Consider the following 57,671-nt stretch of genomic DNA (forward strand, 5'->3'; position numbering starts at 1 on the left):
CTTGCGTCGGCACATCCTATTTAGCGCATCTTATCGCGCTTATTCGCAAGATATTCCTCACATATGCCACCAAGATAGTTTCTCGTCTCTTGATTGAGCAGGTGACCATGCTTTTCTAGTATAGGCGGTAAATATTCGGTCGCGCATAACCCAGCATGGTGGATTTGGCCATTTTCTGCCGATCGTTCAAGAAGGTCTTTGTTTTGTTCAGGCGTCAGATCATCAAGATACGGAAGTATCATTTTAAAATTAGCTTCAGCACCTCGAAATGACTTAGAACGACCAATAATCCTAATAATTTCATTTATTGTTCCTGTACAGTCATGCTGTATAAGAGCCGGGAACAACACGGGTAATGCCAAATTTTCCAGTGAGATTTTCGTCGATTGAATATGTGAAAAGAACCCCTGTGGGATGCTTCCATCAAGAGACAGCGGAATAATTGTCATATCCGCTCGAAAAGCTGCGATTCCAGATTCTTGGACGCACCATGAAGACTCAAAATAGCTTTTGCTTAAAATGCAGATAAAAACACTCGCTTTCCTTATCTCTTCTAATATTTTCAGCCTCCATTCTTCGGAAACATCAATATCTTCGTGTGCTAGAAATGAGGCGATCCCGATAGACTCCAGAAGTTCCTTGATTCGGCCCGCAATCTGCTTATCGGCGGTTTGGTAACTTATAAACGTATAACAGTCCATCTGTATGATTTCCAATGACTAACAAGTAATTAAACAGTTTCCGTATACCACCACACCACGATTCACCCGCGCGACAACCCGTTGTTAAACATTGAGTGTCTCCTTCCGTAAATCATTTTACGACCTGCAATGGCAATTAAGGCGCCGACATTGAATCAAGCCAAGCGCTGGGCCACAACGCTTAGGCTTCCGCCGCGCCCGCGGCGATGCCCCAGCATTCCGGCTCGCGCCGGAATGCTGGGGCCGACGGGTTTAGCAAACGATCAAGGCCACAGCCAGTTGTCGGCTTCCGGTAGATCCACGCCGTTTTCGTAGGCGTAGTTGCGGCATTCGATTTGGCGGTCGCGGAGTTTTTCCTTGACGTGGGCGCCGGCGACTCGGAGCGCGGGTATCCTGTCGATCACATCGATGGCCAGGCTGAAACGGTCGATTTCGTTTTGAATCGCCAATTCCAGCGGGGTGTTGATGCTGCCTTTTTCCTTGTAGCCGCGTACGTGCAGATTTTTGTGGTTGGTGCGACGGTAGGTCAAACGGTGAATCAGCCACGGGTAGCCGTGGAAATTGAAGATAACCGGCTTATCGACGGTAAACAGGCTGTCGAAGTCCTTGTCGCTCAAGCCGTGCGGGTGCTCGGCGGCCGGGGTCAGCTTGTAGAGATCGACGACGTTGACGAAGCGAATTTTCAAGTCCGGAAAATGCTCGCGCAGTAGGACCACCGCCGCCAGCGCTTCCTTGGTCGGAATGTCGCCGGCGCTGGCGAGCACCGCATCCGGCTCGCTGCCGTTGTCGTTGCTGGCCCATTCCCAAATGCCGATGCCTTTGGTGCAATGCTTGATCGCGGCGTCCATGTCCAGGTATTGCAAGTGTTTTTGCTTGTCGCAGACGATGACGTTGATGTAATTGGTGCTTTGCAAGCAATGGTTGGCGACCGACAACAGGCAGTTGACGTCGGGCGGCAGGTAGATTCGGGTGATTTCCGGGCTTTTGTTGACGACCACGTCCAGGAAACCGGGGTCTTGGTGGGTGAAACCGTTATGGTCCTGGCGCCAGACCGTCGAGGTAATCAGCAGATTCAACGACGACACCGGCGCCCGCCAAGACACGGCCTTCATCATCGCCAGCCATTTGGCGTGCTGGTTGAACATCGAATCGATGACGTGAACGAAGGCTTCGTAAGTCGAGAAAAAACCGTGGCGGCCGGTCAGCAGATAGCCCTCCAGCCAGCCTTCCAGCGTGTGCTCGGACAGCATTTCCATGACCCGGCCGTCGGTCGCCAATTCGCCGCCGTCGGCGTCTTCCGGCAAATAGTCGGCCAGCCAGGTTTTTTTGCTGGCACCGTAGATCGCATCCAGTTTGTTGGACGAATTTTCATCCGGGCCGAATACCCGGAAGTTGCGCATGTTCTCCGCCATAATGTCGCGCAGGAACAGGCCGAGCGGCCGGGTGTTCTCGGCGACCGATTTGCCGGGGCCGGGCAAGGCCGCCGCGTAGTCGCGAAAATCCGGCATCCGCAATGCTCGGCGCAATACGCCGCCATTGGCGTGCGGCGTCGCGCTCATCCGTCGCGGCCCCTTCGGCGCCAGTGCTTTCAATTCCGGAATTAAACTGCCGTTGGCGTCGAACAATTCTTCCGGCCGGTAGCTCCTCAGCCACTCGTCCAATTGCGCCAAATGCGCCGGCTTTTCCCTGACTTCGGCCATCGGCACTTGGTGAGCGCGCCAGAAGCCTTCGACCTTGCGATTGTCGACAAACTTGGGGCCGGTCCAACCCTTGGGCGAGCGCAACACGATCATCGGCCAGCGCGGCCTTACTACCTCACTGCCCGCACGGGCGGCCTGTTGTATCTTGCGGATTTCCAGCAGGCAGGTTTCCAGGGTCTCGGCCATTTTCCGATGCATTGTCAGCGGATCGTCGCCCTCGACGAAATACGGGGTCCAGCCGTAGCCTTTGAACAGGTCTTCCAGCTCTTGATGCGAGATGCGCGACAGCAAGGTCGGGTTGTTGATCTTGTAGCCGTTCAGATGCAGGATGGGCAGCACGGCGCCGTCGCGGGCCGGATTCAGGAATTTGTTGGAATGCCAGGAGGTCGCCAACGCGGCGGTCTCGGCCTCGCCGTCGCCGACCACGGCCGCGACCAGCAGATCCGGATTGTCGTAAGCCGCGCCGAAGGCGTGGGAAATGCTGTAACCCAGCTCCCCGCCTTCGTGGATGGAACCCGGCGTTTCCGGCGTGCAATGGCTGCCGATACCGCCCGGAAACGAGAATTCCTTGAAAAACTGGCGCATGCCTTCTTCGTCTTCGCCCTTGTTCGGATAAATCTCGCTGTAGGTGCCTTCCAAGTAAACCGGCGCCAACACGCCCGGCGCGCCGTGGCCGGGGCCGGCGATGAACAGCACACTTTGGTCGTACTTGTTAATCAAGCGGTTCAGATGCACGTAGGCAAAACTCAAACCGGGACTGGAACCCCAATGGCCAAGCAGGCGGCGCTTGATGTGCTCGGGTTTTAACGGCTCGCGCAGCAAGGGATTGTCGCGCAGGTAAATCATCCCGGCGGCCAAGTAATTGCACGCGCGCCAGTAGGCGTCGATCTGGCGCAGTTCGGTGTCGGACAGGTTGATTTCGGTACTCATGACTACTCCGTAGGTTCGGCTGAAACGATGGCGATTCGAATAACGACAACCATGCCGATCGACGGAGCGATCAAGCTGGACGCCACGCCACAAGCATAGCCGACAACGCCGAAAGTGGCGGCCCAAGCAGCTTTAACCGAAATGTCACGCAAGCTTTACCGAGCTGTCACATAACAGATTTATGCTGAACTCATGTCAAACTGCTATGGTGAGCGTGCCATGAAATTGCACTATCGTTCGATCTGGATTTCCGATACCCATCTCGGCACCAAGGGGTGTAAGGCCGAGTACTTGCGGGACTTTCTGGACAACAGCGAGTCCGACTACCTGTATCTGGTCGGCGACATCATCGATTGCTGGAAATTTCGTAGCGGCTTTTACTGGCCGGCGCTGCATAACGACATCGTGCAACGCATCATCAAAAAAGCCAAGGCCGGCACCCGCGTGGTCTACATTCCCGGCAACCACGACGAAATGTTCCGCAAACACGCCGGCATGCATTTCAACGGCATCGACATTCAACTAAACGCGGTCCATAAGACCCAGGACGGCCGGCGCTTTCTGGTGTTGCACGGCGACGAGTTCGACAGCATCGTCTGCCACAATAAGAGCTTGGCCTACATCGGCGGCGAGGCTTACGAAGTGCTGCTGTACATCAACCGCTGGTTCAACGCGATCCGCGCCCGTTTGGGTTACAAATACTGGTCGCTGTCGGCGTATTTGAAGCATAAGGTCAAGAATATCGTCGCGTTCATGGACAACTACCAGCACATCCTGAGTCTGGAAGCCCAAAAACGCAAGGTGGACGGCATCATCTGCGGTCACATCCACCACGCCGACATCAGCGATATGGAGTTTGGCAAGACTTACGCCAACTGCGGCGACTGGGTAGAAAGTTGTACCGCCCTGGTCGAGAATGCCGCCGGCCAGTTGAGCATCGTGCATTGGCTGGAAGACAGCCAACGCCTGCTGGATGCCGCGCCGGAGCCGCAAACCGCCACCGGCGGTTACGCCCAGGCGGCCTGAAACCCGATTCGGCGGCTAGCGATGCCGTTTCTTGCCGGCGCTGGATTTGGCCGCGGTCTTTTTTCCGGCTTTTTTAGACTTGCCGGATTTTCGGGCATGGGCGGCCGCCGGTTCGGCGGCCGCGCTCTCCAGTTTGGCGTCGTCCTCGGCATCGGCCGGTAAATCGGGTACCGCAACCGCATTGGCCGAAGACGGGACAACGCCGCCATCGACAGTGGATTGGTCGCAATCCGGTAGATCGTGGTCTTCCGGCGTGCAAATGACCCGGTAAACAATTTTGCGGTCGTCGCGGCCGGAGCTCTCGGCCGGCACCGTTGGCGCGGCCGTGTCGTCCGAGATGGTGCCCAACACCTCGGCCTGGACCGGCCGGGACATCCAGATACCTAGCGATAATAGAGCGGCGGCGGATAGCGCGCCGATCGGGCCGGATCGAGGCTTCATTGGCTTTGCAAGCGGCGCTTGGCTTCGTTCCATAACGCGTCCAGTTCGGCCAGCTCGCAATCCAACAATTGCCGGCCGCTGGCCTTAACCTCGCGTTCGATGAAATTGAAGCGGCGAGTGAATTTACGAGTGGCTTCGCGCAACGCGATTTCCGGATTGACTTTCAGATGGCGGGCCAAATTGACGGCTACCAGCAGCAAATCGCCGACTTCCTCGTGGATGTGAGCTTGATCGCCGGATTGCCAGGCTTCATGGACTTCTTGCAATTCTTCGCGAACCTTGTCGAATACCGGTTCGACGGCCGGCCAATCGAAGCCGTGACTGGCGGCGCGGTTTTGAATTTTCTCGCATTGCACCAGAGCCGGCAGACTTTGGGCGACGCCGGCCAGCACGCTTTCATCGGCGTCGGCCGGCCGCTTTTGTTGACGTTCCTCGGCCTTGGCGGTTTCCCAGGCTTGCTGGCGTTGTTCGTCGCTGTCGAATTTGGCGTCGGCGAATACGTGAGGATGGCGGCGCACCAGCTTGTCGCCGATCGCGCCGGCGACTTGCTCGAAATCGAACAAGCCGCGTTCTTCGGCGATTCGGGAATGAAACACCACTTGCAGCAGCAAGTCGCCGAGTTCACCGCGCAGATCATCGAAGTCGTCGCGCTCGATCGCGTCGGCGACTTCGTAGGCTTCTTCTATCGTGTAGGGAATCAGGCTGCGGAAGTCCTGCTTGACGTCCCAGGCACAACCGGTGTCTGGATCGCGCAGCCGGGCCATCAAGGCCAGCAAGGCTTGGGTTTTGGCTAAACTCAAAACGTCGATCCGAAGGTTTGTTCGTAACGGGCCTTGAATTCCGCCAGTGTGAAGGTGTGGTTTTGAGTGCCGTTGTGCTCGATCTTGATCGCGCCCAGCAACGACGCGATCCGGCCGGTCACGTCCCAATCGTAGTCGTTCATCAGACCGTACAACAAGCCGGCCCTGAATGCGTCGCCGCAACCGGTCGGGTCCGCCAGTTGCTTGGGTTGGGCCGACGGGATGTCGATGCACTCGCCGCGCGTATAAATTTTCGACCCTTGGCCGCCCAAGGTCACGATCAACGCGTCGACCCGCTCGGCCAGTTGCTCCAGACTCAAGCCGGTGCGCTGTTGCATCAATTCCGACTCGTAATCGTTAAACGTGGCGTAATTGGCCAGATCCATCAATTTCAACAATTCGTCGCCGTCGAACATCGGCATGCCCTGGCCGGGATCGAAGATAAACGGAATTCCCAGTTCGGCGAATTGTTCGGCGTGCTCCAGCATGCCTTGCTTGCCGTCCGGCGAAACGATACCGACGCTGATCTCGGACGCCAACGGCACGCTGTTCAGATGGGAGAAATTCATCGCGCCGGGGTGGAAGGCGGTGATTTGATTGTCTTCCACGTCGGTGGTGATGTAAGCCTGACCGGTGTAATGGTCGTCCAGCACCTTGATGTAACGGCTGGAAATGCCGCATTGGCTCAGCCAATGGGCGTAGGGTTCGAAATCGTGGCCGACCGTGGCCATGATCAGCGGTTCCTCGTTCAACAGTTTCAGGTTATACGCGATGTTACCGGCGCAACCGCCGTATTCGCGGCGCAGCGCCGGTACCAGAAACGACACGTTCAGTATGTGCAATTTCTCGGGCAGGATGTGATTTTTGAATTTGTCGTGGAACACCATGATGGTGTCGTAGGCCATCGATCCACAGATAAGTGCGCTCATTGTTGTCCTTGAAATAACGTTTTTCGGCGGGCGCTAAGGTACCGGATGTTGGCGCCCGGTACAAGGCAAAGATAGCAGACCGGCCGAACCGGTCCGGCCGTTACAACAAGATCAGAGCCCAGGTCGCGGCGGCCCAAATCAGCGACAGCATCACCGCCGCCGAGCCGATGTCCTTGGCCCGGCCGGACAATTCGTGATGCTCGAAACCGACTCTATCGACGACGGCCTCAACCGCCGAATTCAACAGTTCCACCAACAGCACCAACACCACGCTGCCGATCAGCAAGGCTTTTTCGATTGGGGTATGCCCCAACCAGATCGCCAGCGGCGTAGTCACCAGGAACAAAACCACCTCTTGGCGAAACGCTTCCTCATGTTGCCAGGTGGCTTTGAAGCCGGCGATCGAGAAGAAGCAGGCATTCACCAAGCGCTTCAATCCTTTTGCGTTTTGATTGGCCATGCCGTTTCCTAAGCCTCGATTTGAGCAGTATACGCGGCGGCGTCCAGCAAGCCGTCCAATTCGCCGGGATCGGCAGCCTGCACGCAGAATAGCCAAGTGGCGTACGGCGCGTCGTTGACCTGCTCCGGCGCGTCGGCCACGCTGTCGTTGACCGCGACGACGCTACCGCCAACCGGGCTGTACAGATCGGACGCGGTTTTTACCGACTCGACCACGGCGCATTGCTCGCCTTGCTTGACGGTCCTGCCGACTTCCGGCAAGCCGATGAACACGATGTCGCCCAGTTCGGACTGGGCGAAATCGGTAATCCCGACCCGAACCAGGTTGGCATCCTCCAGCTTGGCCCACTCGTGGGTGGCCGCGTATTTCAAGTTTTCTGGCGTTTCACTCATGACGATATCCTGTAAAGCCTAACGGTAGCCCAACAGCATAACGGGCTAATTTTTTTACACAACAAAAAATTCAGGGCGCCATTGGCGCGCACCCTTATAATTTCGACGATCCGCCGGCGTCGAATCGGCCGGTTTCTCAGACATTCACTCGATCACATCATGCGCAATCTCCGTATTCCGGCCTGTCTGCTCGCTGCCTCGGTCGCGGCCAGCGCCGCCGCGGCTACCGACCCGGACGATGCCGAGCCCGGCCAGGTCCCGGCCGCCGGCGCCGCCACCGAGGCGCTGACGCTGACTCGGTCCGGCCAACGTTTGGCCGGCATCGTCACCCGTCGCCTGGAAAGCAGCCGGCGCCGTTCCGAATTTTCGGCCTACGGCAGCGTGCTGAACCCGGAGCCGCTGTTGGCAATCCGCCAGCAATATTTGGCCGCGCAAGTCCAACAGGACAGCGCTCGGGCCAAATTCGACGAATCGGCCCATAACTTGGCCCGGACCCGCGACCTGCACCGGCAAGACATTGTTTCCACCCGCCGCCTCCAGGAACAACAAGCGCTGTGGCAGGCCGACAAATCCGGCCTGGCAAGTAGCGGCTACCAACAACAAGCGATCACCGCCGCCAGCCGGCTGACCTGGGGGGCAACATTAACCGACTGGTTCACCCGCCCGAATCATCCGCAAGCCGAACAGCTACTGACCGGCCAAGCCCAGCTATTGCAAATCACCTTACCGGCCAACGCACCCGTCGATCTTGCCGTCGGCAAGGCCCGAATTCAGGCCGACGCCCAACCCCAGACCGAACTGACCGCCGAAGCCATCGCCCCGGCGCCGCAAGTCGATCCGGTCAGCCAGGGTCGCCGTTACTTCATGCTGTGCCGAGCCTGCCGCCTGCCCTACGGCGCGCCGCTAACGGCCTGGCTGCCCGGCGCCGAAACCGGCCAGACCGGCGTGCGGATTCCGGCCTCCGCACTGGTCTGGCATTTGGGGCAAGCCACGGTGTTCGTCAAATCGGCCGACGACCGTTTCAGCGCGCGGCCGTTGCTAGACTACGCGGCGGACGGTCTTGACTATTTCGTGACGGCCGGCCTGCAAGCCGGCGAGGAAGTCGTCACGACCGGCGCGCAGACGCTGCTGTCTCAGCAATTGAAAGGCACCGCCAGCGGCGAAGGCGATGATTGAAGACGGGATCAGTCAATAGCTGACCTGTAGCACGTCCACTTTTTCCCAGACCCGTTCGGTGAAATCGGCGTCCATTGCCGGCATGCCGTCCTTGAGCCAATCGACGATGACTTTGGCAACGTTCGGATAAGTCACATGCACCGCGTGCGGATGCCGCAACCACTCGTCGATCACCGCCGCGTCCAGGTTGTACATCGTGTGCCCGTAACCCAGTTGTTTCAACGCGGCGGCGTTGGAGATCTGTTCCATCTGGGCGTGCAAGGGCTTGACCAGTATCTTCTTACCCAATTGCAGGGATTCGCTGGCCAGCTCGAAGCCGGCGTTGCTGATGATGCCGGCACTGTCGTACAAATCGGTTTGAAAGCCTTGTCGAGACAGCGGTTTGCACTGAATATGCGAGTAGGGGCTGGCGATCGGCTCCGGCGCGTAGACATGAAACTGGTAATTTTCGAAAGGACTCAGCAGCGTCATCACTTCGCCGATGTCCTCGAACGGCAAATACACCAGAATCTTGTTCGCCTGCACGCTTTGCGGAAACGCCGGGGTTTCAATGATGGGCGGCAATATAGGCTGGCCGAAATGATGCCAATGCAGGCCGATACCAATGTCGGCGGGCGCGAAATACTTCATGACCCGCTCGGCGATGGGGTCGCCGCCGGCCCGCGGAATATCATGGCCGAACGCATATTGATGACCGATACCCAACACCGGCTTGCGCTGGCGTTTGGCGGCCCAAGCCGTCACCGGTTCGAAATCGCTGATGATCAAATCGTAGCCGCTCAAGTCCAGGCTGCCGATGTCCTTGACAAAGCGGATAGGCTTGGCTTGCAACGCGGTCTTAACGTAACTGACCTGGCCCTTGTGAGTATTGAAGGTCAAGCCATCCTTGAGCTGGTAGCCGTTGAACACCTCCATGTCGAAATACTTGTCGGCCGGCCGGCCGCTGAATTGAAACGTCACATCGAAACCGGCCGCGTTAAGCTCCCTGGCCATCACTCTGGCGCGGGTGATATGACCGTTGCCGGTCCCCTGCACCCCGTAAAATATTTTCATAATAAGGTTTGATTTAAGCTAAAAATCGCGATGGCAACGCCCAGCAGAGCCCCCATCAGCGTATCGGTCGGAAAATGCACGCCCAACACTACCCGCGAAAACCCCACCGACGCCGCCCACAGATACAACAACGGCATCAGCGTCGGCAGGAAATTGCCCAGCAGAGTCGCCACCATGAAAGCGGCCGAGGTATGGCCGGACGGGAAACTAAACTGGTCGGACGGCTTGATCGTGCTGCGAAAATCGCGCAGCGCCTGCTGCGGCCGGTTGCGTTTGAAGCCGTTCTTCAGCAACCAATAAATCGGACGCTCCAACAGAAATGCCAGCAACAGCGCTTGTAGCAGCCGGTCGTGACCGCCCTGGTCCCAGTACAACCAAATCGCCAGCATCACATACGGCACGCCGTCGCCGGTCCTGGAAATCGATCGACATACACCTACCAAATTGGCGTGCGCACCGACGCCATTCAGCCAGGTAAATAACGAAACGTCGTATTTGTGTATCGAATAAATCAGCTTCATGGCCCTTCCCCCTCAGCTTTGCCGCGCGTGTCGACCGCGACGGCCGCACGGCGTTGGAAAACCGTTTTTCCTTTTGTTATTTGGTCCTTAACGCGATGGGACTAGCTTAAATTGGCCGTGTGACAGTGGAATGAAGGTTTGTTTAAGGTTGTGTGACAACCCGATCCGGCGCGAAAGGGCTAAAATAGCGGAAGGCTCGGCCGGGCCTGACACCGCATAGGGCACCACGAGATTAGGATGAGTCGAAAAACCATTGCCGATTTGATGACCAGGGAGGTCGTGCAAGTCGCGCCCGCGACACCGCTGGCGGATTGCGCCGATATGATGGCGCGCCGCCGCATTAGCTCGTTGGTCATCGGCGAACAGCAAATGCCGCTCGGTATCGTCACCGAACGGGATATGGTCAAACTGCTCGGCAACGGCACCGATCTGGCGCTGCCGGTCGGCGATTTCATGGCGGCTCCGCTGATTACCGCACCAGCCGAAACCGATTTTCGTGACGCGGTTCATTTATTGATACAGCACGGAATACGCCATCTGGCGGTCGTCGACGACCAAGGCCGGCTCAACGGCATCGTCACCGAAACCGATTTTCGCCGGCATAGCGGGATCGAGGAATTCGTCGGGCTGCGCACGATCGCCAGCATCATGGACACCAACGTGCTGTCGCTACGCCGTACCGCGACCGTCGGCGACGCGGCCGTCCGCATGCATGCCTGCCGCGCCAGCTGCGCGATCGTCGTCGACGGCGTCAAGCCGGTCGGGATCATCACCGAGCGCGACATGGTCCGCCTTTATCGCCGCCAAGCCGCCGATATGCTGGTCGGCGACGCGATGAGCAGTCCGGTGCTCAGCGTGTCTCCCGAGCATCTGGTCATCGACGCGGTTCAACTGATGCAGACTCGCGGCGTCCGTCACCTGGTCGTTGTCGACGACCGGGGCGACATGCTGGCCACCGTCCGCGAACACGACGTGGTCAAGCACACCGAAGGCCAGTACATCGACCTGCTCAATCAGATCATTCACGAACAACTGGACGAATTGCGCCAGCACCAAGCCAAAATCGCCGAGCTGACCTATCAGGCGGCACTGTTGGCCAGCGAAAACCGGGTCCTGGAAAAACAACGCAAGCTCGATGCGATCATCGAAAACGCACTGGACGCTATCGTGCTGATGGATGAAAGCGGGGCCATCAGCGGCTGGAACCATCAGGCCGAAACGATGTTCGGTTGGCCGAGGGACCAGGCCTTGGGCCGGAAACTGTTGGAAACCATCGTGCCGCCGATTTATCGGCAGCAGCATCGAGAAGGCGTGAGGACCTTTCTGGCATCCGGCGCCAACCGCCTGAACATGCGCGTCGAAACCCTGGCGATCGATCGGCAGGGCCGGCATTTCGCGGTGGAATTGTCGGTTACCTTGGTCGAAACCGCGCAAGGCCGGGAATTTGCCGCATTCATTCGCGACATCTCCGAACGCAAGCGCAACGAGGACGAAATGCGAGTGGCCTCGCTGATCTATCAAAACAGCGGCGAAGCGATGATGGTCACCGACGCCAACGGTGCGATCCTGAACATCAATCCGGCCTTTACCGAATTGACCGGCTATCGGCTGGACGAAGTGGTCGGCAAAAAACCGCGCATGCTCAATTCCGGCCGCCACGACGCCGGCTTTTACCAGGAAATGTGGCATCGTTTGAACACTTGCGGCGCCTGGCAGGGCGAAATCTGGAATAAGCGCAAAAACGGCGAAATCTTTGCCGAGTGGCTGACGATCAATACGATTTTCGACGAAGCCGGCGCGCCGCACCGGCGTGTGGCTCTGTTCTCCGACATCACCGAAAAGAAGCGCGCCGAGGAATTGATCTGGACCCAGGCCAATTTCGATCCGCTCACCGGCCTACCCAACCGCCGGATGTTTCAAGAACACCTCAGTTTAGCCGTCAAAAAATCCGAGCGCAGCGGCATTCCGCTGGCCTTGATGTTTATCGACCTGGATCATTTTAAGGAAATCAACGATACGCTGGGCCACGACATCGGCGATAAATTGCTGCAGGAAGCGGCTCGGCGTCTGAGCGGCAGCGTGCGCGCCACCGACACGGTCGCGCGCTTGGGCGGCGACGAATTTACCGTGATTCTCGAAGACATCGAGTCGCCGAGCGCCACTTCGCGTATCGCCGAACATATCCTGGAAAAACTGGCGACCAGTTTTCATGTGGAAGGCGAGGTTTTTTACATTTCGGCCAGTATAGGTATCACGTTTTACCCGGACGACGCCGAGGCGCTCGACGACTTACGCAAAAATGCGGATCAGGCGATGTACGATGCCAAGCACCAGGGTCGCAATCGCTATAGCTACTTTACCTCGGACATGCGCGAAGTCGCGCTGAATCGGCTGAGCATCGTCAACGGCCTGCGCCAAGCCCTGGCCAACGCCGAACTCAGACTCTACTACCAACCCATCGTCGACCTGCGCGACGGTTCGGTTTACAAGGCCGAAGCGCTAATCCGCTGGCAACATCCGCAACGCGGCCTGATTGGGCCGGATATTTTCATCCCGCTGGCCGAAGAACAAGGCTTGATCCTGGATATCGGCGACTGGGTTTTCCGGCGCGCGATCCACCAAGTCGGCGAATGGCGAGAACGCTTTCGCCCCGATTTCCAGATCAGCGTCAACAAGTCGCCGGTACAGTTTCAGACTGATCAAACCTTTTACAAGAACTGGCTGCAAATTCTGCTCGACGCCGGTTTGCCGGGCGACAGCGTCACGATCGAAATCACCGAGAGCCTGACCTTGGGCGGCAAACCCATCGTCGCCGAAAAGCTGCAACTGTTTCGCGATGCCGGCATCCAGGTGGCGATCGACGACTTCGGCACCGGCTACTCGTCGCTCGCCTACCTGAAGCGCTACGACATCGATTTCCTGAAAATCGACCGCAGCTTCGTCCGCAACCTGGACAGCAACGAGAACGACCGGGTGTTATGCGCGGCGATGATCGCCATGGCCCACACGCTGGGCATGCAGGTCATCGCCGAAGGCGTCGAAACCGAACGGCAGCGCGACTTGCTGGCCGCGGCCGGCTGCGACTATGCGCAAGGCTATTGGTATACCGTTCCCTTGCCGGCGGACCAATTCGAGCAATGGTTGCTCGACTCCGGCCGAGCAAACTATACCAAATGAATCGCCTACGGTTTCTTCGCGCGATTTCAATCCCGGCGGACTCCGGTTGGCAATTTCCGGCGCGATGGAGCGCGCGGCGATTGAATTTTTAGCCGCGCGCCAGGTTTGCTACAATTTACGGTCGCGCCCGGCGTCGCGCAAGACCTTGCGCTACCGGCAACCCATGATCGATCCGTTCCCACTCCGGCAACCTCGGGGCACTATGCAACGTTTTTGTACATTAGGATTCGTACTCGGCCTGATATTGATGGTCTTCGGCCTGACTTACGCACTGCCCATCGCCACCTCGCTCTACTTCGACGACGGCATGGCCGATCATTTCGTCCGCGGCATGTCGCTGAATATCGGCCTTGGCAGCGTGCTGGCCGGTCTGACGATGCGCTTTCGCGGCGACATTAAAACCCGCGACGGCTACCTACTGGTCGCCTCGTTTTGGATATTGATGTCGGCGGCGGCAACGCTACCGCTACTGTGGGGCATCCCTGGCCTGTCGTTTACCGACGCTTTCTTCGAAACGGTTTCCGGCTTTACGACCACCGGCGCCACGATATTGATCGGTCTGGACGCGCTAGCGCCGTCGCTGAATCTGTGGCGGCACGAAATGGTTTGGATCGGCGGCCTCGGCATCATCGTATTGGCGGTGGCGATTCTGCCGCTTTTAGGTATCGGCGGCATGCAGCTCTACAAAGCCGAAATCGCCGGGCCGATCAAGGACAGCAAAATCACGCCCCGCATCACGGAAACCGCCCGCCTGCTGTGGCTAGTCTATGCCGGCATCACGCTGGCGTGCATCGCCTCGCTTAAAATGGCCGGAATGAGTTGGTTCGACGCGATATGCCATGCATTCTCGGCAATGGGCCTGGGCGGCTTCTCCACCCACGACGCCAGCGTCGGCTATTACGACTCGCCGGCCATCGAACTGGTTTTGATCGTGTTCATGCTGATTTCGGCAATGAACTTCGCGCTGCATTACCAGGCCGTACACCTCGGAAGCCTAATGCCCTACAAGCAGGATGCCGAAGTGTTGCCTATGTTGGCCTTGGTCGCGTTTAGCATCTGGCTGTGCAGTTGGTACATTTGGGATAACGGTGTGTATTCCACTTTTCTCGAAAGCTTGCGACACGTGGCGTTCAACTTGGTCTCGATCGCGACCGACTGCGGGTTCGCCAGTGTCGATTACGACAAATGGCCGCCGTTCGTCCCCTGGTGGATGCTGTATTTGAGTTGTATTACCTGCTGCACCGGCTCGACCGGCGGGGGCATCAAGATGTTTCGCACACTGCTGCTTTGGAAGCAGGCCAGCCGGGAGATGTTCAGCATTCTCCATCCGAGGGCCATCAACCCGATCCGGATCGGCGACATGCCGATACCCAATAAGATCATTTTCGCGGTTCTGGCCTTTATCTTTATGTACTTTATCTCGGTGGTGGTGCTGACCTTTTCGCTGATTTTTTCCGGGCTGGACGCGATCTCTGCGTTAAGCGCGATTCTGGCGTGCATCAACAATGCCGGCCCCGGACTAAACCAAGTCGGCCCGGCTACCAACTATCAGAGCCTCGGCGATTTTCAAACCTGGATTTGCTCGGCGGCAATGCTGCTCGGACGTTTGGAAATTATCACGCTGATCGTGCTTTTTACTCCCACTTTCTGGAGAAAATAGTACAATTCCCAGCCTTATCGCCCGTGGGCGCCGTCGCCGTCCGGCATTGGCCCCGCCACCACTTCAATTATCGGAAACCCTAGTCATGACCGCCGAACGCCATATCGACTTCCTCAGCAAGCGCAAGCTGGCTTATTTCTTCTCCGGCACCCTGTTCCTGATCTCGCTGATTTCGTTTTTCGTCAAGGGCCTGGACTTGGGCATCGACTTTACCGGCGGCAGCGTTTACGAGATGCATTACAACCAATCGGTCGACATCGACAAAATGCGCTCGACCCTGGAACAACAAGGCTTCGCCGACGCCAACCTACAAAATTTCGGCAGCTCGCAAGATATTTTGATCCGCCTAAAGCCGATCGAAAACATCAGCCAAAAGGAACTCAGCGAGAAAGTCCTGTCCGTCGCCAACAGCAGTCAAGCCCAAGCCGGCGAGCTGCGCCGCGTCGAGTTCGTCGGCCCGCAAGTCGGCGACGAATTGATCAACGACGGCGGTTTGGCGCTGTTCTTCGCCTTCGTCGGCGTCATGGTCTACGTCAGCATACGCTTCGAATGGAAGCTGTCGGTCGGCGCGATCGCCGCGCTGTTCCACGACACCATCATCACGATGGGCTTCTTCTCGGTGTTCGGCTGGGAATTCGACATGACCGTGCTATCGGCGATCCTGGCGCTGATCGGTTACTCGATCAACGACACCATCGTCGTCTACGACCGAATTCGCGAAACCGTCCGCACCAGCCGCCGCGAACCGATCGCCGACATCACCAACCGCGCCCTGAACGACACCTTGAGCCGGACCATTCTGACCTCGCTGACGGTATTCCTGACCCTGTTGGCCTTGGCATTCCTCGGCGGCAAAACCATACACGGCTTCGCGATCGCAATGTTGATCGGCGTCATCAAAGGTACTTATTCGTCGATTTATATCGCCAGCTCCTTGGCGTTAAGCCTGGGCTTGACCCGGGAAGACCTGATGCCGCCCGAAAAAGATGAAACCGTCGATCAACTGCCGTAAAACATTCCACTCAAGGAACGCCACGGCGCGCTCCATATCGCGGCCGTGACGACGGCCGCGATGCCAGACTACGATTTTCCACTTCAAGCGAACTATCACGGAAACACTTGATGACCAAACAGTTAAACACCCGCGACCTGACTCAACTCACTTTAGGCATCCCCGGTTTCGACTATCGAGACCTGTACGACAGTCGGCGACTGAACGACCTGATGACGGTGTTCGACCTGTCGGTCGAGCAACACGATCCTAACTTGTTCAAGGAAATCGCGGCTTACCGCGCCTGCGGCGGAGCGGGCATGAAGCCCGAGGACATCTCGGAACTTCTGGTCAAAATGGCGCCGCTAGTGGGCACCTTCGTCGCGAAACTGTTCAACGTCGGCGATGTACGCGAGCAACAAATCGACAAGATTCGCGGCGAGTTCGACAGCGTGTTCACTTACCGCACGCAAATCGTTGGCAATTTGGCCAAACTGTTCAAAGGCCAGACTATCGAGGGCTGGGACATCGCCGAACTCGGCGCGCAGTTGGATGCCCTGCTGGCGGCAACCGGCAGATCCGAACTGTATGCAACCGATCCGGAACTAGCTGTTAGCCAGCTCGGCGCGGACTTTTGGCGTTTAACCCAAAATGCCGATCTCAGCGATGCGGATATTGCCGCATTGAAGCAACAAGTCGCCGATTCACCGATATTGAGCAAGGCCGCCATCAGCGACGGCCCGGCCGCCTTCGCCGCCGCGCTGCTCGACATCGTCCGCCGCTGGAGCTTCGCCGCCAAACAAGTGCCGGAACTGCAAGCCGTCGTCGAAAAGTGGCTGAGCTTCAAGATCGCCGAAAAAACCGACCTGGATAACTTGGTGGCGCACGCCAGCGTCTCGCAAGACGGCTACGAAGTCTGGGCCTGCGACGAACACCATCACCGCCGCCGCGATGGTTTTGCATTGACCGACAAGCGCTTCAAACAACGCCAGGCACTGTACGAAATCGATCACTGCATTTACTGCCACGATCGCGACAATGATTCGTGCTCGAAAGGCATCAAGAACAAAAAAGACAACACCTTCAAGGCCAACCACCTGGGTTCGTTGATGACCGGTTGCCCGCTGGAGGAAAAAATTTCCGAAATGCACTTGGTCAAGCGTCAAGGCGACAACATCGGCGCGCTGGCGATGATCATCATCGACAACCCGATGTGCCCCGGCACCGGCCACCGGATTTGCAACGACTGCATGCGCGGCTGCATTTACCAAAAAACCGAGGCCGTCAACATTCCGCAAATCGAAACCAACGTCCTGACCGACGTGCTGTTCATGCCGTGGGGTTTCGAGATTTACAGCCTGTTGACCCGCTGGAACCCGCTCAACGTCAAGCGCCCGGTCGCCCTGCCCTACAACGGCAAAAACGTCTTGGTGGCCGGAATGGGGCCCGCCGGTTACACGCTATCGCATTATTTGCTCAACGAAGGCTTCGGCGTGGTCGGCATCGACGCGTTGAAAATCGAACCGCTGCCCTTGCATTTGACCGGCGACCGGGACAATCCGCCGTTACCGATCATCGATTTCCAAGCGCTTTACGAGGATCTGGATAAACGGGTCATGCTCGGCTTCGGCGGTGTCGCCGAATACGGCATCACCGTGCGTTGGGACAAGAATTTTTTGAAAGTGATTTACCTGACGCTGCTGCGCCGTAGTGCCTTCAAGTGCTATGGCGGCGTGCGTTTCGGCGGCACGATCACCATCGACGAGGCCTGGGGTCTGGGTTTCGACCACATCGCCATCGCCAGCGGCGCCGGCAAGCCGACCGTCATCGATCTGAAAAACAACATGACCCGCGGCATTCGCAAGGCTTCGGACTTCTTGATGGGCTTGCAATTGACCGGCGCGGCGAAAGAATCGTCACTGGCCAACCTGCAAGTCAGAATGCCGGCCGGCGTGATCGGCGGCGGTTTGACCGCTATCGATACCGCCACCGAATTGCTGGCTTACTATCCGTTGCAAGTCAGCAAAATCACCAAACGTTACGACAAATTGGTCGCCAAATACGGCGAGGCCGAAGTACGCGGCCGTTATGACAAGGAAGAACTTGAAATCCTGGAAGAATTCCTGGCCCACGGCCGGGTGATCGAAGCCGAACGCGCCCGCGCTGCGGCGGCCGGCGAAACGCCGAACTTCCTGCCCTTCCTGAAACAATGGGGCGGCGTGACGATGTTCTATCGCAAAGGCATCAAGGATTCGCCGGCCTACCGGCAAAACCACGAAGAAATCCACGAAGCGCTGTCGGAAGGGATTTATCTGGCCGAAGGCATGAGCCCGCTGGAAGCCATCAACGACGACTACGGCCACCTAAAAGCGGTGCGCTTCGAGAAACTGGAATTGCAGGAAGGCCGTTGGCGCACCGTCGGTGAACAGGAAGTCGCGTTGCGCGGCCTGTTTATCGCCGCCGGCACCGCGCCGAATACGATTTACCAGTCCGAACACCCACGCACTTTCGCGATGGAAGGCAAGTTCTACAAACGCCACGAACCCGACTGGCTGCCAGGCAAGGCCGAACTGGTACCGATGGCCGACGAGGCACAAGTCAAGGTCGGCAAGCCCTCACCGTTTACCTCGTACCATAGCGAAGGTCGCTATATTAGCTTCTACGGCGACAACCATCCGGTTTATGCCGGCAACGTCGTCAAAGCGATGGCCAGCGCCAAGGACGGTTATCCGTATATCGTCAAACTGTTCGAAAACGAAATCGCCAAGCTGGATGCCGGAAAACAAGCCGAGCGCGACGCGGCCTGGCGGGCCATGCAGGACAAGCTGGACGAGTTGTTCCTGGCCCATGTCGTCGAAGTCAACCGCCTGACCCCGACCATCATCGAAGTCGTGATCAAGGCCCCGGCGGCGGCGAAAAACTTCGAGCCGGGTCAATTCTACCGAGTACAGAACTACGAGTCCTTGGCGCCCGTCGTCGAAGGCACCGCGCTGGCAGCCGAAGGTTTGGCTCTGACCGGTGCCTGGGTTGACAAAGAAAAAGGCCTGGTATCCTTGATTGCATTGGAAATGGGCAGCTCCAGCCGTCTATGTGCGACCTGGAAAGCAGGTGATCCGTTGGTATTGATGGGCGTCACTGGCGCACCGACCGAAATCCCGACCGGCAAAACCGTATTGTTATTGGGCGGCGGCTTGGGCAACGCGGTATTGTTCTCGATCGGCAAGGCCATGCGCTCCGCCGGCAACAAAGTCTTGTATTTTGCCGGCTACCGCAACCGGTCCGATTTGTTCAAGGTAGCGGAAATCGAGGAAGCATCCGACGTCATCGTCTGGGCGGTGGACAAATTGCCCGGTAACGAGGCGATTCCGGTCACCCGTCCGCAGGACAAAACGTTCGTCGGTAACATCGTCGAGGCGATGATCGCCTATGCCGAGGGCCAACTGGGCGACACCGCGTTGAAACTGCAGGATGTCGAGCATTTGATCGTGATCGGTTCCGACCGGATGATGGCGGCGGTTAAGGCGGCTCGCTTCGGCGCATTGAAGCCTTACTTGAAAGAAGGCCACGAAGCCGTCGGCTCGATCAATTCGCCGATGCAATGCATGATGAAAGGCGTTTGCGCGCAATGTATGTGCAAACACGTCGATCCGGAAACCGGCGAAGAAAGCTTTATGTATTCCTGCTACAACCAGGATCAAGCGCTGGATTATGTCGACTTTCCCAACCTGAATGCGCGATTGCGGCAAAATACGGTGCAGGAGAAATTGTCGTCCTTGTGGCTAACCTATTTGTTGGAAAGCGAACGCGGCTAGAGCCAATCCAGCTCGGCCCACCGCCACCCGCCGAACCGGGTGGCGGAACCGCTCGCGAGGCGCCGCGAACCTTAGTATTCCGCGCCGGACACCTCGCCGACAGCCTTTGAAATTGGAGTTCACACGTGTTGCAGCGCACCCTGCTTGCCATTTCGTTAATTTTCCTACCGCTACTGGCCTGGGCTGACGCCGATGCCAACCAAGTCGCCCTCAACCTGACTCGGCATTGGGTCGGCTATCTGTCGATCGCAATATTCGCGCTTGCGTACATGCTGGCGATGACCGAGGAAATCACCGAGCTGAACAAGTCCAAACCGATGGTGCTGGCCGCAAGCCTGATCTGGGCCTTCATTGCCTCGATTTACGTGCAAGGCGGGATGGGCGAACAAGCCGGCCGCGCCTTCCGTGCGTGCCTGGAAAGTTACGCCGAACTGTTCTTGTTTATCATGGTGTCGATGGCCTATCTGAATGCGATGGAAAGCCGCGGCGTATTCGACAACCTACGTGTCTGGTTGCTCAGCAAGGGCTTCAGTTATCGCAAGTTGTTCTGGATAACCGGCGTGATGTCATTCTTTATGTCGTCGGTGTGTAACAACCTGACCACCGCGCTGCTAATGGGCGCGGTCATCGTCGCAATGGGCAAGCATAATAAACGCTTTATGACGATGGCCTGCATCAATGTTGTTGTTGCCACCAACGCCGGCGGTTCGTTCAGTCCGTTCGGCGATATCACCACATTACTGGTTTGGCAAAGCGGCGTTGTGCCCTTCGTGGATTTCTATTCGCTGTTCATTCCGGCCGTGGTCAATTTCGCGCTGCCAGCCGCCGTGATGCATTTTTGGATACCCAACGAACACCCGGCCGCCGTCGGAAAAGCTCCGAAAATGAAACGAGGAGCTTTGACGATGATGGTGTTGTTCTTGTTGACGATCATTACCGCGGTCAGTTTCGAAAACTTCCTGGATCTGCCGCCGGCCGCCGGCATGCTGGCCGGACTGACTTATCTGAAGTTTTTAGGCTACTACCTGCAAAAAACCGAAGACAAACAAAAAGTCAGCGATTTTGCCCACGTTTACAAATTATTCAACGTCGAACTGCCGTTGGCCAATCAAAATCAACGCTTCGACGTGTTCAAAAACGTCGCCAATTTGGAATGGGATACCCTCTTGTTTTTTTACGGCGTGATGGTCAGTGTCGGCGGACTAAGTTTCATCGGCTATTTAACGATGGCTTCCGACGTGCTGTATGTCGGCATGGATCCGACGATCGCCAATATCGTCGTCGGCATCTTGTCGGCCTTTATCGATAACGGCACGATCATGTTCGCGGTGCTGACGATGCATCCTGAGATTTCCCAAGGCCAATGGCTGTTGGTCACGTTGACGGCCGGCGTCGGCGGCAGTCTGCTGGCAATCGGCTCGGCGGCCGGCGTTGGCCTGATGGGACAGGTCAAGGGAGTCTACACCTTTAGCGCCCATTTAAAGTGGATGCCGGTCATCCTGCTCGGTTACGCCGGCAGTATCGCCACGCATTTTTTATTAAACAGCCACTATTTTTAACCTACCGTAAACCGAGCGGCCAATTCGGCAACACGCGGCCAACACCCAGTTTTCTAAAAATTTCAATTACTTAATAAGAAACCACTCCCTGTACATCAAACCGATTGACGAATATTCATTTCTTTGCTCAATCGTCATAATCCATTAACACGCAAAATCCTGCTATTTTTGTGGAACGCTTGGAATAGCCATGTATAATGAAGCCGATTTAGCTCGGTATCGTTGTCGCTTTTCAAGCTCGCAATAGGATCAACAAACTTTGTTTTCCGCTTACCCGCTTTATTCACCAACCCTAGTTCCAAACAGCGAAAGCACTTTTTAGCAAGAGAGATTTATGTCAGTTCAAGTAGAAGGCAAAGTTAAATGGTTTAACGACGAGAAAGGTTTCGGCTTCATTGAGCAAGAAGGCGGCAAAGACGTATTCGTCCATTTTAGCGCTATCAACGGTTCCGGCCGCAGAACCCTGAAAGAAGGCCAAAAAGTCACGATGGAAGTGACCAACGGCCAAAAAGGCCCACAAGCGGAAAACGTAACACCGCTGTAAATTGAACTGAAAAAGCCGCCTGACCAGCGGCTTTTTCATTTGCGGCCGATTTGCTTGTAACACGATCCATCCAACCGCACCGTCTGGCGCGGAGAGATGGCTCGTTCCGTCGTTAGAGTAAGGCACCCCACAAATCGTAGTCGTCGGCTTCCTCGATTTCGACCTCAACGAATTCGCCGACCCTCAGGTGGTTTGCACCATCGATAAACACTTGACCGTCGATTTCCGGGGCATCGCTTTTAGTGCGAGCCACGGCGCCTTCTTCGACGACCTCGTCGATCAACACCACCTCGCGACGGCCTATCCGTTGCTTTAAACGTTCGGCACTGATCGCGGCCTGATGCTCCATAAATCGTGCCAATCGCTCCTGTTTGACTTCTTCCGGCACCGCGTCCGGCAACGCGTTCGCCGCCGCACCCTTGACCGGCGAATAGGCGAAACAACCCACTCTGTCCATTTGCGCTTCGCTCAAGAATTGCAGTAGCTCTGCGAATTCCTGCTCTGTCTCGCCGGGAAAACCGACGATGAAAGTACTGCGTATCGTCAAATCCGGACAAATTTTCCGCCAAGCGCGGATGCGCTCCAAATTGTTTTCAGCGGCGGCCGGGCGTTTCATCAATTTCAAGATCCTGCTGCTGGCATGCTGAAACGGAATATCCAGATACGGCAAAATTTTACCGTCCGCCATCAACGGCACCACGTCGTCGACGTGCGGATAGGGGTAGACGTAATGCATTCGGACCCAAATATCCAGTTCGCCCAACGCCGCCGCCAAGTCTTGGAATCGGGTTTGGTAAGCTCGTCCCCGCCAATCGCGGCTTTGATATTTCAAGTCTAAACCATAAGCACTGGTGTCTTGCGACACGACCAGCAGCTCCTTAACACCGGCGGCAGCCAGCGTTTCCGCCTCCACCATCACCTCGTCCAACGGCCGGCTGACCAAGTCGCCGCGCATCGACGGAATAATGCAGAACGAACAACGGTGATTGCACCCTTCGGAAATTTTCAAGTAGGCGTAATGCTTGGGCGTCAATTTAATCCCTTGCGGCGGCACCAAGTCCATGAATGGATTGTGCGCCGGCGGCAGATACTCGTGCACAGCTTCGACCACTTCGTCGGTCGCGTGAGCGCCGGTGATTTTCAGCACTTGCGGATGCCGTGCCAAAATCTCGTCCTGCCGCGCGCCCAGACAACCGGTGACGATGACCTTACCGTTTTCAGCGAGCGCTTCGCCTATGCTGTCCAGCGACTCCTCGACCGCCGCGTCTATAAAGCCGCAGGTATTGACGATGACCAGATCGGAATCCTTGTAATTCGGCGATACTTGGTAGCCTTCGCTACGCAAGCGGGTCAAGATCTGCTCGCTATCGACCAGGGCTTTCGGGCAGCCCAGACTGATAAATCCAACGCGGGGGTTACTCATTCGACATTCTCGATAACACTATAAACAGGTGGGCGGCTTGGGCAGGCCGGCGATTTTGCAGGCGTATTTCAACGGGCCTTGCGGAAACAATTTTTGCAGATAGCGGCTATTGCCTTTTTCTTCACCCAGGGTTTTGCGTACCGCGGCGACGAACATCCGGGCATTCGGCAAATGCTGGAATTTTCGATAGTAATCGCGGATAAACAGCAAAATCTCCCAATGCGCCTCTTCGATCACCAAGCCTTCCAGACGCGCCAATTCGTCGGCGACGTTGCGATTCCACAGATCGGCACTCCGCAAAAACCCGTCATCGGTCGTAGCCAATTCGGCACCGTCGACTATCAACGCCATGTATGAGCCACCGGATGCTTGACCGTCAAATCGACCAACCCGGCGTAATCCGTCCAGGCCACGCCGGCCATCGCGGCATCCGGCGCAAGTCCGCAGGCCTCGGCGTATTCCCGTAACACGAAAACCCCACATTCCCGATCCAGCACGCTTTGCAACAGCGGGTTATCCCGATGTCCGGCGCGAGCCGACAACGCGGCGGCATCCAACAGCACGACGTCATCGCCCGAGCCGATACGCTCCAGCCATTCCGGCCTGACCGGCGAGGAAGCCACGATATGCAACATTATTCGGTATGGGTCAGTTTCAAGCCGACGATGCCGATCACGATCAACAGAATCGAAGCCAACCGTATCCAATCGGAAGATTCCTTGAACAGGAAAATGCCGACGATCGCCACGCCGACCGCGCCCATACCGGTCCAAACGGCGTACGCGGTGCCCAGCGGTAAGGTTCTGATTGCCAACATCAACAGGTAAAAACTGCCGGCGCCGGAAATCCCGGTCACCACGCTCGGCCACAGCTTGGTAAAGCCATCGTTAAATTTAAGACTGATCGCGAATACGATCTCAGAACAACCCGCCGCCAACAGCAACAGCCAACCCATCAACTCTCCTCGGACATACGCTATAATCGGAGCATTTTACAATAGCGTTTCTGTCAAACCGCATTATTTAGCCCTGTAAATGGAAAAAGAATCCGACTACCTCGTTCGCAACGCCAAAATGATTTATGGCCATTTGACCGACTTGGTAAAAAACAAGTGCATCATCGCCGCGAATTTCGGCGAAGACAACGCTTCGTTCTTGACCACCATCGTCGAGCTCGACCAGAAAACCAATCTGCTGGCGCTCGATGTCGCGCCCAACGAGCAACTGAACCGACAATTGCTGACTTCGGCGAAAGTCCTGTTCCGTACCGAGTTCGACGGTATCAAAGTATCGTTCCGGGGCAAAGCCATCAAAAAAACCGAGCGTAACGGCATGGCGGTTCTAGCGATGCCGTTGCCGGACGCGATATTTTGGATGCAGCGCCGCCAGTTTTATCGAGTAAAAATTCCGCTCTCGCATAAAAACAGTTTCTGTGAAATCGAGTTTCGCACCGTGGATGAAGACAACAATCCGCAAACGCTCTCGGGGATTTTTCCGTTGGCCGATCTGAGCATTTCCGGATTCGCGATGCTGGTAAACGACACCAAGTTCTCCGAATTCCTGCAACAGGGCGCCGAACATGGCGATTGCGCGCTGTATCTAAACGACGGCAGCCGCGCCAATGTCGGCATCATGGTCCGCGATATCGCCACCATGCGGGCCGGAGCGGCCGGTAAACAGCAGCGGGTCGGCTGCCAGTTCACCCAAGTTTCGCAGATGTTCGAATCCAGCATTCAACGTTACGTCCAAGACATCGAGCGGCAACAAAAAAACATCGGTTAGCGCGCGCCAAGATCATCGGCAGACAGTCGATTCGCTCTTACGTCGGCGCTCCTCCGAAGATTCAAGCGCATACCAGCCACCAATCTCCGCTCAAGACTTTTCAGGCGACTTGCGCGGCCAGCGCGACCGTCAAATTTCAGCCACACACCTCGCCATTCTCCACCGCCAATAACCGATGACTCGCTCGCCACTCAAACTTCCCAGTCTACCCGATTCCGCCGCCACTCAAACTTTCAAAGACCTGAGCGGCTGCGGCGACTCGCTAGCGCTGGCCAGTGCGATTACCCAGGAAAAGCGCCTGTTGGTTATCGTCACCCAGGACACTCAAACCGCGCTACGGCTGGAACACGAACTGGCGTTTTTTCTCGACAACGCCTACCCCATCCTGCAATTCCCCGACTGGGAAACCCTACCCTACGACGTATTCTCGCCGCTACCCGAAATCATCTCCGAACGCCTGCGAACGCTGGCCTTGTTGCCGGAAACCAAGCGCGGCGCGCTGATCGTACCGGTCTCGACGCTGATGCACCGGCTGGCGCCGCGCGAGCACATCCTCGCTCACAGTTTTGCGATCGAAGTCGGCGGCACCTTGAGCCTGGAGCTAACTCGCGCCAAGCTGGAAGCGGTGGGCTACCAGTGTGTGTCGCAAGTCTACCAGCACGGCGAATTCGCGGTGCGCGGCTCGATTCTGGATTTATTTCCGATGGGCTCAAAACAGCCCTACCGCATCGAGCTGTTCGACGACGACGTCGAATCGATCCGCAGCTTCGATCCCGACACGCAGATGTCGCAAGACAAAATGCCAAAGATCGAGTTGTTTCCGGCCCGCGAATTCCCGTTTAGCGACGACGCGATTAAACGCTTCCGCCAGGCCTTTCGCGAACAGTTCCCGAATGCCTCGCCGAAAAACCCTCTCTACCTCGACGTTTCCAAGCAAATCGCCCCGGCCGGGATCGAATATTACTTACCCTTGTTCGTCGAACGTACCGAATCGCTGCTCGCCTACTTGCCGCAGACCGCGTTATTCGTGTTGCCGGCCGACTTCGCCGGCGACGCTGAGCGCTTTTACCACGAAGCCGACGAGCGTTATCAGCAGCGCAAATACGATGTCGACCGGCCGTTGTTGCCGCCGGAACGTTTGTTTTTGTCGACCGAGGAAATCCAGCACCACATCGCCGGCTTCAGCCGTATCGTGCTGGACAATCAAGCCGAACACGGCGAATCGCTCGATTGCAGGGTTCTACCCGATGTCGCGATCGACAGCCGCTTGAAAGAGCCCGCGCAACGCTTGCGGCAGTTTATCGAAGGCTTTTCCGGAAAGGTGCTATTCGTCGCCGAAACCGCCGGCCACCGCGAAGGCCTGATCGACAAGCTAAAAAGCGTCAAGCTGAGCGCCAAACAGATACAGAGCTGGCCGGAGTTTTTACGCGGCGAGGATTCGCCCTGCATCGTCGTCGCGCCGCTGGACCAAGGTTTATGGCTTGAAGACCCAAAACTGGCCATCATCACCGAAAGCCAGCTCAGCGGCGAGAAAGTCCAACAACGCCGGCGCCGGGCCAAATCCGCCGCCCGCGCGCTGGAAAACATCTTCAACAATCTCGACGAACTGAGCGTCGGCTCGCCGGTGGTACACCAGGAACACGGCGTCGGCCGCTATCTGGGCTTGCAGACCTTGACGGTTGGCGGCATCGAAGCCGAGTTCCTGATGCTGGAATACGCCGGCGGCGACAAGATTTACGTGCCGGTGGCCTCCTTGCATTTGATCGGCCGCTACAGCGGCGTCAGTGCCGAAAACGCGCCGCTGCATAAACTCGGTAGCGAGCAATGGAGCAAGGCCAAGCAAAAAGCCATGGAACGGGCTCGCGACGTCGCTGCCGAATTGCTGGACATCCACGCCAAACGCGCCGCCCGCGCGGGCTTTGCCTTTAACATCGACAACAGCGATTACAACGCCTTCGCCGCCGCCTTCCCGTTCGAGGAAACCCCGGACCAGCTCAGCGCAATCGAAGCCATCTTGCAGGACATGGCCGCACCGCAACCGATGGACCGCGTGGTGTGCGGCGACGTCGGCTTCGGCAAGACCGAAGTGGCGATGCGCGCCGCCTTCGTCGCGGTGCAAAGCGGCAAACAGGTCGCGGTATTGGTGCCGACTACCCTGCTGGCGCAACAGCACTATCAAAACTTCCGCGACCGCTTCGCCGACTGGCCTGTGCGCGTCGAAGTCACCTCGCGTTTCGTCACCGCCAAACAACAAACCGCGATCGCCGACGATCTGGCTGACGGCAAGGTCGACATCGTCATCGGCACGCATAAGCTGTTATCCAAAGAGATGCGCTACAAGGCCTTGGGTCTGGTGATCATCGACGAAGAACACCGTTTCGGCGTCACCCAAAAGGAACATTTCAAAAAGCTGCGCTACGAACTGGATTTGCTGACGCTGACCGCGACGCCGATTCCGCGCACCTTGAACATGGCGATGGCCGGCCTACGCGACATCTCGATCATCGCCACGCCGCCGCCAAACCGCCATGCCATCAAGACCTTCGTCAGCGAATGGATAGACTCGCAAATCCAGGAAGCCTGCCAGCGCGAAATCAAGCGCGGCGGCCAGGTGTTTTTCTTGCACAACGACGTCAAGACCATGGATAAGATGATGCGCGAACTCGGCGAACTGGTGCCGGATGCCCGCATTCAGATTGCCCACGGCCAGATGGCGGAGCGCGAGCTGGAGCAAATCATGCTGGATTTCTACCACCAGCGCTTCAATCTATTGATCGCGACGACGATTATCGAAAGCGGTATCGACATTCCCAGCGCCAACACCATCGTCATCAACCGCGCCGACAAGCTCGGTCTGGCCCAGTTGCATCAATTGCGCGGCCGGGTCGGCCGGTCGCATCACCGCGCCTATGCCTATTGCATCGTGCCGCCCAAGTCTTTGATGACCAAGGACGCGATCAAACGCCTGGAAGCCTTCGAAACTTCCGGCGAACTCGGCGCCGGTTTCATGTTGTCTTCGCACGATATGGAGATTCGCGGCGCCGGTGAGCTGTTGGGCGACGAACAAAGCGGCCAGATTCAGGAAATCGGCTTTACCCTGTATACCGAATTGCTGGAACGCGCGGTCAAGGCCTTGAAATCCGGCAAGCAACCGGAGCTGGACGCGCCGCTGGATTACGGCCCTGAAGTGGACTTGCAAGTCGCCGCGTTGATCCCGGAAGACTATCTGCCCGACATCCACGCCCGCCTGGTGCTGTACAAACGCATCGCCAGCGCCGAAATCGAGGATGATTTGCGTAAGCTCAAGATCGAAATGATCGACCGCTTCGGCTTGTTGCCGGATCAAGTCAAAGCCTTGTTCGCGGTCACCGAACTCAAGCAACATGCCGCTCACCTGGGCATCAAGAAAATCGAAGCCCACGCCAGCGGCGGCCGCATCGTGTTTACCGCCACGCCGCAAATCGATACCGCCGAGCTAATCCTGATGATCCAAAGCCAGTCGCAGGTCTACAAATTCGACGGCGCCGATAAATTGCGCTTTACCAACACGTTTAAGGATATGGAGGATAAGGTGGCGTTTTTGGAGAAGTTGTTGATACGATTGGCGCCTAAATCTTGATTTTAATTTTTTGGAGGTAATATGTCGCACTGTCAAACCGCCAAGCAAGAAGCCATCGCCGCCATCAATCTATTGCCAGACACGGTAGATTTTGAAGAAATCGTGTATCGGCTCTACGTTCTGAACAAAATATATCAGGGGCTAGAAGATGTAGAGCACGGCAAGGGCATTAGCAGCGAGATCTTGCTACGCGAAATCGAGCAATGGTAATTTGGACGCCTCGCGCCAGAACAGACCTCAAAGCCATTCATGATTACATCGCGCAGGATTCACCGCTTACTGCCAAACGCATCATCCGGGAATTGATACAAAAAACCGACAGCCTGCTGGTGTCTCCTTACCTCGGTAAAAAAGTGCCCGAGTTTGAACAACAGGAATTAAGGGAAATCGGCGTGCATTCTTGGAGAATCATTTACCAAATTAAGTTTAATCAAGCCTATGTTGTCACAGTGGTTCATAAACGCCGCGATTTCAAAAATTCGGACTTATCGATAGACCAATAAACGCGCAAATCCAAGGGTACGGCAATTATTGGAGTCAGAGCATGAACAGCATGACTTACAAAGGCTATACCGCCCGCATCGATTTCGACGACAGAAACAACTTGTTGGTTGGGCGCTTGCTGGGCATTCAAGATGTCATCGGCTTTCATGCCGATACTGTGACCGAATTGCGCAGCGCTTTCGAGGAAGCGGTGGACGATTATCTGGAAACTTGCGCCCGCATCGGCAAACCGCCGGAAAAACCGGCTAGCGGCAAACTGATGCTGCGCATACCACACGAAATCCACGCCGCAGCGCTAGTAACCGCCAAAGCGAAAGGCAAAAGCCTGAATCAATGGGCGACGGAAGTGTTGAATGAAGCGTCACACATCTGACACTATTCGATGCCAGACTAGTTCATAGAGTCTTCTGCGGGAACGAATTCGGATGTTTAAATCTTAACCCATCACCCCACGCGGGAGCATAGGAATAAGGCATGTTTAGCTTCCCGTCAGAGTTGGCACGCCATGATGCAGCATACGCCTCTAAACTCTTAAAAATATCCATTTTTCCAAGAAAACTCACCTGCTTTTGACCGCCGTCGACAAGTTAAATCAATATGCTGCAAGCAGGGGCGCACAAATTATTCGGCAAAAATAAAGGAGGAATTGTTATGTTTTTTCTCGAAAAACTGTATGGACTCACAAAGTTGTTTGGTTTACTAGTGCTTCTTGGCGCTTGCAAAACTGCCAATGCATCATTCTTTTGGGCTCCTATTTACGATCTAACCAAGCCCATCACTAGCATCGTATGGGTGGATAGCACTCCATTTACCTGGTGTTTGATTGGTGGAGAATGCCAGAGTCTTGGCTCTTATCGGGCCTTTTATGGTTCAAATGGGTACGGAGCAACGAGTTCAAGTATTTTTTACCAATCCGCACCCGCCGGAACCCAAAAAACCCCATTGGACGTTGAAGCATCGTTAGCGCCAAATCCGGCCGGCGTCTTTGATTGGGGGCAATTCAATGTTCCTCAATTTTTGCCGTATGATCTGGGTAGCAATCTGTCAGGAACGTTTAAAATTAAATTAACACTGAATAGAGAACTCGCTGATTTAGAAGAAGTTTATATTGCTATTTTTCAAAACCGCGATCCAGACAATATCTTGCTTGGGGATTGGGAATTGCTCAACCAAAAGTTATTAGCCGATGACACTATTTTCGAAGGGATATTCAATTCGGAGGCGGGGTTATCTACTAGATTATTTGTTCATGGATTCGCCTTTAACGCTCTCGAATATCACATTACTGTCAGCGAAGTGCCTATTCCGAGTTCGGCACTGCTTTTGTTAACATCGTTACTATTTTTTTGCCGGAATTGGTATTTTCGTAAGTCCGTACGGCGGAAGCCTACAGGCGGATCGCCTCTTGGCATCCGCCCTTGTATGATCTGAAAATGGTACGCGGCGCGTACCCTCCACAACTCCAAATAAAGTGAGGCGGCCTGCCACTGCAAAGCCGCCCTACCATTCAATCAGTCTATTTCTTGTTAAAGTGGTAAATATCCCCAAACTTGCCTTTTAACGTCATCGTCTTATCGTCCTTTTCGACCAGCGAGAAGATATCGAATTTATCCGACCGGCCCAGCAAGGAAATTTTCAATTTACCGTTTTCCACTTCGTAATTGACCGGCGATTGGTCGTAATAGCTGCCTTCGCGCGGGATATGGGTGATCGTGACCTTGCCGGCGCCAAAGGTCCACGTGTCTTCCCGCTTGATGGTTTCTTGAGTCGCCGCCGATTTTTTGGTGTATTCCAGTTTCCAACTGCCTTGTACTTCGTCGCCGGATTGCAGCGGGACATCGGCAAACGCCTGGCTTGCGACGACCGACAAAACCAGCGCTAATGTTATGTTCTTCATGTCCAACCCCCGACTTTTATTGATATAGGAGGGTCGCATTCTACGCTCCGGGCGACGTAAAGTACCTAATATTCAAGCTAGCGCGGCCGGCCGCCGTTCGTAAGAACGGGCGCGCGTCAATCCGAATGCGTTAAAATCCCAACTTGCGCCACCTTTCGGAATACCCGCGAACATGCTTCGTTACGACCGCTCCCGCTTTATCGCCCTGGGCCTGCCCAGTCTTTTGAATGCCGCGCTGGTGATCTACATGCTGGAACTGCGGCCGGAGCAGTGGTCCGACGACATCCGCAACGGTTTTTATTGGGCCTTGGTCGGAGGTCTCGGTCTGTTCGGAATCGCGGCGATGATCAAACGCGCTCGCGATCTGGGCTCGTCGGCGTGGGGCATTTTACTGGGATTTTTGTTTGCGCCGCCGTTCATGCTGCTGGTCGCCCTCATACTGGCCTTTATTCCCAGCAGCCCCGATGCCGACCGTCTGGAACCGCCGCCGCCCAACGCATCCTTAGCAACCTGGCAAACCGGCTTGGCGATTCTGGTAGTGCCCTGGTTGGCGATTTGGCTGTTTCGGTAACGCTTGGTCGCCAGCCGTCAACGCCGGCACTCGCCAGCCCGGCCTGTTCGCCGCAATCGGCATCTGGCGACTCCGATGAATTTGCGATCCACTTCGCAAATCCGTTAGCCTGAAGGCGGGCATTTCTCAGCCGTCGCTTCCATCAAATCGCGGGCAAGGCAAATTCGTTTGTTAGCCTCTTCACAGATTGGACTTGTCCTTCCAGCGCCTAAATGCCCGTCGGCGCCTCGCGATCAATCGAGCTTGCAACAGAGCGACAACGCTTGCCGATTTTCTCAAAAAGATACAGAAAACCCGAGTGGCCTTGGAATAAAGCGTACCCCGGCCAAGCTTAGCCGCCAATCCGGCCGCGCCACCATCCGCCACGCGTAAAATCCCTCCCGATTTGGAAACGCTCCCGATTCCCCCGCGCTACCGGCGGAAATTGCTCCTCTACACTTTCTCTTCGGAACCGCACCGGCCAAGTTCGGCCAACCCTGCCGCAAGCAGCGCGGCGGCGCTGTTCCGGCACCCGAACCATTCGGCTATCGATAACCCGGTATTGTTTAACCTCGCGGGGTAACCATGAGCGCGCAAATCTCCCTGATTCATCACCATACAGACCTAATCGACGACATCGCCGACCCCAGACATTCGCAGCCGGCGGACATCGCCGATCTGCTGGTCGCCTATCTGGAACAGATGGGGGTCGAATACGTTTTCGGCGTGCCCGGCGGCGCCATCGAGCCGCTCTACAACGCCATCGCCCGTAGCAGCCGGCGCGGCGGTATCCGTCACGTGCTGGCCCGCCACGAAGCCGGCGCCGCCTTCATGGCCGACGGCTACGCTCGGGAAACCGGCAAAATCGGCGTCTGCTGCTCCACATCGGGTCCCGGCGCCACCAACCTGATTACCGGCGTGGCCTGCGCTTACGACAACAACATTCCGATGTTGGTCATTACCGGCCAACCGGCCCTGCCGGCGTTCGGCAAATACCCCTTGCAAGAATCCTCGTGCACCGGCATCAACACGCTGGGCATGTTCCGGCATTGCACGCTATACAACTCGTTGGTCTCCCACCCCAAGCAATTGGAAACCAAACTGGTGACCGCGCTGCAACGGGCGATTCGTGCCCCGCGCGGACCGTCGCATCTGACCGTGCCGGTGGATGTGTTCCGCAGCCCCTGCAGCCGCGGCACACCGTCCTACAACCTGGAGCAACTGCTGGCGCCGTCGTCGATGGTGGACGACGACGCCATCACCGAATTGCGCGACATGCTGGCCGAGGCCCAAAACGTCGTTCTGCTGATCGGCGGCGGCTGCGGCGAAGCGATCGGTTCGATTCTGCAATTCGCCGCGCTGAAAGGCACGCCGCTAGTCACCACGCCCGACGGCAAAGGCCTGGTCAATCCACGCCATCCGTTGTTCCGGGGCGTGTTCGGTTTCGGCGGTCACGAAACCGCCGACGCCGCGCTGCGAGACAAAGCAGTCGATTTGATCCTAGCCATCGGCGCCAACATGGGCGAGTGGAACAGCGGCGGCTGGAGCGACAGCCTGCTCAACGAGCGCTTGGTTCATATCGACGAGTCCGAGGAAAACCTGTCGCGTACGCCGATGGCCCGCCTGCACGTGCGCGGCCGGATCTTGTCGGTGTTCAGCCGGCTGGTCGAGCACCTGCATCACCAGCAAAAAACCGACAATTTCGAATATGCCCGGCAGCGCGCCTCCCGCGAACACAAGGTCGACCAACACGATCCCCACCAACTGTTAAGCGCGCCGGAAAAATATCAAAGCGATGCCACGCCGCTGAAACCGCAGCGCTTGATGCGCGAATTGGGCCAACTGTTTCCGCCGACCACCCGCTTTTTGGCCGACACCGGCAATAGCGTGTCGTGGGCCGTACATTATCTGCACCCCGGCATCGACCGACGGGTCGGCGAACGCCGATTGGGCGGCGGCGGCCGCAAGATCACGCCGGGCCTGCGCCGCACCGACGGCGGCTGGCTGCGGGTAACGATGAATTTCGCGGCGATGGGTTGGGCGATCGGCGGCGCGATCGGCACCGCGATCGCCAACCGCCGTCAGCCGGTAGTCTGCATCACCGGCGACGGCAGCATGTTGATGAACGGTCAGGAAATTTCGGTCGCGGTCGCCGAGCGTCTGGCGGTGGTGTTTATTGTGCTCAACGACCAGTCGCTAGGCATGGTCAGACACGGCCAGCGCTTGGCCGGGGCCGAACAAATCGGTTGCGATTTGCCGCCCAGCGACTTCGCGGCCCTGGCCCGCGCCCTCGGCGCCGACGCCTACACGATCCGCTCGCCGCACGACTTGACCAATCTGAATATCGCCGCGATCTGCGCACGCAAGGGGCCGACCCTGCTTGACGTGCTGATCGATCCCGACGAAGAGCCGCCGATGAACGTGCGGATGCGCGTCCTGACCAACACCTTATAAGCGGGGCGACTTCATGAACAAACTCAGCGGTAAAACCGCGTTGATTACCGGCGGCTCCAGCGGCATCGGCCTGGCCAGCGCCAAACTATTCCTCGCCGAGGGTGCCCGGCTGGCGATCACCGGACGGGACCCGGAACGCTTGGAAACCGCCCGCCAACAGTTGGGCGACGACACGCTGGCCCTCGTCAGCGAGGCCGGTTGTCTGAACGACATCGAAGCCCTGCTGGAACAGGTCGGCCAACATTTTCAAACTTTGGACATTCTGTTTCTGAACGCCGGCATCGCCGAACCGACACCGTTGGAACTGACCACCGAAGACCAATTCGACCGCATCATGCGGGTCAATTTCAAGGGCGTGTTTTTTACGATCCAAAAAGCCTTGCCGATGCTCAAACCCGGCGCCTCCATCATCGTCACCACGTCGATCACCAACCGTAGCGGCACCCCCAATTTCAGCGTGTACGCCGCCAGCAAGGCGGCCTTGCGTTCGATGGTGCAATCGTTGGGATTGACCTTGATAGGACAAGGCATACGGGTCAACGCGATCAACCCCGGCCCTATCGATACCGAAGGCTTCAACCGCCTGCCGTTACCCGGCGACGTGTTTCAAGCCATCAAAACCGATATCGAGGGCCGTTCGCCGATCAAGCGCTTCGGCGCGCCGGAGGAAGTCGCCAAGGTCGCGTTGTTTTTGGCGTCCGACGATTCGGCCTATGTCGTCGGCGAAGAAATCGTCGTCGACGGCGGCATCAGTTTAGTTTGTTTACCCTAGGAGGCATTATGAGCGCCGATCAAACCATCCCGACGATACGCACCCGCATCTGGCGGGAAGAAGCCGAGTCCGACAACCGTTTCGCCACCCGAACCGCCTATTGCCGAGGCTACGACGTTTACGGGGAAATGCTGGGCCAGGCCCGCTGGACCGATCTCTTGTATATGCTGTTCATGCCGGAAGCGCCGAGCGCCGAACAATCCGCCCTATTGGACAGCTTGGCGCTGGCGCTGGCGAATCCGGGACCGCGCGACCCGGCCGTGCATGCGGCCATGTGCGGCGGCGTGTGCGGCTCGCCGGCCGCCTCGTCGTTGATGGCGGCGTTGGCGGTCGGCGCCGGTCAGGCCGGCGGCGCTCGCGAAGTCTACAACGCGGCGAACGGCTGGCTGCGCTGCGGCACCGATTTGAACGCCTGGCGGCGTTGGCTGACCGAGTCGCTGACCGCCGATCCGGGCAGTGTCTGGCCGGCGATCGAGCATCCGTCCGGGTTCGACGATCATGGCGCCGGCACCTCGCTACCGGTACGGCAAACCCTGGACTGCCTGGCGGAATACGGCGTTGGGCCGCGCCTGCCTTGGCTGATCGAAAACCTGGCGGCGCTGCAAGCACTGGCCGGCCGGCCGTTGGCACTGTCCGGCGTCGCGGCGGCGGCGCTAGCGGATTTGGGTTTTGACCCGGAACAAAGCGAAATGCTGTATCTGCTGTTGCGTCTGCCGGGCGCGGCGGCGCATGCCTTGGAACAACGGCCGCTGGGTTACAAGAAATTTCCGTTCGGCGTCGTCGAATTGGAAACGCCACCGGTGGAGCAAGCGGCATGAGGGGCGCAAAATTACTCGACCGCCACGTCGGCGTCTTGAAAAGCCGGATGGGCAAGTTTTACCCCGGCAGCCACGTGGTGTTTCGCGGCCGCGATTTGCTGAGTGAATTAAAAGACATGGACTGGTTGGAATTGTACGTGTTCGGCATCACCGGCCGCCACTTCGACCCAGCCCAACTGAAATTGCTGCACGCGATCTGGATTTACACCAGTTATCCCGACGTCCGGCTGTGGAACAATCGGGTCGCGGCCTTGGCCGGCAGTACCCGCAGCACCGGGACGCTGGGTCTGGCGGCGGCCCTGGCGGTATCGGAAGCGGAAATATACGGCGGCGGCATTTTCGTACGATCGATCGACTTTTTCAGCCGCGCGTTACGCCAACTCGAACAAGGCGGCGATCTGGAAACCTGTATTCGCGAGGAACTGGCCACCCACCGCGGCATCGGCGGTTACGGCAGGCCGCTAGTCAACGGCGACGAACGCATCGGTCCGTTGTTGGATTTGGCGAAGGCATTGGGCCTGGACCAAGGCCCTTATCTAAAGTTGGCCTTGGCGGTCGAGCAAATGTTGTTGAACGGCCGCTGGCGGATGAAAATGAATTACGCCGCGCTGGTCGCCGCCTTGGGCAGCGACCTGGGCATGAGCGCGCGCGAGCTGTATTTGTTCATCTTTCCGGTATTTCTGGCCGGAATGCCGCCGGGTTATATCGAAGCCAGCGAACGCCCGGCCGGCACGCTCTACCCTACGCCGTGCGACGGCATTGTTTACGACGGATCGCCTCGCCGCACTTGGCATCCCGCAAAGCCCGACTAAACTGCGCTTCAATTATCTCTGGCAATCGATGGTCCGGGCTTGGTATGCTCCGCAACCGGCCCGGCCCATCGGTGACCCGAGCTTCGCCATCAAGACAAGACATCCATTCAGGAGCCCACCATGCATCGCCGCCTGTTCTTCCTCGCCGCGGTTTGCGTCAGCGCAAGCCCCTCGGCGCAACCGGTTTCGACCGAGGAAGAAGAAAAAGCCCTATCGCAAATCTACGGCGGCGAAGAAATGGTCAGCATCGCCAGCGGCTACAAACAGCCGATTTCCAAAGCGCCGTCAATCGCGACGGTCATCACCGCGGAAGACATCAAGTCGATTGGCGCGACCGATATCGACGAGGCGTTGGAAACGGTTCCCGGCTTGCATGTGGAGCGCAACACCATAGGCTACAACCCGATTTACACCTTTCGCGGCATTTTTTCGCAGTTCAATCAGCAAGTGCTGATGATGGTCAACGGCATCCCGATTACCAATTCCTATACCGGCAGCCGAGGCGAGGCCTGGGGCGGCATGCCGCTGCGCGATGTCGCCCGGATCGAAGTGGTGCGCGGTCCCGGCTCGGCGGTGTACGGCGCCGACGCCTTCGCCGGCGTCATCAACGTCATCACCAAAACTCGGCAAGACATCGAGGGCACAGAGGTGGGCGGCCGGGTCGGCAGCTTCGACACGTACGACGGCTGGGCGCTGCACGGCGGCGAATGGGCCGGCTTCGACGTGGCGTTGGCGCTGGAATACCACAAGACCGCCGGCCAGGATTCGATCGTCGATGCCGACCTGCAAAGCTATTTCGACAGTCTGGGCCTGGGGCCGAAAGCCTCGTTGGCACCGGGACCGCTCAATCTGTCGCGCGACAACCTCGACGCCCGCATCGATTTATCGCGCGGTCATTGGCGGTTTCGCGGCGGCCTGCAACATCGCGGCGATTTCGGTAACGGCTCGGGCGTCGCTCAGGCGCTGGACCCGATCAACCGCTACGCCAGCGACCGCTGGAATGCCGACGTCACCTACCATAACGACGATATCGATAACTGGGATCTGACCACCCAAGCCAGTTATTTCGAAACCACCCAGGAAATAGAACGCAATTTGACACTGTTTCCGCCCGGCACCACGTTGCCGATCGGCGGCAACGGCCAGATCGGCCTCGGCGCGCCGGTGACCTTCCCGAACGGCTATATCGGCAACCCGGAAGTCTGGGAACGCCATATTCGCATCAACCAATCGATTGCTTACACCGGTTTTCAGCAACATTTATTGCGCAGCGGTATCGGCTTCAATTACGACAGTCTGTTCCGGGCCAAAGTCAGTCAGAATTTCGGTATCGACCCGACCACCGGCCTGCCGATTCCGTCGCTACCGGGCATTCCGCTCACCGATGTTTCGGGCACCGCGTCAACCTTTATCCCGGAAGTCGACCGCAAGGTCGCCTATTTGTTTTTGCAGGATCAGTGGAATTTCGCCAACGACTGGACGCTGACCGCCGGCGCCCGCTACGACCGCTATTCGGATTTCGGCAACACCTTCAATCCGCGCGCCGCGTTGATCTGGGAGGCCGACTACAACCTGACCGCCAAGTTGATGTACGGCTCGGCGTTCCGCGCGCCGTCGTTTCAGGAGATGTACATCATCAACAACCCGGCGCAGCTCGGCAATCCGCGCTTGAAGCCGGAAACGATGGAAAACGTCGAGCTGGGTTTCGACTACCGGCCGACCGACAGCCTGCGCCTGGGCTTGAACTTCTTCAACTATTGGTGGAAGGATATTATCCGCTTCGTGCCGGACAGCGGTTCGACGACGTCCACCGCTCGGAACACAGGCACACAACAAGGTTACGGCACCGAGTTCGAAGCGGAATGGCAGGCCGCCGACAATCTGAAACTGATCGGCAATTACGCCTACCAACGCAGCCGCGACGAAGCGCTGAATCACGATGCCGGCTATGCGCCGCATCACCAGATTTATTTGCGCGCCAATTGGGAATTCCTGCCTGACTGGTCGCTCAGCCCGCAAGCCAAGTGGATAGTCGGCCGCGAACGCAGCTACGGCGACGCACGCGAGCCGGTAGCCGACTATACTTGGGTCGACTTGACCCTACGCCGGCAAAATCTGGCCAAACATGTCGAAGTGGCGTTCTCGGTTCGCAACCTGTTCGACGTCAGCGCCCGCGAACCCAGCTTGGTTGGCAGCCCGACCGCCATCCCCAACGATTTGCCGCTGGCGACCCGCAGTTTTTACGGGGAAATCAGCGTTAACTTTTAGCCGACGAATTGTCGCCGCGACTGGCTCATTCATGCATTATTCAGGAGTTATTTTGTTCGGTCGTTTGATTTTCACGCTGCTATTGGCAGTCTTTTTGTCGGCGATGGCCGGTATCGTGCGAGCCGATACGCCGACAGTAGCAATCGTTTATCCGGATGTCCGCGAACCTTACCGCTCGGTGTTTTTGGAAATCGCCCGCGGCATGGAGGAGGAACTGGGCAAACCGGTCGGCCACTATTTGCTCAACGACCGCGACTCGACCGCCGCCGACCGCTTGATCGGCGCCCTGAAAAACGACCGGATCGACGTGGTCGTCACGCTGGGTCGCGCCGGACTGGCTGTGGCCAGGCCGCTCTCGGCGGCTTTTCCGGTCGTGATCGGCGCGACCATGATCCGCCCGGACGAGGTACCGCAAGGCTTGGCCGGCATCAGTCTGACGCCGGCCCCGGAAGCGATGTTCGACCATCTGAAAAAATTGGTGCCGGACATCAAAAAAGTCACCGTGATTTACGATCCCCGCCAAACCGCCTGGGAAATCGAACACGCCGAACGTGCCGCCAAGGAGAGGGACTTGATCCTGACGGCCCAACCGACCGGCAACCTACGCGATTCCTCGGACCTGTTCCGGCAGATCCTGCTGGAAATCAAAGACAACTCGATCGCGTTGTGGCTACCGCGCGAAAACGCGGCGATGGACGAACAATCGCTGTTGCCCGAAGTGCTCCGGGAAGCCTGGGAGAAAAACTTCGTGGTGTTCTCCAGCAATCTCGACCATGTCCGCAAAGGCGCGTTGTTTTCGTTGTATCCGGACAATTTCGGCATGGGCCGCAGCTTGGCCAGCTTGGCCTTGCAACAAGCCAGGCCCGGCGGCAAATTCGAGTCGGTCAAATTGCTGAGGGATTTGCTGGTCGCCGTCAACTTACGGACCGCCGAACATTTAGGCCTGCGTTTTTCCAGTCAGACCCGCCGCGAATTCGCCATGGTTTTCCCAACCCCCTGAGCCTGAATGAAGCAGCGATCCAGGCCACGCCTGCGGGGCGCGAGTTTTTTACAACAACTGACGGTCACCTTCAGCGTCGGTTTATTGGTGATCTCGCTGCTGTCCTCGTTCGGCATTTCGACACTGTCCTATCGCATCGTCCGCGATCAATGGATCGCCCAGGGCCGACAATCCACCGAAGCCTTCGCCGCCCAAAGCGCGCTGGCCTTGCTCTACGCCAGCAAGGAAAACGCCGAGGAGCCGGCCCGGCGATTTCTGTCCTTCCCGGACGTACGCGGGGTTGCGATTTTCAACACCGCCCACCAAGCCTTGTTCGAGCGCGGCGACACCACTCAGCCCGACGGCGGGGCCGCGTCCGGCTGGCCGGACGACCTGCGTCTGATCCAGGAAACCGATCAAGCCTGGTATTTCGCGGCGCCGGTGTTCGCGCGCGGCGGCGACCAGGACGCGTCGCCGTTCGAGGCCCAAGCCGAACCGGAGTTGATCGGTTACGTGCGCCTAGCCCAGGGCAAGCAGTCGCTAAACGTGATGAAAAAACAGATACTGTGGGCGACGCTGCTGGTCTCGGGCGGCGCGGCCATGCTGTTCTTCTTGTTCCTGCTGGCGATGACCCGCCGCCTGACCCTGCCGATTCAACTGCTGGCCAAGCAAATGGGCAAGGCATCGGCCGGCGCGAAAAACGTCAGAGCCAAATTGCAGGGCCCGCGCGACATCACCGATATGGGTAGCGCCTTCAATACGATGATGGAAGTGCTGGAAACTCGCGAAAAGCAGTTGGAACGCGCCCGCGACACCGCGCTGGAATCGGCGAGATTGAAGGGCGAATTCGCCGCCAACGTCAGCCACGAATTGCGCACGCCGCTGAACGCGGTGCTGGGCATGTTGGAACTATTGCAGGACATGGGCCTGACGCCCAAGCAACTCGAATATTCTATGATCGCCCGCAACGCCGGCGAAGCATTGTTGAAATTGATCGAGGACATCCTCGACTTTTCCCGGATCGAAGCCGGCATGTTGAAGCGCCAGCCGGTGGATTTCGTACTTTACGAAACGTTGGACGAAGTCGTCGAATTGATGGCCGGCCAAGCTCACCGCAAAAACCTGCAACTCCATTACGCCGTCGCCGACGAAATCCCGTTGGTGATGAACGGCGAGGCCTCCAGGGTCCGGCAAGTGCTGATCAATCTGGTCGGGAACGCGCTGAAATTTACCGAGCAAGGCGCAATCTCGATTCGGGTGAGCGTGGAAAGCGCCAGCGCCGACCTGCATCTGCTGCGCTTCGAGGTCAGCGACACCGGCATCGGCATTTCCGCCGCCGCCCAGTTAACCATCTTCGACGCCTTTGTACAGGCCGACGGCTCCAGCACTCGCCACCACGAAGGCGCCGGCCTGGGCCTGGCGATCTGTCGGCAACTGGTCAATCTGATGGGCGGCAAGATCGGCGTCGTCAGTCAGCCCGGCGGCGGCAGCACCTTCTGGTTTACCGTGCCCTTCGAGGCGCCTCGCGGCACTCAAGCATTGTCGGAAGCCCGCCAGGCTTATTTCGCCAATTTGCGCGTCCTAGTAATTTCCGAAAACGCCAAGATGCGCCAATTCCTGACCCAGACCCTGGAACATTGGCAAATCCATTACCGCCACAGCGAATACGGCATTCGCGCGGTCGACATGCTGCGCTCGGCGCGCGAACAGGACCAGGCGTACCAATTCGCGATCGTCGATCTGAAAGACGCCGGCGACCTGAGTTGGCTGGATTTGATCGCTCACGATCCGGCGCTGGCCGACCTGAAAATCATCCTGCTGTCCAATCCGGGCAACACCGCCGGCCAGTCCCGCCTGCCCAACGTGGCCGCCAATCTGACCAAACCAGTACAGGTATCCAAGTTATACGACTTCATCCTGACCGTCGGCCAGGATTACCGGGAGTCCGCACCGGTCGAAGCCATCGCCGAAACGCCGTACTCGGCCGAGTTGGGCCGCGTAATCCTGATCGTCGAGGATAACCGCGCCAGTCAGATGGTGGCGGCCGGCATGCTGGAGCGGCTGGGCTGCGCGTACGAAATCGCCGCGTCCGGCAGCGAAGCCTTGGAATGGCTGGCGCGCAAACCCTTCGACCTGGTCTTGATGGATTGCCACATGCCGAACATGGACGGTTTCGAAGCCACTCGCCGCATCCGGCTGTTGCCGGAGCCGTTGGCGCGCATTCCGATCGTGGCGATGACCGCCAACGCCCGACAAGGCGACAGCGACTTGTGCCAGGCCGCCGGTATGGACGATTACCTGGCCAAGCCGATCAAATTGGCGCCGTTGCGCGAAAAGCTGCTGCACTGGCTGGAGAACGCCCCTGTCGCGGCGACGCCCAATATCCGCGCCAACGCGACGCCCAACACCTTGGACGACCAGGTCTTGCGCCAATTGCGCGACGAAATCGGTCAAGGTTTCGAGCGGATGGTTCGGTTTTATCTGGAAGATTCGCCGGTCCAAATCCAACAATTGGCTTTGGCCTTGACGACCAACGACGTACGACAGGTTCGCGAACTCGCCCATAGCCTGAAAGGCGCCAGCCGCAACCTCGGCGCCGATAAGCTGGCGGCCGTCGCCAAGCAGCTGGAAGATGCCGGAGAGCAGCATAGCCTTGAAAACAGCGAAGCGCTGCTACGCCAATTGCGCAAGGAATATCAATTCATCGAACAATTGCTGCTACGCGAAATCGGCACCGAAACGATCGCCGACGCCGCGCCCGCGCCGCAAGGTCCGCGCATTCTGGTAGCCGACGACGACCGCGCGATGCGCTTTGCGTTGCAGGATATTCTGGAAAAGGACGGCTACATCGTCGATCTAGCCGGCACCGGTCAGCAAGCCGTCGCTCTTTGTCAACAGCAAATGGCCGATCTGATCCTGATGGATGCGCTAATGCCGGAGATGGACGGCTTCGAAGCCTGCCAAAAAATCCGGGCGCTGCCGAACGGCGCCGAAGTGCCGATTTTGATGATCACCGCGCTGGAAAACGAACATTCGGTGGAGTTGGCCTTCTCGATAGGCGCCAACGACTACATTCCCAAGCCGATCCATTTCACGGTGTTGCGTAAACGCATCGCCCACTTGCTGGATGCCAGCCGCAGCCAACGCACGCTGAACCGCCTGGCTTATCACGACCCATTGACCAATCTGGCCAACCGTGCCCAGTTCATGGACAAACTGAACGCGGTTATCCAGGCCGACGGCATCCACCCGCAATTGCACGCGGTGTTATTTCTGGATTTGGACCGCTTCAAGCTCACCAACGACACGATGGGCCACGATGTCGGCGACCAATTGTTGAAAGCCGCCGCCGAGCGCATCCAGAGCTGCGTGCGCAAGGAAGACATGGTATCCCGCTTCGGCGGCGACGAATTCATTCTACTGTTGGAAAAAATCGGCAACGCCCAGGTCGCGGCGGCGGTCGCCGACAAAATCTGCAACACCATCGCCAAGCCCTTCCTGCTGATGGAGCAAGAGTTCTATATCAGTTGCAGCATCGGTATCTCCTTGTTTCCGGCCGACGGCATCGACAGCGGTTTGTTGATCAAACACGCCGACACCGCGATGTACCGCGCCAAGGAACAGGGCAACACTTTTTGTTTTTACGAAGACAGCATGGAATTCGCGGTATCGTCGAAACTGCGGTTGGAAAGCGATTTGCGCCGGGCCTTGCAACGCGACGAATTCTTTCTGCACTACCAACCACAAATCGATCTGAATTCCGGCCGCATCATCGGTGCCGAAGCGTTGATCCGCTGGCAGCATCCGACACTAGGCTTGGTGCCGCCGGATGCCTTCATCCCGGTGGCCGAGGAAATCGGTCTGATCGAAACGATAGGCGCCTGGGTATTGCGCGAAGCCTGCCGGCAAAACCGTTTGTGGCAGCAAACCGGCTATCCGCCGTTCAGCGTTGCCGTCAACGTCTCGGCACGCCAGTTGGATCACGAGGGTTTCGCCGATCAGGTGACCGCGATCGTCGCCGATACCGGCCTGCCGCCACAATACGTCGAGTTGGAATTGACCGAGAGTCTGTTCATCCGCCACCCGGAAAAAAAGCGCGAGATTCTGGCGCAACTGCGCGAAGCCGGCATGCAAATCTCGATAGACGACTTCGGCACCGGCTATTCCAGCTTGAACCAACTGAAGCATTTTGCCTTCGACAAGCTGAAAATCGACCGCTCCTTCGTCGCCAACATCATGCACGACGCCGACGCGGCCGCCATCGTGCTGGTGATTATTTCGATCGCCCGCATCCTCAAGTTCAAGGTCATCGCCGAAGGCGTGGAGACCGAGCAACAAGCCCAATACCTGATGCAAAACGATTGCGACGAAGCCCAAGGTTACTTGTTCGGCAAACCGATGCCGGCCGAAGACCTCACCGCCATCCTGGAGCGCGCCGGACAGCTTTACCGCATTGCCCATTAAGCGCCGCCCGGCGCTGTTGCGATTACCGCCAGTTGCCCGGATAGCTATAAATAGCTTGGCCGTATGCTTTATCGACGTAGATCGCCCGCGCTTTGCCCATCGGATGCTCCGCGATCGGGTTCGGGTAGCTGTGTATGCCCCGGCTATAGGCCGGATTGTCGTAGACCACTTCGGCGATAGCGGTTTTGGCTTCCCCGCTATTGGCTTCAATTCGGTCGCCGTGCGCGCGTACGTTGGCGGCCATCAATACGGTGGCGATAACGGCGGCGATTTTAATGGTTTTGCTGGTGTTCATGGCTGTTCTCCTGATAGGTGTTTGATAAGGCCGGCGGCGATGTCTCGCCCGGTTCGTCCGGCTTGGTCGCTATTCTGGAGAAGATTTTTATATAAATAAAATCGATTGTTTTTATAGAGTCGATAGCTTTTTTATATAAATACGCTGTAACTAGTCATAGGCGTTTTGGGGGGAAGTGATGACCAACGGCGCCAAGTTAAACGGTTGCAGTCAATGTAAGCCGCTGGCTGAACGGAGCTGAAATGAGGCTTTGGCCCAGCCGAAATAAGGCGTTGGCCGAACCGAAATAAGGTGCTGGCTGAGCCGAAATGAGGCGTTGGCTGAGCGGAGCCGAAGCCAGCGATTTCGCTTCGACGCCGCTCAGCGAACGGCATAGCTGACATTGAGGAATTCATCCCCCGTTCCGCCGGGAGAGGGCGTTTTTACTTCGCGCTGAATAGTTACAATACGCTCAGCCTTCAACAGGCCGCGCCGCCATACATAACCGAGCCTGATGAGGGGGCGTCGAGCCGACAAGAAACCGAACATCGACACGCCAGTCCAAGTCGCCACAGTCGCCTCCAAAGCGTGTTCCCCCAATCAAACAGGATTACCGATGATGTTTGCCGTCCAGTTTGTTCTAGCGCTCTGTTACGCCAATCTCGGCGAATGGTTGATGCATAAATTTATTCTGCACGGCCTGGGCAAGCGCCAAAACAGCTTTTGGGCCTATCACTGGCACGGGCACCACGCGACCTGCGCCGAACACGCGATGTACGATCCGGGTTACGCGAAAATCCGCTTGAACGCATGGAACGCTCAGACCAAGGAACTGGCGGTATTGGCGGGCATCGCCGCGCTACACGCGCCGTTACTGGCGATCTGGCCCGGCTTTCCGTGCGGCCTGTATTTTTCGCTACTGATTTATTACACCCGCCACCGCAAGGCCCATTTAGACCCGGCTTGGGGCCGGCGCCATTTAAGCTGGCACTACGACCACCATACCTTAAACAAACCCGGCAACTGGTGCGTGACCTGGCCGGGGTGCGACTACCTGTTCGGTACCCGGCTATCCGCTCAGAAGCCTAACGACGCCGACCGAATTTAAGCGCTCGCCGTTCGAGCGCCTGGCTCGCCTTGCAATTCCCCCGGCAAAGCGGGCAAACTTGTCGCCGATTAGCCCGGAACCGCCGGCCGTTCGGTCTTAAGACCTGCCGTACCCTGCCCCACCGACCACCCACCATCCGATGAAATACAAAGACTTAAGAGACTTTATCGCTCAACTGGAAAAACAAGGCGAACTGAAACGCATCAAAATCGAGGTCGATCCCTATCTGGAAATGACGGTGATCTGCGACCGGGTCTTGAAGCAAGGCGGTCCGGCCTTGCTGTTCGAAAACGTCAAAGGTTCCAATATCGCCGTGCTCGGCAATCTGTTCGGCACCACCAAGCGGGTGGCGATGGGCATGGGCGCCAGCGATATTTCGGAATTGCGCGGCATCGGCGAACTGCTGGCTTACTTGAAAGAGCCCGAGCCGCCCAAGGGCATGAGAGACGCCCTGGAAAAACTGCCAGTGTTCAAGCAGGTGCTGAACATGGCACCCAAAGTCGTCAGCAATCCGCCCTGTCAGGAAGTGATCCGCATCGGCGCCGAGATTGACTTGGCCGATTATCCGATCCAGACCTGCTGGCCGGAAGACGCCGCGCCGTTGATTACCTGGCCGCTGGTGATTACCAAGGGGCCGAACAAGGAACGCCAGAATCTGGGCATCTACCGCCAGCAGGTGATAGCCAAAAACAAGGTCATCATGCGCTGGCTGGCGCATCGCGGCGGCGCCCTGGATTTTCGGGAATGGCAACAACAACGCCCCGGCGAACCGTTCCCGGTCGTGGTGGCCTTAGGCGCCGATCCGGCGACGATACTGGCGGCGGTGACGCCGGTGCCGGACCCCTTGTCCGAATACGCGTTCGCAGGACTATTGCGCGGCGCCAAAACCGAAGTCGCCAAATGCCTGAGCAACGATTTGCAAGTGCCGGCCAGCGCCGAAATCGTGCTGGAAGGTTTTATCTATCCCGGCGAAACCGCGCCGGAAGGCCCCTACGGCGACCACACCGGTTATTACAACGAAGTCGACGAGTTCCCGGTGTTCACCATCGAGCGCATCACCCAGCGCCAAGTGCCGATCTACCACAGCACCTACACCGGCCGGCCGCCCGACGAACCGGCGATTCTCGGCGTGGCCTTGAACGAAGTGTTCGTGCCGATATTGCAAAAGCAGTTTCCGGAAATCGTCGATTTCTACCTGCCGCCGGAAGGCTGCTCGTACCGGATGGCGGTGATCAGCATGAAGAAGCAATACGCCGGCCACGCCAAGCGGGTCATGCTCGGCACCTGGTCCTACCTGCGGCAATTCATGTACACCAAGTTCGTCATCGTGGTTGACGACGACGTCGATGTGCGCAACTGGCAAGACGTGATTTGGGCCATCACCACCCGCATGGACCCTGCCCGCGATTTGACGATCCTGGAAAACACGCCGATCGATTATCTGGATTTTGCGTCGCCAGTGTCCGGTCTAGGCTCGAAAGTCGGCTTCGACGCCACCAACAAATGGCCCGGCGAAACCCAGCGCGAATGGGGCAGGCCTATCGTGATGCGCGAGGACGTCATTAAAAAGGTCGATGCGATGTGGGACAGGCTGTTCAACTGACCGCCCGCGTCAGAATAGTTGTCGCCTCAAATTTTCAACCGCATTTAAATTTGAGATCAAAAAATGAATCCTTCCAAGAACCGGAAGGACAAAGCCTTGGTCGAAGCCACCGCCTTGTTGATCTCGCAAAAAAGGTCCAGGCACTGTTGGGGGCGACGGATACAGTCGAATCACCCGACCGTGCCGACGACTCGGCGGAATGTGGCAACGGCCGAAAATCCCGTGCGGTGCAGCGAAACCGATACACAATTTGAGGTCCGCCACCGCCTACCGGCATAGCCTAACGATCATGACGGGATTTTCGCCGCGCGGAATAAAACGCATCGGCGTAGGCGCGGTTTCAGCCGCGATCGGCAGCGCGCCGAAACCGTGCGCCGGCGGCTGGACCGGCGACTTTGTTGTAAAAACTGCCGTCGCAAGGGCAAAGCCATTAATTATTAAATCGGCCCTCAAATACCGTTCGCGGTAGCTCGTAAACGTTCGTGGTAACTCGTAAACCGTTCGAGGTGAGCCTGTCGAACCATGGACGGTTTATCTGTTCGCCCTTCGGCCGTGCTTGGGACCAACGCTTAGTCCTCGACTTTACCGCATCGGAGTGCCGGCCTTCCGCCGATCCGCGCCGGACGTACCCCATTTCCGGCCTCTGTTAGCGCCCCTCGTCCGCCAACATCGCCTTCGCGACCAACGGAATCGGCGGCGAACCGTAGGACAGAAAAGTATCGTGGAATTGCCGCCAGGCGGCCCGGCCGCCGCGCCGGGCGCTCCAGTCGTCGCGCAGTTGTCGGATCAGCAATTTCCCCAGCGTGTAGTTCAGATAGGCCGGATCGAAGGTGCCGCGCGCGGCCTGTTGGCGGGCGTTGCCCGGATCGCGAAAGGCCTGTTCCCGGAACATTTGTTCGGCCTGTTCGACGCTCCAGCCTTGGGTATGTAGTCCAATCGCGGCCAGAAAACGCACGTCGCGCAGCAAGGCGTTGACCAACTGGCCGATATGGGTTTCCGGATCGCCGTCGTTCAGGCCGGCTTCCCACATCAATTCCTCGGCGTAATGCGCCCAGCCTTCCGAAAAAGCGTAACTGCCGAACAGTTGACCAAACTTGGAGCCGGCTCGGTGGGCGTGCAGAAATTGCAGAAAATGGCCGGGCCAGACCTCGTGCGCCGACACGAACAGCAAATTGGCTTGGCCGGGCAGATAGGCGGCCTGCTCAGCCGCGCTCCAGGCCGGATCGGGCGGCGCAACGTAATACACCGACGGCAGGCCGTGCTCGTAGGGTCCCGGAATGTCGATGTAAGCCAAATTCCAGCGCGCATAAGGCGGCGACGGCGCGACGCTTGCTTCTTCGTCACTCGGAATCGTCAGCAATTGCCGCTCGGCGACGAAGGCTTTCAAGTGCTTGAGTTGCTCGCCGGCGGCGGGGACCGGACCGGCCGCCGGCTTATGCGCCTCGGCCCGCGCCACGCAATCCGCCGTGGTTGCGGCCGGTGCGAACCGGCGGCAGGCTTGCGCCAATGCTTTCAGATTGCGATGCAAATCGGCGCGGCCCATTTGCTCCAGCTTCGGCAACGGCAGCTCGACGGTTTCGGTATCGGCCAGCATCCGGCTGAAGGTTTCCGCTCCCAACGCGAATGCGTCGGTCGCCGTTGGCCTTTGCTGCTCCAGCCAATCCACCAACTCGCGTAGCGCCTGTGCCGCCGGGCCGACTTTTTCTACAAACGCCCGTTGCAATTCCGGATCGGCAACGTCGGCAAACGCGACCTTGGCCTCGGCTTCGTAAAACTTGGCCAGGCCGCCAAACACGGTCTTGCCGATGTCGAGGTAGGTGCGCGGCAGCGGCAGTTCCAGATTGGCACGAATCTGCGCCGCAGCGCGCGGCACGTTGCCGGCATAGGCGATGAACGCCCGCATCCGCTCGGCCAACGGTGCATAAGGCCGGCTGATGTAAAGATTCGGGTCCAAGGCGCCGGCATAAAACTGCGGGCTTTTGAACGGCCGCCGCGCGACTTGCCGCCAGAACAATTCCTTGGCCACGGTCGCTAGCAAATAGTCGCGCTCGAAACGTTGCGCCGGCGTCAAGGCTTGGTCCGGATAGGCCAGCGCCAACATCCGCTGCGCTTCCAGCCAGCGTTCGGTATCGCGCAAACCTTGCGGACTCCAATCCGGCAAGCGACCGTCGAATTCGTGGCGGCCGGCCTCGGCGGCGAAGGTGGGTTGCTGCTCAAAGTAGCCGGCAATAAAGCCTTCGACAAATTCCGGCCAGGCCGGCGGCCGGGTTTCGGCGGCATGCGCGGGTATCATCCGCAACATCAGCAAGCAAGCGCACCAAAACCCAGCGCGGCGAAGTTTGTTTGACGCAGCCATCATGGATTTCCCTCGAAATCGGCCAAAACCCGATAATAACCGGATTCAGCCGCCAAGCGAAACCGAAAAGCTGGGCATAGCGACGCTGCAACCTGAAACTCGCCGGCCCCGGCGAAGGAAAATCCGAAGGCGGCAACCTCGGATAGCCCGCTTCAGGTTTAGGAATAGAACAATTTAAAAATGCCTTCGAATTCCATGCTGATGTCGTCCAACACGACACTGAGCTGATCGGGCGTCAAGCCCAGAGCGTCGATAGTAAAAGCATCGTAGGGATTCTCGATTCGGCACAGCAGATTCGCCAGTCTGACGATGGCGGCAATGTCGGCGCAGGGTGCCAGTGTGTCCGGATAGCAATGCAGCCTGACGCTTTCGACGATGACTTCGGGCAGCTTCCAAAGCCGGCAAAGCTCGGCGCCAACTTGGAAATGATCGAAGCCAATGACGCTTTGCTCGATGCGCACTTCGTCGTCGCTTTCCGGTTGGGCTTGCGACTGCAGCAACAAATCGACTTCCCGCGCCAGCACCGGAATTCGTCGGTAGAACACCAGTTGGCCGATGTTGTGGACCAATCCGCACACGAAGGCGGTATCGGCGTAACGCTTTCCCAGCAGTTTGTCGAGCGCTCTCGCCAGCAGCGCGCAACGTAAATTGCGCGCCCAATAGTCGTGCATCGACAACAATTGCCCCGGCAGTTCCGAGAACCGCTCGACCACCACCATCGCCAACACCAAGTTCTGCAATTCGCGCATGCCGATCAGCGAAATCGCCTTGGCGATCGAACTGACTTGCGACGGAAACCCGTAAAACGCGCTATTGACGATCTTCAAAACCTTCAACGCCAGAGCCGCGTCGTCTTCGATAACGAAGGCCGCATCGCTAGCCGATTTTTGCGGATCGTCTATGATTTTTTTAAGCAGAAAATAAACATTGGGGGGCGAAACCAACTGAATGTCGCCTCGAAGTAAATCCGAAACGCTTAAACCCAACGACGAAGAAAGTTGCATCTGGATTATTGGAATGAAAATTTAACCTATACTAAACCGCAGCTTTATAGAAATGACTTTAAGCACTCAGTTTAAACCTAGACCATTTATATAATTTTTCAATCCTCACCCTGCTGGATTCCTGCGCACGCTATGGTTTATGATGGTTCAAGATTTTTTCAATACCTGGACGGTATGGACAGATGATTGCCAGTGACGCGCTCAAGGAAAAACTTATCATCATTGCCGAGCATGACGAGGTTTCCGCCCAAAAAATCGCCGCCACCCTCAAGGCCAAAGGCTTCGGAAACCTCCGTTCGGCCAGCAACGGCGAACAAATTTACCAGATTCTCAAACCCTTCCACGACCAGCCGCAAGCCGTCGGCCTGATCGTGCTGAACGCCAAATTGCCGGCCTGTAAAACCGCGGATCTCTGTCACAGCTTGGCCAATGCCAACGAAGCGTCGGTGATACCGGTCGTGATCCTGGACGACGAAAACCCCGACTGCAGTGCATCACCATGCCCTCAGGAGTACGAAAACTGCCTGGTGTACAAAATCAACAATCCATTCAACACCCAGGAATTGTTGCTGGCGGTCCGCTTTCTGCTTAGCCTGCATCAGGAGCGTTTACTGCGCTTCAAGCAGGAAGAACAATTGATCAACGAACTGGCCGCCAAAAGCATCATCGACGCCAAATTGAAGTTTTTGGTCGCCCACGACGAATTGACCGGTTTGTTTAACCGGAGCAGTTTCGAACGGCAACTGCGTTTAATCCTGAACCGCAGCAATAAACTGCAGAAAGACGGCGCCCTGCTGTTTATCGATGTCGATCGCTTTAGCTTGATCAACGAGCTGGAGGGTTTCGAAGTCGGCGACCGTCTGTTGGTCGAATTGACCATACTGGTCCGGAAAATGGCGCCACCGGGCAGTTTGTTCGCCCGCATCGGCGCCGACGAATTCTGTCTGTTCCTGGAAAACAAAACCCAAAAACAAGCCAGAGTGTTCGCCGAGACGATCAAGAACGCGGTCGACAATTTCCGATTTTTTACCGGCGAAGTTTGTTACAGCGCATCGGTTTCGATCGGCATTGCCGCACTCGATAATTCGGTCGCCGCCGTGCATCCCGGCGAGATGATTCTGCACGCCCGCCAGGCCTGCAACTATGCTAAAAACAGTGGCCGAGACAAGGTCTGCCTTTACAACAGCGAAGATATTTCGGTCAAGGAACGCCGCCGCGACATCTATTGGGTACCGCTGATTCGCAAGGCCTTGCGCGAAAACAACCTGTTTCTGGTTTTTCAACCGGTCGTTCAGTTATGCGACGGCAATATCTCCCACTACGAGGTGTTGCTGCGCATGCGCGGCGAAAACAACGAAGTGATCACGCCGGATCAGTTTATCCCGGTCGCCGAGCGCACCGGCTTGATCCACGCGATCGACCTGTGGGTCGTCGAACACGCCATCGATTTTTTGGCGGCGATGCCGTCTTACATGTCTTACGTGTCGCTGGCGATCAATCTGTCCAGTACCGCCTTCCAGTATCCCGATCTGCTGCCGACGATACGGGACAAGCTGGAATTGACCTGGGTGGAAGCCGGCCGCCTGACCTTCGAGATTACCGAAACCGCCGCCGTCGACAATTTCGAAAAAACCCGCCACATGATCAACAAAATTCGGGCGCTGGGTTGCAAGTTCGCCCTCGACGATTTCGGCGCCGGCTTTTGTTCGTTCAATTACCTGAAAACCTTTCCGGTCGATTACGTCAAAATCGACGGCCAGTTCATCCGAAACCTTCTGGAAAACGAAACCGATCAGATTTTGGTGAAATCCATGGTCGAAATCGCCGCCAAATTGGGCAAAAAAACCATCGCGGAATTCGTCGAATCGGCCAGCACCGCGCTCAAGCTCAAGGAAATCGGCGTCAATTTCGGCCAGGGCTACGCCTTCGGCAAGCCCGACATCAATCTTCTGGATAGCCATAAAGTGTCGATCGCGATCTTGCTGAACGGCCACACCGGTCAAACGCCGGTGAAATAAGCCGAGTTACCCGCCGGGAAAATCGCCCGTATTTACCGCTTCGCCCGCCTCTGGTATATTCGCGGCCGGCGTCTACAATTGTCATCACATTGTTCTTAAACCAAAAAATAATATTTACAAAGGGGAAGGGTTATGGCCGAACTGTTATTCATCGCGACCACGATATTTGTCGCTTATGTCGTCTTTGTGGTCATGGGCGATAAAAAACCCAAGCCGAGCGCCGCCAAACCGGAAGCGGCGATAACGCCGGCACCGGAACCGAAGGCCAGTCAAGCCGAAGCGATAAGCCCCCCGCCAGTCCCCACCGAAAAACCCGCGACACCCCGCCCTTCCACCCGCAAAACCGCCGCCAAGCCGGCCGCGCCAGCCCAAGCCGCCGCACCGACCGCCACTGCCGACAGCGTCAAAAATCCGAAAACAGGCGAAGTCGCGAAAATTTCCGGCAACTATGCCTTTGCCAAACGCTGGATCAAGGATGCGCTGGTTGAGGAAGGCTTGCTCGACAAAGTCTATAAAAACAACGAACTGGACGAAGCCGCAACGACCAAAATCCAGGCCGCGCTACAGCAACTGGCCGCCATGGACAAGTACCGCTAACGGAACCCGCTTCTCGGCAGCCGGTCCGGCTGCCGCACTCACTCCAGTCCCAGCTTTTTCAGCCGATACCGCAACGAGCGGAAGGTCAAGCCCAGTTGCTTGGCGGTCGCGGTTTTATTCCAGCGGTTTTCTTCCAACGCACTGCTCAGCGCTTTCTTTTCGATGCCCTCCAAATAGCTTTCGAGCGACATCTTTTGCGCGTCGAAATCCTCGGCCGCGGCAGCCTCCAGCCCCAACGGCAAATTCAAATCGTCAACATCGATCAGATTGCCCTCGTGCAAGGCCAACGCTCGCTCGAGAATGTTTTCCAATTCCCGCACATTGCCTGGAAAGCAGTACCCCTTTAGCGCTCGCCAAGCCGCATCGCTCAGATCGGGAATTGCCGTGCCGTTGGCGGCGGCTAACTTGGTCAGTAAGTGGCGGGTCAATTGCGGAATATCGGCTTCCCTGGCCCGCAGCGGCGGCAAATTCAGTTCGATGACATTGATCCGGTAATACAAATCCTGCCGAAACGCCCCTTCCTGGACCATTTTCGCCAAGTCCTTATGCGTGGCACTCAGCAAGCGCACGTCAACCGGGACTTCGCGTTGCTCGCCAACCGGCCGGACCTTCTTTTCCTGGATGGCTCGCAACAATTTGACTTGCAACGGCAACGGCAAATCGGCGACTTCGTCGAGAAACAGCGTGCCGCCTTCGGCAGCCTGAAACAAGCCTTGCTTGTCGCTGACCGCGCCGGTAAAGCTGCCTTTTTTATGACCGAAGAACTCGCTTTCCATTAACTCCAGCGGAATCGCGCCGCAATTGATCGCGACAAAGGGCTGCGCGCCGCGCGGGCTTTGCTGATGAATCAAGCGCGCCACCAACTCCTTGCCGGAACCGGACTCACCGCTGATGTAGACCGGCGCCTGATTGCGCGCCACCTTCTCGATTTTCGAGCGTATCGCCCGCATCGGTACCGAATCGCCCAACAACACATCGCGAGTGCGGCGCTCTTTTTCGGCTGCCCGCCCTTGCGAGGCTTGCAACGCATGGTTGACCAGCTGCCGCAACACCGCCAAATCGACCGGCTTGGATAGGAAGTCGAAAGCCCCTTTTTTCATGGCCTTGATGGCGATATCCATATTGCCGTGCGCGGTAATCACCGCCACCGGCAACGGCAGACCGCAGGCCTGGATGTGGTCGACCAGTTCCAAACCGTCGCCGTCCGGTAATTTCATATCGGTCAAACACAGATCGAAACGTTGATTGGCCAGCAATTGCTTGGCCCCGGCCAAATCAGCCGCGCAGCGGGTTTGAATGTCCATTCGGTTCAGCGTGATTTCCAGCAATTCCCGAATGTCGGGCTCGTCGTCGACAACCAGCGTGACGGGTGGGCTCATATTTCTATCACCGTGTTTTCCGCGTTAGCCAGCGCCAGCACGAAGCAGGATTTTCCGCCATCCTGAACGTAGCCGAGATCGGCCTGATTCAGTTCCGCGAGCGCTTTGGAAATGTACAAACCTAACCCGGTGCCTTTGTGCGAGGTCGTGAAAAACGGCTCGAACAAATGCGTCAGATGTTCACCGCCGATGCCGGGACCGTTGTCGATCACTTTGATCGTCGGCTGTTCGTCGACCAGATCGACCACAACCCGGATTTTCCCCGCTTCCGGCCTGCCGTATTGCAGTGCGTTGGCGCACAAATTATCCAGAATTTGTTTCAAATGGCCGTCGTCGATGCAAGCCGTCAAGCCCGTCCTGACAAACGCCAGCGCGAACGCATCTGCGCGTCCGCCCAAATCGAATTTCTGCTCGCTGAAATAAGCCGTCAACCAAGCGTCCAGATTGATTTTTTGCTTATGACTGAAGTGCCGGCGGGACAACTTCAAAATATCCTCGATAATACAGTTCACCCGTTGGCAGTGGTTCTGAATGATCTCGGTCAGCCGCACTTCCTGGGCGGGCAAGCCTGGCGCCTCGGACAACAACTGTCCTGCGTGGCTGATTGCGCTAAGCGGGTTGCGAATCTCGTGGGCGATGCTGGCGGTCAAGCGACCCAGCGAAGCCAGCTTGCTTTGCTGCAAGCGTTGGTTATACAAAGCGATGTCCTCGATGATCAACAGATACAAAGCCTCGCCGTCCATCGATAACACGGAAAACCGTACCTGAATTTCCCTGTCGCCGGACAAATGCAAGATGGCAAAATCCTGCTCGGAGTTGTCGCGCCATAAGCCGAAGGCTTCTTGCAACGGAGCCGCCAAGTCCGCCAATGTCGGCGGAATATCCGCCAGATCCAATAACCGTAGCGCCGACTGATTGGCTAATTGCAGCATTCGCTCGCCATCCACAATCAAAATTCCGGATTGCAAATGCTGAATAATGTAGCGATTCAAGCCTTCCAAGCGAGCGATAGTCTGTGCTTGCTGTTGCGCCAGAATCGCCGACTGCTCGGCGCGCTGAGCCAAAATCACCGAGAGGAACGCAATCGAGAAAAACGAAATGCCCAGCATGCCGGAATAGGTCAGCGTCACCGCCTCGAAACTGCGCGTCTGAATCGCGTAAACCTGCTCGGCCAACACCGCCAGACTGGCCAACGCCGCGAACAAGATCGCGCAACGGCCGCCGATCAATAGGCCGCCGGCGGCGATCGAAATCGCCAACAACATGCCGATGCCGCTGGCGATGCCGCCGCTGGCATGCATCATCAACGTGATAAAGACAATATCGGTGAAGATAAACATCTGCGCCAGCATCGCGTAACCGAAGCGATGCCTGAGCGTGATCGGCGCGGCAACCACGGAAATCGCAAGGTATCCGAGACTAGCGAACTGGTACAATGTGTTGTCGTAGGTGCCCAGCGTCGATGCGCCGAACCGTAAATAAAACAGCATCACGAACAAACTGCCGGCCATGAAGCGATAGATGGCGAATATCTTCAGCATCAGCCATGCTTGCCGCTCGGGTATGCCGTAACCTCGGGAAAACGGACAAGGGTAATAGGTATGGGTTTGACCGGGAGGCATGCCGTCTCTGTCAGCGGGTTTCAGTTAGAATGAAGATGGCTTTCATCATAGCATTAAGTCGGCGGAGGACCTGCCCGGCGGCTAGTCTTATAGTGACGGCGGCAATCAACGTGAATCGGAGCGGGACATGAATATCCACGAATACCAGGCGAAACAACTGTTTACCGTGTACGGTGTACCGGTGCCGAAAGGCGATATCGCGGAGTGCGCCGCGAACGCCGCCAAGGTCGCCGAACAATTGGGCGGCGATGCCTGGGTCGTCAAGGCGCAAATCCATGCCGGCGCGCGCGGCAAGGCCGGCGGCGTCAAGCTGGCCCGCGATGCCCGCGAAGTCGCCGAGCACGCCGCCGAAATGCTGGGAAAACGCTTGGTCACTCATCAAACCGACGCCTTCGGACTGCCGGTCAACTGCGTCTGGGTCGAAGAGGCATCCGCGATCAAAAACGAATTTTATTTGAGCCTCTTGCTGGATCGGGAAAGCGAGCGCCTGTTGTTTGTCGCCTCGGCGGCCGGCGGCATGGACATCGAAGCCGTCGCCGCCGAAACGCCCGAGAAGATCGTCCGTATTCCGGTGCACCCCGCCGCCGGCCTGCAAGCCTATCAGGGCCGGCAAATCGGCGCGGCGCTCGGCTTGGGCAAAGAGCAACAGGTGCAATTGCCGGCCATCCTGAACGGCATGTACGAACTGTTCCTAAGCAAGGATTGCAGCCAGATCGAAATCAATCCGCTGATAGAAACCGAAGACGGCAAACTGCTGGCGCTGGACGGCAAAATCAATTTCGACGACAACGCCCTGGCCTTGCATCCCGACATCGCCGCGCTGCGCGACGCCAGCCAGGAAGACCCCAAGGAAGCAGAGGCCAAGCAATTCGATCTGAATTACATCACCTTGGGCGGCAATATCGGTTGCATGGTCAACGGCGCCGGCCTGGCGATGGCAACCATGGACATGGTCAAACTCAAAGGCGGCGCGCCGGCCAATTTCCTGGACGTCGGCGGCGGTACCAACAAGGACAAGGTCAAGGAAGCCTTCAAGCTGATCCTGTCCGACGGCACCGTCAAAGCCGTGCTGGTCAATATCTTCGGCGGCATCGTCAAATGCGACGTGATCGCGGCCGGCATTCTGGCGGCGGTCGAGGACATGCATCTGACGATTCCAGTCGTGGTCCGCCTGGAGGGCACCAACGTCGAGCAGGGCTTGGCCATGCTGAAAAACTCCGGCCTGGGACTGACGCCCGCCGAGGATTTGAATCAAGCCGCCGAATTGGCGGTGAAACTGGCTCAAGAGGTGGCCTAATGTCTATTCTGATAGCCAAACACACCAAAGTCATCTGCCAGGGCTTCACCGGTAAACAAGGTACTTTCCACTCCGAACAGGCGCTAGCCTACGGCACCCAACTGGTCGGCGGCGTCACGCCGGGCCGGGGCGGCTCCAGCCATCTGAATTTGCCGGTATTCGACACGGTCCAGCAAGCCGTCAAGGCCACCGGCGCCAGC

At 57.5% G+C, this 57,671-nt stretch carries 47 protein-coding genes (1 of these 47 running past the window's edge); 28 read left to right on the top strand and 19 right to left on the bottom strand.

Translation table 11 applies throughout. The annotated features are described in order from the left end of the window. Positions 1–20 precede the first annotated feature (20 nt). Together A1355_RS22780 and A1355_RS22785 are read right to left on the bottom strand one after the other, a co-directional pair. Positions 21–701: a toll/interleukin-1 receptor domain-containing protein gene (locus A1355_RS22780; protein ID WP_064031576.1), complete on the bottom strand. Its 681-nt coding sequence runs from the start codon at positions 699–701 to the stop codon at positions 21–23. Positions 702–964: 263 nt separating this feature from the next. Beyond that, a complete protein-coding gene (locus A1355_RS22785; RefSeq protein WP_064031577.1) occupies positions 965–3,331 on the bottom strand; it encodes a phosphoketolase in 2,367 nt (788 codons plus the stop codon). Positions 3,332–3,550: 219 nt separating this feature from the next. Between A1355_RS22785 and A1355_RS22790 the strand changes: the two genes are divergently transcribed. After that, a complete protein-coding gene (locus A1355_RS22790; RefSeq protein WP_064031578.1) occupies positions 3,551–4,357 on the top strand; it encodes a UDP-2,3-diacylglucosamine diphosphatase in 807 nt (268 codons plus the stop codon). A gap of 15 nt (positions 4,358–4,372) precedes the next feature. Here A1355_RS22790 and A1355_RS22795 read toward each other — a convergent pair whose 3' ends face one another. The 5 genes from A1355_RS22795 to gcvH all read right to left on the bottom strand — a co-directional run bounded on the left by A1355_RS22795 (position 4,373) and on the right by gcvH (position 7,379). Further along, positions 4,373–4,798: a hypothetical protein gene (locus A1355_RS22795; protein ID WP_064031579.1), complete on the bottom strand. Its 426-nt coding sequence runs from the start codon at positions 4,796–4,798 to the stop codon at positions 4,373–4,375. Continuing rightward, positions 4,795–5,598: a nucleoside triphosphate pyrophosphohydrolase gene (gene mazG / locus A1355_RS22800; RefSeq protein WP_082885722.1), complete on the bottom strand. Its 804-nt coding sequence runs from the start codon at positions 5,596–5,598 to the stop codon at positions 4,795–4,797. The genes A1355_RS22795 and mazG overlap by 4 nt, the downstream gene beginning before the upstream one ends. Beyond that, a complete protein-coding gene (locus tag A1355_RS22805; protein ID WP_064031580.1) occupies positions 5,595–6,527 on the bottom strand; it encodes a carbohydrate kinase family protein in 933 nt (310 codons plus the stop codon). Before A1355_RS22805 ends, mazG begins: the two co-directional genes overlap by 4 nt. A gap of 100 nt (positions 6,528–6,627) precedes the next feature. After that, on the bottom strand, positions 6,628–6,987 hold the full coding sequence (locus A1355_RS22810) for a diacylglycerol kinase (RefSeq protein WP_064031581.1): 360 nt from the start codon (positions 6,985–6,987) through the stop codon (positions 6,628–6,630). Positions 6,988–6,995: 8 nt separating this feature from the next. Further along, entirely contained in the window at positions 6,996–7,379 is a 384-nt protein-coding gene (gene gcvH, locus A1355_RS22815; RefSeq protein WP_064031582.1) for a glycine cleavage system protein GcvH, read from the bottom strand. Positions 7,380–7,538: 159 nt separating this feature from the next. On the opposite strand from gcvH, the gene A1355_RS22820 reads away from it, so the two are divergent. Then, positions 7,539–8,555, top strand: coding sequence for an efflux RND transporter periplasmic adaptor subunit (locus tag A1355_RS22820; protein ID WP_064031583.1), 1,017 nt, complete (start codon positions 7,539–7,541; stop codon positions 8,553–8,555). 12 nt (positions 8,556–8,567) lie between these two features. Here the strand turns inward: A1355_RS22820 and A1355_RS22825 are convergent, their stop codons facing one another. Both A1355_RS22825 and A1355_RS22830 read right to left on the bottom strand, forming a co-directional pair. Continuing rightward, on the bottom strand, positions 8,568–9,608 hold the full coding sequence (locus tag A1355_RS22825; RefSeq protein WP_064031584.1) for an MJ1255/VC2487 family glycosyltransferase: 1,041 nt from the start codon (positions 9,606–9,608) through the stop codon (positions 8,568–8,570). Next, positions 9,605–10,129, bottom strand: coding sequence for a phosphatase PAP2 family protein (locus A1355_RS22830; RefSeq protein WP_064031585.1), 525 nt, complete (start codon positions 10,127–10,129; stop codon positions 9,605–9,607). The genes A1355_RS22825 and A1355_RS22830 overlap by 4 nt, the downstream gene beginning before the upstream one ends. 237 nt (positions 10,130–10,366) lie before the next feature. Between A1355_RS22830 and A1355_RS22835 the strand changes: the two genes are divergently transcribed. The 6 genes from A1355_RS22835 to A1355_RS22860 all read left to right on the top strand — a co-directional run bounded on the left by A1355_RS22835 (position 10,367) and on the right by A1355_RS22860 (position 21,872). Continuing rightward, entirely contained in the window at positions 10,367–13,306 is a 2,940-nt protein-coding gene (locus A1355_RS22835; RefSeq protein WP_064031586.1) for an EAL domain-containing protein, read from the top strand. A 202-nt stretch (positions 13,307–13,508) separates the two neighbouring features. Further along, positions 13,509–14,966: a TrkH family potassium uptake protein gene (locus A1355_RS22840; RefSeq protein ID WP_064031632.1), complete on the top strand. Its 1,458-nt coding sequence runs from the start codon at positions 13,509–13,511 to the stop codon at positions 14,964–14,966. Positions 14,967–15,051: 85 nt separating this feature from the next. Then, positions 15,052–15,978 carry a protein translocase subunit SecF gene (secF, locus tag A1355_RS22845; protein ID WP_064031587.1) on the top strand — a complete coding sequence of 309 codons (927 nt, stop codon included), beginning with the start codon at positions 15,052–15,054 and terminating at the stop codon, positions 15,976–15,978. 110 nt (positions 15,979–16,088) lie between these two features. Next, positions 16,089–19,769, top strand: a complete 3,681-nt coding sequence (locus A1355_RS22850) for a hypothetical protein (RefSeq protein ID WP_064031588.1) — start codon at positions 16,089–16,091, stop codon at positions 19,767–19,769. Between the two features lie 269 nt (positions 19,770–20,038). Beyond that, entirely contained in the window at positions 20,039–21,328 is a 1,290-nt protein-coding gene (gene nhaD, locus A1355_RS22855) for a sodium:proton antiporter NhaD (protein WP_396643633.1), read from the top strand. A 334-nt stretch (positions 21,329–21,662) separates the two neighbouring features. Continuing rightward, positions 21,663–21,872, top strand: coding sequence for a cold-shock protein (locus A1355_RS22860; RefSeq protein WP_054760518.1), 210 nt, complete (start codon positions 21,663–21,665; stop codon positions 21,870–21,872). 112 nt (positions 21,873–21,984) lie between these two features. On the opposite strand, the gene rimO is transcribed toward A1355_RS22860, so the two are convergent. The 4 genes from rimO to A1355_RS22880 are packed head-to-tail and all read right to left on the bottom strand — an operon-like array spanning position 21,985 to position 24,250. Further along, positions 21,985–23,295: a 30S ribosomal protein S12 methylthiotransferase RimO gene (gene rimO / locus A1355_RS22865; RefSeq protein ID WP_064031589.1), complete on the bottom strand. Its 1,311-nt coding sequence runs from the start codon at positions 23,293–23,295 to the stop codon at positions 21,985–21,987. An 18-nt stretch (positions 23,296–23,313) separates the two neighbouring features. Next, complete coding sequence (locus tag A1355_RS22870) at positions 23,314–23,646, bottom strand: TusE/DsrC/DsvC family sulfur relay protein (RefSeq protein ID WP_064031590.1); 333 nt, start codon at positions 23,644–23,646, stop codon at positions 23,314–23,316. Next, positions 23,637–23,930 carry a DsrH/TusB family sulfur metabolism protein gene (locus A1355_RS22875; protein ID WP_064031591.1) on the bottom strand — a complete coding sequence of 98 codons (294 nt, stop codon included), beginning with the start codon at positions 23,928–23,930 and terminating at the stop codon, positions 23,637–23,639. The genes A1355_RS22870 and A1355_RS22875 overlap by 10 nt, the downstream gene beginning before the upstream one ends. Further along, positions 23,930–24,250 carry a DMT family transporter gene (locus A1355_RS22880; RefSeq protein WP_064031592.1) on the bottom strand — a complete coding sequence of 107 codons (321 nt, stop codon included), beginning with the start codon at positions 24,248–24,250 and terminating at the stop codon, positions 23,930–23,932. The genes A1355_RS22875 and A1355_RS22880 overlap by 1 nt, the downstream gene beginning before the upstream one ends. 79 nt (positions 24,251–24,329) lie before the next feature. On the opposite strand from A1355_RS22880, the gene A1355_RS22885 reads away from it, so the two are divergent. The 6 genes from A1355_RS22885 to A1355_RS22910 all read left to right on the top strand — a co-directional run bounded on the left by A1355_RS22885 (position 24,330) and on the right by A1355_RS22910 (position 30,630). Further along, on the top strand, positions 24,330–25,076 hold the full coding sequence (locus A1355_RS22885) for a flagellar brake protein (protein ID WP_064031593.1): 747 nt from the start codon (positions 24,330–24,332) through the stop codon (positions 25,074–25,076). Positions 25,077–25,251: 175 nt separating this feature from the next. Beyond that, positions 25,252–28,695, top strand: a complete 3,444-nt coding sequence (gene mfd, locus A1355_RS22890) for a transcription-repair coupling factor (protein WP_064031594.1) — start codon at positions 25,252–25,254, stop codon at positions 28,693–28,695. A 21-nt stretch (positions 28,696–28,716) separates the two neighbouring features. After that, on the top strand, positions 28,717–28,905 hold the full coding sequence (locus A1355_RS22895; RefSeq protein WP_064031595.1) for a hypothetical protein: 189 nt from the start codon (positions 28,717–28,719) through the stop codon (positions 28,903–28,905). Continuing rightward, the gene (locus A1355_RS22900; protein WP_064031596.1) at positions 28,899–29,198 is read left to right on the top strand and encodes a type II toxin-antitoxin system RelE/ParE family toxin; all 300 of its coding nucleotides are present in this window, start codon (positions 28,899–28,901) and stop codon (positions 29,196–29,198) included. The genes A1355_RS22895 and A1355_RS22900 overlap by 7 nt, the downstream gene beginning before the upstream one ends. Positions 29,199–29,239: 41 nt before the next feature. After that, positions 29,240–29,572: a type II toxin-antitoxin system HicB family antitoxin gene (locus A1355_RS22905; protein WP_064031597.1), complete on the top strand. Its 333-nt coding sequence runs from the start codon at positions 29,240–29,242 to the stop codon at positions 29,570–29,572. 224 nt (positions 29,573–29,796) lie between these two features. Then, positions 29,797–30,630, top strand: coding sequence for a hypothetical protein (locus A1355_RS22910; protein WP_064031598.1), 834 nt, complete (start codon positions 29,797–29,799; stop codon positions 30,628–30,630). 85 nt (positions 30,631–30,715) lie between these two features. Here the strand turns inward: A1355_RS22910 and A1355_RS22915 are convergent, their stop codons facing one another. Then, positions 30,716–31,096, bottom strand: coding sequence for a lipocalin family protein (locus A1355_RS22915; protein WP_064031599.1), 381 nt, complete (start codon positions 31,094–31,096; stop codon positions 30,716–30,718). A 172-nt stretch (positions 31,097–31,268) separates the two neighbouring features. Here A1355_RS22915 and A1355_RS22920 point away from each other — a divergent pair, with 172 nt between their 5' ends. The 8 genes from A1355_RS22920 (at position 31,269) to A1355_RS22955 (ending at position 44,213) form a co-directional block, all read left to right on the top strand. Then, positions 31,269–31,667: a DUF805 domain-containing protein gene (locus A1355_RS22920; protein ID WP_064031600.1), complete on the top strand. Its 399-nt coding sequence runs from the start codon at positions 31,269–31,271 to the stop codon at positions 31,665–31,667. A 564-nt stretch (positions 31,668–32,231) separates the two neighbouring features. Next, positions 32,232–34,100: a thiamine pyrophosphate-binding protein gene (locus A1355_RS22925; protein ID WP_082885723.1), complete on the top strand. Its 1,869-nt coding sequence runs from the start codon at positions 32,232–32,234 to the stop codon at positions 34,098–34,100. Positions 34,101–34,113: 13 nt separating this feature from the next. Continuing rightward, positions 34,114–34,872, top strand: coding sequence for an SDR family oxidoreductase (locus A1355_RS22930; RefSeq protein WP_064031601.1), 759 nt, complete (start codon positions 34,114–34,116; stop codon positions 34,870–34,872). A gap of 8 nt (positions 34,873–34,880) precedes the next feature. Beyond that, positions 34,881–35,690 carry a hypothetical protein gene (locus A1355_RS22935; RefSeq protein WP_064031602.1) on the top strand — a complete coding sequence of 270 codons (810 nt, stop codon included), beginning with the start codon at positions 34,881–34,883 and terminating at the stop codon, positions 35,688–35,690. Further along, entirely contained in the window at positions 35,687–36,502 is an 816-nt protein-coding gene (locus A1355_RS22940; protein WP_064031603.1) for a hypothetical protein, read from the top strand. The genes A1355_RS22935 and A1355_RS22940 overlap by 4 nt, the downstream gene beginning before the upstream one ends. A gap of 120 nt (positions 36,503–36,622) precedes the next feature. After that, complete coding sequence (locus A1355_RS22945) at positions 36,623–38,770, top strand: TonB-dependent receptor plug domain-containing protein (protein ID WP_064031604.1); 2,148 nt, start codon at positions 36,623–36,625, stop codon at positions 38,768–38,770. A 52-nt stretch (positions 38,771–38,822) separates the two neighbouring features. After that, on the top strand, positions 38,823–39,770 hold the full coding sequence (locus A1355_RS22950) for an ABC transporter substrate-binding protein (RefSeq protein ID WP_064031635.1): 948 nt from the start codon (positions 38,823–38,825) through the stop codon (positions 39,768–39,770). Between the two features lie 6 nt (positions 39,771–39,776). Continuing rightward, a complete protein-coding gene (locus A1355_RS22955; protein ID WP_064031605.1) occupies positions 39,777–44,213 on the top strand; it encodes an EAL domain-containing protein in 4,437 nt (1,478 codons plus the stop codon). Between the two features lie 22 nt (positions 44,214–44,235). On the opposite strand, the gene A1355_RS22960 is transcribed toward A1355_RS22955, so the two are convergent. After that, complete coding sequence (locus tag A1355_RS22960) at positions 44,236–44,508, bottom strand: hypothetical protein (protein WP_064031606.1); 273 nt, start codon at positions 44,506–44,508, stop codon at positions 44,236–44,238. 595 nt (positions 44,509–45,103) lie between these two features. Between A1355_RS22960 and A1355_RS22965 the strand changes: the two genes are divergently transcribed. Continuing rightward, the gene (locus A1355_RS22965; protein WP_064031607.1) at positions 45,104–45,595 is read left to right on the top strand and encodes a sterol desaturase family protein; all 492 of its coding nucleotides are present in this window, start codon (positions 45,104–45,106) and stop codon (positions 45,593–45,595) included. Positions 45,596–45,734: 139 nt separating this feature from the next. Then, on the top strand, positions 45,735–47,198 hold the full coding sequence (ubiD, locus tag A1355_RS22970) for a 4-hydroxy-3-polyprenylbenzoate decarboxylase (RefSeq protein WP_064031608.1): 1,464 nt from the start codon (positions 45,735–45,737) through the stop codon (positions 47,196–47,198). Positions 47,199–47,844: 646 nt separating this feature from the next. Here the strand turns inward: ubiD and A1355_RS22980 are convergent. Together A1355_RS22980 and A1355_RS22985 are read right to left on the bottom strand one after the other, a co-directional pair. Next, a complete protein-coding gene (locus A1355_RS22980) occupies positions 47,845–49,557 on the bottom strand; it encodes a DUF885 domain-containing protein (RefSeq protein ID WP_197471890.1) in 1,713 nt (570 codons plus the stop codon). Between the two features lie 155 nt (positions 49,558–49,712). Further along, positions 49,713–50,558: an HDOD domain-containing protein gene (locus A1355_RS22985; protein WP_064031610.1), complete on the bottom strand. Its 846-nt coding sequence runs from the start codon at positions 50,556–50,558 to the stop codon at positions 49,713–49,715. Positions 50,559–50,740: 182 nt separating this feature from the next. On the opposite strand from A1355_RS22985, the gene A1355_RS22990 reads away from it, so the two are divergent. Then, positions 50,741–52,576, top strand: a complete 1,836-nt coding sequence (locus A1355_RS22990) for an EAL domain-containing protein (RefSeq protein ID WP_064031611.1) — start codon at positions 50,741–50,743, stop codon at positions 52,574–52,576. 132 nt (positions 52,577–52,708) lie between these two features. Then, the gene (locus A1355_RS22995; RefSeq protein ID WP_064031612.1) at positions 52,709–53,173 is read left to right on the top strand and encodes a hypothetical protein; all 465 of its coding nucleotides are present in this window, start codon (positions 52,709–52,711) and stop codon (positions 53,171–53,173) included. A gap of 38 nt (positions 53,174–53,211) precedes the next feature. Here A1355_RS22995 and A1355_RS23000 read toward each other — a convergent pair whose 3' ends face one another. Both A1355_RS23000 and A1355_RS23005 read right to left on the bottom strand, forming a co-directional pair. Further along, on the bottom strand, positions 53,212–54,552 hold the full coding sequence (locus A1355_RS23000; protein WP_064031613.1) for a sigma-54-dependent transcriptional regulator: 1,341 nt from the start codon (positions 54,550–54,552) through the stop codon (positions 53,212–53,214). Then, the gene (locus A1355_RS23005; RefSeq protein ID WP_064031614.1) at positions 54,549–56,174 is read right to left on the bottom strand and encodes a sensor histidine kinase; all 1,626 of its coding nucleotides are present in this window, start codon (positions 56,172–56,174) and stop codon (positions 54,549–54,551) included. Before A1355_RS23005 ends, A1355_RS23000 begins: the two co-directional genes overlap by 4 nt. Positions 56,175–56,301: 127 nt before the next feature. On the opposite strand from A1355_RS23005, the gene sucC reads away from it, so the two are divergent. Both sucC and sucD read left to right on the top strand, forming a co-directional pair. Next, positions 56,302–57,471 (top strand): ADP-forming succinate--CoA ligase subunit beta, encoded by a 1,170-nt coding sequence (gene sucC, locus A1355_RS23010; RefSeq protein ID WP_064031615.1) that lies wholly within the window; start codon positions 56,302–56,304, stop codon positions 57,469–57,471. After that, positions 57,471–57,671, top strand: partial view of a succinate--CoA ligase subunit alpha gene (sucD, locus tag A1355_RS23015; protein ID WP_064031616.1) — the 5' end (the start) only. It continues 672 nt past the right edge of the window; the window shows 201 of its 873 coding nt (coding positions 1–201); the start codon lies at positions 57,471–57,473; the stop codon falls past the right edge of the window. Before sucC ends, sucD begins: the two co-directional genes overlap by 1 nt.

The organism is Methylomonas koyamae, from assembly GCF_001644025.1.
Classification (GTDB): Bacteria; Pseudomonadota; Gammaproteobacteria; order Methylococcales; family Methylomonadaceae; genus Methylomonas; species Methylomonas koyamae_A.

Excerpts from the sequence above, each read along its gene's own strand:
- A1355_RS22780 (WP_064031576.1), bottom strand. The coding sequence starts at position 701 with ATGGACTGTTATACGTTTATAAGTTACCAAACCGCCGATAAGCAGATT.
- A1355_RS22785 (WP_064031577.1), bottom strand. The coding sequence starts at position 3,331 with ATGAGTACCGAAATCAACCTGTCCGACACCGAACTGCGCCAGATCGAC.
- A1355_RS22790 (WP_064031578.1), top strand. The coding sequence starts at position 3,551 with ATGAAATTGCACTATCGTTCGATCTGGATTTCCGATACCCATCTCGGC.
- A1355_RS22795 (WP_064031579.1), bottom strand. The coding sequence starts at position 4,798 with ATGAAGCCTCGATCCGGCCCGATCGGCGCGCTATCCGCCGCCGCTCTA.
- A1355_RS22805 (WP_064031580.1), bottom strand. The coding sequence starts at position 6,527 with ATGAGCGCACTTATCTGTGGATCGATGGCCTACGACACCATCATGGTG.
- A1355_RS22810 (WP_064031581.1), bottom strand. The coding sequence starts at position 6,987 with ATGGCCAATCAAAACGCAAAAGGATTGAAGCGCTTGGTGAATGCCTGC.
- gcvH (WP_064031582.1), bottom strand. The coding sequence starts at position 7,379 with ATGAGTGAAACGCCAGAAAACTTGAAATACGCGGCCACCCACGAGTGG.
- A1355_RS22820 (WP_064031583.1), top strand. The coding sequence starts at position 7,539 with ATGCGCAATCTCCGTATTCCGGCCTGTCTGCTCGCTGCCTCGGTCGCG.
- A1355_RS22825 (WP_064031584.1), bottom strand. The coding sequence starts at position 9,608 with ATGAAAATATTTTACGGGGTGCAGGGGACCGGCAACGGTCATATCACC.
- A1355_RS22830 (WP_064031585.1), bottom strand. The coding sequence starts at position 10,129 with ATGAAGCTGATTTATTCGATACACAAATACGACGTTTCGTTATTTACC.
- A1355_RS22835 (WP_064031586.1), top strand. The coding sequence starts at position 10,367 with ATGAGTCGAAAAACCATTGCCGATTTGATGACCAGGGAGGTCGTGCAA.
- A1355_RS22840 (WP_064031632.1), top strand. The coding sequence starts at position 13,509 with ATGCAACGTTTTTGTACATTAGGATTCGTACTCGGCCTGATATTGATG.
- secF (WP_064031587.1), top strand. The coding sequence starts at position 15,052 with ATGACCGCCGAACGCCATATCGACTTCCTCAGCAAGCGCAAGCTGGCT.
- A1355_RS22850 (WP_064031588.1), top strand. The coding sequence starts at position 16,089 with ATGACCAAACAGTTAAACACCCGCGACCTGACTCAACTCACTTTAGGC.
- nhaD (WP_396643633.1), top strand. The coding sequence starts at position 20,039 with ATGCTGGCGATGACCGAGGAAATCACCGAGCTGAACAAGTCCAAACCG.
- A1355_RS22860 (WP_054760518.1), top strand. The coding sequence starts at position 21,663 with ATGTCAGTTCAAGTAGAAGGCAAAGTTAAATGGTTTAACGACGAGAAA.
- rimO (WP_064031589.1), bottom strand. The coding sequence starts at position 23,295 with ATGAGTAACCCCCGCGTTGGATTTATCAGTCTGGGCTGCCCGAAAGCC.
- A1355_RS22870 (WP_064031590.1), bottom strand. The coding sequence starts at position 23,646 with ATGGCGTTGATAGTCGACGGTGCCGAATTGGCTACGACCGATGACGGG.
- A1355_RS22875 (WP_064031591.1), bottom strand. The coding sequence starts at position 23,930 with ATGTTGCATATCGTGGCTTCCTCGCCGGTCAGGCCGGAATGGCTGGAG.
- A1355_RS22880 (WP_064031592.1), bottom strand. The coding sequence starts at position 24,250 with ATGGGTTGGCTGTTGCTGTTGGCGGCGGGTTGTTCTGAGATCGTATTC.
- A1355_RS22885 (WP_064031593.1), top strand. The coding sequence starts at position 24,330 with ATGGAAAAAGAATCCGACTACCTCGTTCGCAACGCCAAAATGATTTAT.
- mfd (WP_064031594.1), top strand. The coding sequence starts at position 25,252 with ATGACTCGCTCGCCACTCAAACTTCCCAGTCTACCCGATTCCGCCGCC.
- A1355_RS22895 (WP_064031595.1), top strand. The coding sequence starts at position 28,717 with ATGTCGCACTGTCAAACCGCCAAGCAAGAAGCCATCGCCGCCATCAAT.
- A1355_RS22900 (WP_064031596.1), top strand. The coding sequence starts at position 28,899 with ATGGTAATTTGGACGCCTCGCGCCAGAACAGACCTCAAAGCCATTCAT.
- A1355_RS22905 (WP_064031597.1), top strand. The coding sequence starts at position 29,240 with ATGAACAGCATGACTTACAAAGGCTATACCGCCCGCATCGATTTCGAC.
- A1355_RS22910 (WP_064031598.1), top strand. The coding sequence starts at position 29,797 with ATGCTGCAAGCAGGGGCGCACAAATTATTCGGCAAAAATAAAGGAGGA.
- A1355_RS22915 (WP_064031599.1), bottom strand. The coding sequence starts at position 31,096 with ATGAAGAACATAACATTAGCGCTGGTTTTGTCGGTCGTCGCAAGCCAG.
- A1355_RS22920 (WP_064031600.1), top strand. The coding sequence starts at position 31,269 with ATGCTTCGTTACGACCGCTCCCGCTTTATCGCCCTGGGCCTGCCCAGT.
- A1355_RS22925 (WP_082885723.1), top strand. The coding sequence starts at position 32,232 with ATGAGCGCGCAAATCTCCCTGATTCATCACCATACAGACCTAATCGAC.
- A1355_RS22930 (WP_064031601.1), top strand. The coding sequence starts at position 34,114 with ATGAACAAACTCAGCGGTAAAACCGCGTTGATTACCGGCGGCTCCAGC.
- A1355_RS22935 (WP_064031602.1), top strand. The coding sequence starts at position 34,881 with ATGAGCGCCGATCAAACCATCCCGACGATACGCACCCGCATCTGGCGG.
- A1355_RS22940 (WP_064031603.1), top strand. The coding sequence starts at position 35,687 with ATGAGGGGCGCAAAATTACTCGACCGCCACGTCGGCGTCTTGAAAAGC.
- A1355_RS22945 (WP_064031604.1), top strand. The coding sequence starts at position 36,623 with ATGCATCGCCGCCTGTTCTTCCTCGCCGCGGTTTGCGTCAGCGCAAGC.
- A1355_RS22955 (WP_064031605.1), top strand. The coding sequence starts at position 39,777 with ATGAAGCAGCGATCCAGGCCACGCCTGCGGGGCGCGAGTTTTTTACAA.
- A1355_RS22960 (WP_064031606.1), bottom strand. The coding sequence starts at position 44,508 with ATGAACACCAGCAAAACCATTAAAATCGCCGCCGTTATCGCCACCGTA.
- A1355_RS22965 (WP_064031607.1), top strand. The coding sequence starts at position 45,104 with ATGATGTTTGCCGTCCAGTTTGTTCTAGCGCTCTGTTACGCCAATCTC.
- ubiD (WP_064031608.1), top strand. The coding sequence starts at position 45,735 with ATGAAATACAAAGACTTAAGAGACTTTATCGCTCAACTGGAAAAACAA.
- A1355_RS22980 (WP_197471890.1), bottom strand. The coding sequence starts at position 49,557 with ATGATGGCTGCGTCAAACAAACTTCGCCGCGCTGGGTTTTGGTGCGCT.
- A1355_RS22985 (WP_064031610.1), bottom strand. The coding sequence starts at position 50,558 with ATGCAACTTTCTTCGTCGTTGGGTTTAAGCGTTTCGGATTTACTTCGA.
- A1355_RS22990 (WP_064031611.1), top strand. The coding sequence starts at position 50,741 with ATGATTGCCAGTGACGCGCTCAAGGAAAAACTTATCATCATTGCCGAG.
- A1355_RS22995 (WP_064031612.1), top strand. The coding sequence starts at position 52,709 with ATGGCCGAACTGTTATTCATCGCGACCACGATATTTGTCGCTTATGTC.
- A1355_RS23000 (WP_064031613.1), bottom strand. The coding sequence starts at position 54,552 with ATGAGCCCACCCGTCACGCTGGTTGTCGACGACGAGCCCGACATTCGG.
- A1355_RS23005 (WP_064031614.1), bottom strand. The coding sequence starts at position 56,174 with ATGCCTCCCGGTCAAACCCATACCTATTACCCTTGTCCGTTTTCCCGA.
- sucC (WP_064031615.1), top strand. The coding sequence starts at position 56,302 with ATGAATATCCACGAATACCAGGCGAAACAACTGTTTACCGTGTACGGT.